Origin of the sequence: Candidatus Photodesmus katoptron Akat1, from assembly GCF_000478685.1 — a bacterium.
GTDB lineage: Bacteria > Pseudomonadota > Gammaproteobacteria > Enterobacterales > Vibrionaceae > Vibrio > Vibrio anomalopis.
The window spans coordinates 1-57671 of sequence record NZ_AMSD01000001.1 but is presented as its reverse complement, the minus strand read 5'-3'; the positions used below and the strand labels follow the sequence as shown (position 1 = coordinate 57671).

The 57671-nt window shown below is 30.1% G+C and carries 46 protein-coding genes, 1 tRNA gene and 2 pseudogenes (1 of these 49 running past the window's edge); 30 read left to right on the top strand and 19 right to left on the bottom strand.

The window, feature by feature from the left end; genetic code table 11:
- A protein-coding gene (locus O1U_RS00240; RefSeq protein ID WP_016503408.1) for a 3-deoxy-7-phosphoheptulonate synthase crosses the window boundary here: on the bottom strand, window positions 1–458 show its start. It extends 634 nt beyond the left edge of the window; 458 of the gene's 1092 nt are visible here — the first part of the coding sequence; the start codon lies at window positions 456–458; the stop codon falls past the left edge of the window.
- 253 nt (window positions 459–711) lie between these two features.
- Window positions 712–2511: an ABC transporter ATP-binding protein gene (locus O1U_RS00235; protein ID WP_016503407.1), complete on the bottom strand. Its 1800-nt coding sequence runs from the start codon at window positions 2509–2511 to the stop codon at window positions 712–714.
- A 348-nt stretch (window positions 2512–2859) separates the two neighbouring features.
- Between O1U_RS00235 and O1U_RS00230 the strand changes: the two genes are divergently transcribed.
- From O1U_RS00230 to O1U_RS00220, 3 genes are all read left to right on the top strand, one after another.
- Window positions 2860–7716 carry an NAD-glutamate dehydrogenase gene (locus O1U_RS00230; protein WP_016503406.1) on the top strand — a complete coding sequence of 1619 codons (4857 nt, stop codon included), beginning with the start codon at window positions 2860–2862 and terminating at the stop codon, window positions 7714–7716.
- A gap of 40 nt (window positions 7717–7756) precedes the next feature.
- Window positions 7757–8767: a quinone-dependent dihydroorotate dehydrogenase gene (pyrD, locus tag O1U_RS00225; RefSeq protein ID WP_034411426.1), complete on the top strand. Its 1011-nt coding sequence runs from the start codon at window positions 7757–7759 to the stop codon at window positions 8765–8767.
- A gap of 96 nt (window positions 8768–8863) precedes the next feature.
- Window positions 8864–10522, top strand: coding sequence for a DUF3466 family protein (locus tag O1U_RS00220; RefSeq protein ID WP_051348143.1), 1659 nt, complete (start codon window positions 8864–8866; stop codon window positions 10520–10522).
- A gap of 51 nt (window positions 10523–10573) precedes the next feature.
- Here O1U_RS00220 and fabA read toward each other — a convergent pair whose 3' ends face one another.
- The 3 genes from fabA to folE all read right to left on the bottom strand — a co-directional run bounded on the left by fabA (window position 10574) and on the right by folE (window position 12850).
- Entirely contained in the window at window positions 10574–11092 is a 519-nt protein-coding gene (gene fabA, locus O1U_RS00215; RefSeq protein ID WP_016503403.1) for a bifunctional 3-hydroxydecanoyl-ACP dehydratase/trans-2-decenoyl-ACP isomerase, read from the bottom strand.
- A 638-nt stretch (window positions 11093–11730) separates the two neighbouring features.
- Window positions 11731–12057 (bottom strand): TusE/DsrC/DsvC family sulfur relay protein, encoded by a 327-nt coding sequence (locus O1U_RS00210; RefSeq protein ID WP_016503402.1) that lies wholly within the window; start codon window positions 12055–12057, stop codon window positions 11731–11733.
- 109 nt (window positions 12058–12166) lie between these two features.
- Window positions 12167–12850 (bottom strand): GTP cyclohydrolase I FolE, encoded by a 684-nt coding sequence (gene folE, locus O1U_RS00205; protein ID WP_016503401.1) that lies wholly within the window; start codon window positions 12848–12850, stop codon window positions 12167–12169.
- 205 nt (window positions 12851–13055) lie between these two features.
- Between folE and O1U_RS00200 the strand changes: the two genes are divergently transcribed.
- The 8 genes from O1U_RS00200 (at window position 13056) to rplT (ending at window position 22049) form a co-directional block, all read left to right on the top strand.
- The gene (locus O1U_RS00200; protein WP_016503400.1) at window positions 13056–15170 is read left to right on the top strand and encodes an LruC domain-containing protein; all 2115 of its coding nucleotides are present in this window, start codon (window positions 13056–13058) and stop codon (window positions 15168–15170) included.
- Window positions 15171–15175: 5 nt separating this feature from the next.
- The gene (locus tag O1U_RS00195) at window positions 15176–15637 is read left to right on the top strand and encodes a hypothetical protein (protein WP_040356488.1); all 462 of its coding nucleotides are present in this window, start codon (window positions 15176–15178) and stop codon (window positions 15635–15637) included.
- 118 nt (window positions 15638–15755) lie between these two features.
- Complete coding sequence (gene tal / locus O1U_RS00190; protein WP_016503399.1) at window positions 15756–16715, top strand: transaldolase; 960 nt, start codon at window positions 15756–15758, stop codon at window positions 16713–16715.
- 76 nt (window positions 16716–16791) lie between these two features.
- Entirely contained in the window at window positions 16792–18792 is a 2001-nt protein-coding gene (tkt, locus tag O1U_RS00185) for a transketolase (protein WP_016503398.1), read from the top strand.
- A 130-nt stretch (window positions 18793–18922) separates the two neighbouring features.
- Window positions 18923–20851: a threonine--tRNA ligase gene (thrS, locus tag O1U_RS00180; RefSeq protein WP_016503397.1), complete on the top strand. Its 1929-nt coding sequence runs from the start codon at window positions 18923–18925 to the stop codon at window positions 20849–20851.
- 30 nt (window positions 20852–20881) lie between these two features.
- On the top strand, window positions 20882–21409 hold the full coding sequence (gene infC / locus O1U_RS00175) for a translation initiation factor IF-3 (RefSeq protein WP_016503396.1): 528 nt from the start codon (window positions 20882–20884) through the stop codon (window positions 21407–21409).
- 57 nt (window positions 21410–21466) lie between these two features.
- Window positions 21467–21661 carry a 50S ribosomal protein L35 gene (gene rpmI, locus O1U_RS00170; RefSeq protein WP_034411429.1) on the top strand — a complete coding sequence of 65 codons (195 nt, stop codon included), beginning with the start codon at window positions 21467–21469 and terminating at the stop codon, window positions 21659–21661.
- A 34-nt stretch (window positions 21662–21695) separates the two neighbouring features.
- On the top strand, window positions 21696–22049 hold the full coding sequence (gene rplT / locus O1U_RS00165) for a 50S ribosomal protein L20 (protein ID WP_034411430.1): 354 nt from the start codon (window positions 21696–21698) through the stop codon (window positions 22047–22049).
- 180 nt (window positions 22050–22229) lie between these two features.
- Here the strand turns inward: rplT and O1U_RS00160 are convergent, their stop codons facing one another.
- Window positions 22230–23078: an EamA family transporter gene (locus tag O1U_RS00160; protein ID WP_016503394.1), complete on the bottom strand. Its 849-nt coding sequence runs from the start codon at window positions 23076–23078 to the stop codon at window positions 22230–22232.
- 700 nt (window positions 23079–23778) lie between these two features.
- On the opposite strand from O1U_RS00160, the gene ccoN reads away from it, so the two are divergent.
- The 8 genes and pseudogenes from ccoN (at window position 23779) to O1U_RS04970 (ending at window position 30768) form a co-directional block, all read left to right on the top strand.
- On the top strand, window positions 23779–25209 hold the full coding sequence (gene ccoN, locus O1U_RS00155; RefSeq protein ID WP_016503393.1) for a cytochrome-c oxidase, cbb3-type subunit I: 1431 nt from the start codon (window positions 23779–23781) through the stop codon (window positions 25207–25209).
- Between the two features lie 11 nt (window positions 25210–25220).
- Entirely contained in the window at window positions 25221–25841 is a 621-nt protein-coding gene (ccoO, locus tag O1U_RS00150; protein WP_016503392.1) for a cytochrome-c oxidase, cbb3-type subunit II, read from the top strand.
- A 10-nt stretch (window positions 25842–25851) separates the two neighbouring features.
- Window positions 25852–26022: a cbb3-type cytochrome oxidase subunit 3 gene (locus O1U_RS00145; protein ID WP_016503391.1), complete on the top strand. Its 171-nt coding sequence runs from the start codon at window positions 25852–25854 to the stop codon at window positions 26020–26022.
- Complete coding sequence (gene ccoP / locus O1U_RS00140; RefSeq protein ID WP_016503390.1) at window positions 26019–27002, top strand: cytochrome-c oxidase, cbb3-type subunit III; 984 nt, start codon at window positions 26019–26021, stop codon at window positions 27000–27002. Before O1U_RS00145 ends, ccoP begins: the two co-directional genes overlap by 4 nt.
- 37 nt (window positions 27003–27039) lie before the next feature.
- A complete protein-coding gene (locus O1U_RS00135; RefSeq protein WP_016503389.1) occupies window positions 27040–27525 on the top strand; it encodes a FixH family protein in 486 nt (161 codons plus the stop codon).
- Between the two features lie 9 nt (window positions 27526–27534).
- Complete coding sequence (locus O1U_RS00130; RefSeq protein WP_034411433.1) at window positions 27535–29916, top strand: heavy metal translocating P-type ATPase; 2382 nt, start codon at window positions 27535–27537, stop codon at window positions 29914–29916.
- Window positions 29916–30065, top strand: coding sequence for a cbb3-type cytochrome oxidase assembly protein CcoS (gene ccoS, locus O1U_RS00125; RefSeq protein WP_034411434.1), 150 nt, complete (start codon window positions 29916–29918; stop codon window positions 30063–30065). The genes O1U_RS00130 and ccoS overlap by 1 nt, the downstream gene beginning before the upstream one ends.
- Before the next feature lie 14 nt (window positions 30066–30079).
- Window positions 30080–30768, top strand: a pseudogene (locus O1U_RS04970) (sulfite exporter TauE/SafE family protein).
- A gap of 10 nt (window positions 30769–30778) precedes the next feature.
- Here O1U_RS04970 and O1U_RS00115 read toward each other — a convergent pair.
- The 6 genes from O1U_RS00115 to purH all read right to left on the bottom strand — a co-directional run bounded on the left by O1U_RS00115 (window position 30779) and on the right by purH (window position 38954).
- On the bottom strand, window positions 30779–31561 hold the full coding sequence (locus O1U_RS00115; RefSeq protein WP_016503385.1) for a hypothetical protein: 783 nt from the start codon (window positions 31559–31561) through the stop codon (window positions 30779–30781).
- Window positions 31562–31680: 119 nt separating this feature from the next.
- Window positions 31681–33630, bottom strand: a complete 1950-nt coding sequence (locus O1U_RS00110; RefSeq protein WP_016503384.1) for an exoribonuclease II — start codon at window positions 33628–33630, stop codon at window positions 31681–31683.
- A 46-nt stretch (window positions 33631–33676) separates the two neighbouring features.
- Window positions 33677–35083, bottom strand: a complete 1407-nt coding sequence (locus O1U_RS00105) for a basic amino acid/polyamine antiporter (RefSeq protein ID WP_016503383.1) — start codon at window positions 35081–35083, stop codon at window positions 33677–33679.
- A gap of 61 nt (window positions 35084–35144) precedes the next feature.
- Complete coding sequence (locus O1U_RS00100; protein ID WP_016503382.1) at window positions 35145–35825, bottom strand: MaoC family dehydratase; 681 nt, start codon at window positions 35823–35825, stop codon at window positions 35145–35147.
- Window positions 35826–35998: 173 nt separating this feature from the next.
- Entirely contained in the window at window positions 35999–37297 is a 1299-nt protein-coding gene (gene purD / locus O1U_RS00095; RefSeq protein WP_016503381.1) for a phosphoribosylamine--glycine ligase, read from the bottom strand.
- Between the two features lie 61 nt (window positions 37298–37358).
- Entirely contained in the window at window positions 37359–38954 is a 1596-nt protein-coding gene (purH, locus tag O1U_RS00090; protein WP_016503380.1) for a bifunctional phosphoribosylaminoimidazolecarboxamide formyltransferase/IMP cyclohydrolase, read from the bottom strand.
- A gap of 252 nt (window positions 38955–39206) precedes the next feature.
- Between purH and asnS the strand changes: the two genes are divergently transcribed.
- From asnS to cydC, 5 genes are all read left to right on the top strand, one after another.
- Window positions 39207–40607 carry an asparagine--tRNA ligase gene (gene asnS / locus O1U_RS00085; RefSeq protein WP_016503379.1) on the top strand — a complete coding sequence of 467 codons (1401 nt, stop codon included), beginning with the start codon at window positions 39207–39209 and terminating at the stop codon, window positions 40605–40607.
- 115 nt (window positions 40608–40722) lie between these two features.
- Complete coding sequence (locus O1U_RS00080) at window positions 40723–41913, top strand: amino acid aminotransferase (RefSeq protein WP_034411439.1); 1191 nt, start codon at window positions 40723–40725, stop codon at window positions 41911–41913.
- A 120-nt stretch (window positions 41914–42033) separates the two neighbouring features.
- Complete coding sequence (trxB, locus tag O1U_RS00075) at window positions 42034–43008, top strand: thioredoxin-disulfide reductase (protein WP_016503377.1); 975 nt, start codon at window positions 42034–42036, stop codon at window positions 43006–43008.
- A 143-nt stretch (window positions 43009–43151) separates the two neighbouring features.
- Complete coding sequence (gene cydD, locus O1U_RS00070; protein ID WP_016503376.1) at window positions 43152–44918, top strand: heme ABC transporter permease/ATP-binding protein CydD; 1767 nt, start codon at window positions 43152–43154, stop codon at window positions 44916–44918.
- Window positions 44911–46614: a heme ABC transporter ATP-binding protein/permease CydC gene (cydC, locus tag O1U_RS00065; RefSeq protein WP_016503375.1), complete on the top strand. Its 1704-nt coding sequence runs from the start codon at window positions 44911–44913 to the stop codon at window positions 46612–46614. Before cydD ends, cydC begins: the two co-directional genes overlap by 8 nt.
- Window positions 46615–46624: 10 nt before the next feature.
- On the opposite strand, the pseudogene rluB reads toward cydC, so the two are convergent.
- Window positions 46625–47368, bottom strand: a pseudogene (gene rluB, locus O1U_RS00060) (23S rRNA pseudouridine(2605) synthase RluB); the annotation flags it as partial.
- Window positions 47369–47624: 256 nt separating this feature from the next.
- Between rluB and O1U_RS00055 the strand changes: the two are divergent.
- Both O1U_RS00055 and gspS2 read left to right on the top strand, forming a co-directional pair.
- A complete protein-coding gene (locus tag O1U_RS00055) occupies window positions 47625–48155 on the top strand; it encodes a septation protein A (protein WP_016503373.1) in 531 nt (176 codons plus the stop codon).
- Window positions 48156–48394: 239 nt separating this feature from the next.
- Complete coding sequence (gene gspS2, locus O1U_RS00050; protein WP_081697372.1) at window positions 48395–48706, top strand: type II secretion system pilot lipoprotein GspS-beta; 312 nt, start codon at window positions 48395–48397, stop codon at window positions 48704–48706.
- A 61-nt stretch (window positions 48707–48767) separates the two neighbouring features.
- Here the strand turns inward: gspS2 and serC are convergent, their stop codons facing one another.
- Window positions 48768–49865: a 3-phosphoserine/phosphohydroxythreonine transaminase gene (gene serC / locus O1U_RS00045; RefSeq protein WP_016503371.1), complete on the bottom strand. Its 1098-nt coding sequence runs from the start codon at window positions 49863–49865 to the stop codon at window positions 48768–48770.
- A 196-nt stretch (window positions 49866–50061) separates the two neighbouring features.
- Here serC and O1U_RS00040 point away from each other — a divergent pair, with 196 nt between their 5' ends.
- The 4 genes from O1U_RS00040 to O1U_RS04965 all read left to right on the top strand — a co-directional run bounded on the left by O1U_RS00040 (window position 50062) and on the right by O1U_RS04965 (window position 53355).
- Window positions 50062–50622 (top strand): hypothetical protein, encoded by a 561-nt coding sequence (locus O1U_RS00040; protein WP_034411443.1) that lies wholly within the window; start codon window positions 50062–50064, stop codon window positions 50620–50622.
- Between the two features lie 48 nt (window positions 50623–50670).
- Window positions 50671–50764, top strand: a tRNA-Ser gene (locus tag O1U_RS00035).
- Window positions 50765–50896: 132 nt separating this feature from the next.
- A complete protein-coding gene (locus O1U_RS00030; RefSeq protein ID WP_016503369.1) occupies window positions 50897–52999 on the top strand; it encodes a bifunctional diguanylate cyclase/phosphodiesterase in 2103 nt (700 codons plus the stop codon).
- On the top strand, window positions 52945–53355 hold the full coding sequence (locus tag O1U_RS04965; protein ID WP_420887241.1) for an EAL domain-containing protein: 411 nt from the start codon (window positions 52945–52947) through the stop codon (window positions 53353–53355). The genes O1U_RS00030 and O1U_RS04965 overlap by 55 nt, the downstream gene beginning before the upstream one ends.
- A 10-nt stretch (window positions 53356–53365) precedes the next feature.
- On the opposite strand, the gene nadA is transcribed toward O1U_RS04965, so the two are convergent.
- The 5 genes from nadA to tolA are packed head-to-tail and all read right to left on the bottom strand — an operon-like array spanning window position 53366 to window position 57558.
- The gene (gene nadA / locus O1U_RS00025; protein ID WP_016503368.1) at window positions 53366–54406 is read right to left on the bottom strand and encodes a quinolinate synthase NadA; all 1041 of its coding nucleotides are present in this window, start codon (window positions 54404–54406) and stop codon (window positions 53366–53368) included.
- Window positions 54407–54453: 47 nt separating this feature from the next.
- On the bottom strand, window positions 54454–55233 hold the full coding sequence (gene ybgF / locus O1U_RS00020) for a tol-pal system protein YbgF (RefSeq protein ID WP_016503367.1): 780 nt from the start codon (window positions 55231–55233) through the stop codon (window positions 54454–54456).
- Between the two features lie 22 nt (window positions 55234–55255).
- Window positions 55256–55822, bottom strand: a complete 567-nt coding sequence (gene pal / locus O1U_RS00015; RefSeq protein WP_016503366.1) for a peptidoglycan-associated lipoprotein Pal — start codon at window positions 55820–55822, stop codon at window positions 55256–55258.
- Window positions 55823–55837: 15 nt separating this feature from the next.
- On the bottom strand, window positions 55838–57211 hold the full coding sequence (gene tolB / locus O1U_RS00010) for a Tol-Pal system beta propeller repeat protein TolB (protein WP_016503365.1): 1374 nt from the start codon (window positions 57209–57211) through the stop codon (window positions 55838–55840).
- Window positions 57208–57558 carry a cell envelope integrity protein TolA gene (tolA, locus tag O1U_RS00005; RefSeq protein ID WP_016503364.1) on the bottom strand — a complete coding sequence of 117 codons (351 nt, stop codon included), beginning with the start codon at window positions 57556–57558 and terminating at the stop codon, window positions 57208–57210. Before tolA ends, tolB begins: the two co-directional genes overlap by 4 nt.
- Window positions 57559–57671 lie beyond the last annotated feature (113 nt).

Below are 57671 nucleotides of genomic sequence, written 5' to 3'. Positions count from 1 at the left end.
GTAATTAGATCTGCAATATATTGCCCTGTAATCATATCAAGAAATTCAGTAGCTGTAGCTAAGCCAAGCGCATTAATATCCAATAATAATTTACGTGCTTTATATAAACCTACTTTTAATGCATATGATCCATCTAAATTTGGATCAGTAATCAATCCTTTCCAACCAATAAAAGTTCTTGGTTTTTCAAAATACGTACGCATTATAATAAATAATTGTTTTTTATATTTTTCTTGAAGTACAGATAACTGCTTAGCATATTCAAAAGAAGCTTTAGTATCATGTACTGAACAAGGGCCAACAATAACTAATAGCCTTTTATCTTGGCCAGTGAGTATTTTTTCTACTTGTTTACGAAATTGAGTTATCCTTTTTTCAATATCATTAGTAATAGGAAGTGATTTTGCTAATTCAGCGCATGTTGGCATTATGTCTAGTGCTTTAGCTTTCAATGACATAGGTTTAATAGTTTTATAATTAAATACTAAAAGTATTAACTTTAGTTAAAGGAATCAATTGATATTTAATTCTGAACTAAAATGCCAGGAAATTGATATATTAAAACTATTATTGAAATAATAAATAATCTAAATATCTATCTATTTTTGACAAGTTAGTGAATATATTTAAATATATTGATGTATAAAATTTTAATAAACACAAAAGAAATATAACCATTTCTATTTAATGTTTACGATAGTGTTATTTTCATTAAAAATTAGAAGAGAGATATTCCCCATACAAAGTTTGATATAAACCTTTTTGTTTAATTAATTCATCATGGTTGCCCATTTGAGCAATTCTACCATTATCAAGTACATATATTACATCGGCTTTTTTTACTGCCGATAATCTATGCGCAACTATAATAGTTGTTCTACCGTTTAAAAATTTAGTTAATGCATTATGTACTGCTAATTCAGTTGCAGTATCTAATGCTGAAGTGGCTTCATCCAAAATAACTAACTTGGGATTACTCAAAATCATACGGGCTATTGCTAAACGTTGACGTTGTCCTCCTGATAACCGAACTCCATTACGACCAATTTGAGTATCTAAACCACTACTTAGCTTTAATATAAAATCATCCATCTGTGCAATTTCTAATGCATTCCAAATTAATGCATCTTCATATTGATTTCCAAATGATACATTATTTCTCAATGAATCATTAAAAAGTATTGGATGTTGTAAAACAACAGAAATATTTTCTCGAATAAGCTTAAAACCTATTTCATTAGCTAATTTACCATTAAATCGAATAGTTCCTGAATTTTGAGAATTCATACCAAGTAATAATTGAATTAAAGTAGATTTACCGCTACCACTAATTCCAACCAAGGCAACTTTTTTACCTGATGGAATAATTAAACTTAAATTATTTAATATTTGATTTTCTTTATGATAATGAAAACAAATATTACTGATGTTAACTTCTATGCTATCTTTGTACTCAAATGGATTGATTTTACTTTTTGGACGATATTCTTCCTCTAATATTAGAAGTTTATTTATACGAATTAAAGCTGCTTTTGCACTATACCAAGAGAATTGAATACCTAATAATTCTTGTACAGGACCTAACATAAACCATAAATAACCAAATACAGCAAACACTTGACCAATAGTTAAATCGCTAAATAAAACCATCAACATTGCTACACTTCTAAATATTTCAAATCCAAGTAAAAATAGTAAAAATGAAAGCCTACCAGCAGCCTCAGATTGCCAAGCATATTTATCGGAATTTAAACAAATTTGATTTGCTTGAATTTTCAATTGTTCTAAAAATTTTTTTTCTTTATTATCAGCTCTAAGTTGATAAATACTATCTAATATTTCTATTAAACGATTCTGAAATTTTTCAAATGAAGAATTTTCCTGTTGCTTAAGTAGTTTAACTCTATTACCTAATTTTCCAGAAAAATAAATAACAATTGGATTAGTTAACAGAATAAATAATCCTAATCTCCATTCTAACCATAATAGAACCAGTGCAGTACCTAATACTGTTAATAAACTAATCATAAATTTACTTAATGTACTACCTATAAATTCATCAATTGTTTCAATATCTACAATTAAATGAGCATTAATTCCACCACTACCTTGAGTTTCATATTGTTTAATACTAATCTTACCTAACTTGTCAATCATCTTAACACGCATTTTATAGGTAATTGTTTTAGAAACAAAAGTAAACTGCTTACCTTGAAGAATATTCAATCCTTGACTTAAAGTGCGCATTAAGATGATTAATATTAAAGTTAACAATATATAACCAACTGAAGTTTGCATTTTCTCTGGTAACAAGTGATTCATTAGAGCTAAACCGGATCCAGGTTTTTCTAATAATACCTCATCAACCATAAGGGGCATTAATAAAGGAATTGGGACACTAACTAATGCAGCGAGAATAGCAATACCATTAGCAAAAAAAAGCTTAGATTTATATTTTTTTACCTGTTTTATTAGCCAATAATAGCTAATAGTATTACTTGTTTGGAACATTGAGAAACAAAAACACTATATTTAATTAAATGAAATATGTCCGACTAGAATTTTTAATAGATGTCCTTAGACAGTTTAATTAATGAAATAGTCTAATATTAAAAATAAAGCAACTACAATAATAAAATAACACTAATGATTAGCATTGAATATCTAATTATGCAATCAGATAAACAATAAATCTTACTTCAAGATAAATATTTAATCTAAAAATATAAAAGTTCTTTTTTTTACATTTTTATTATTTTTTGAAATAAACTTATCTAAATAAATATCTCCATTGAAACTTGGCTTACTTTTAGGCTATTTTAGAATAAAATTTCAAACATAGATTATGGAGTTTTAATTATGATGTATAGTAAAACTTTAACTCCGACTTTACTTAAAAAAATATATAAGATTATTAGAACGAAATTGCCTTCTATTACCCAAAATTTAGTAATAAAATTAGCCCAGCATCTACTTAATAATATTGCTCAAGATGATTTGATAGATCGAAATGAATATGATTTATATGGAGCTATTATTAGTTTATGGAATCATATTAATGAAAATAAAACAGAGAAAATTTCAGTAAAAGTCTTTAATCCGACAGTAAACAGACAAGGGTGGCAATCTATACATACTATTATTGAAATGGTTATGCCAGATACTCCATTTTTATTTGATTCAATTAAAATGACCCTAAATCGTTTAGATTTATCTGCTTACCTTATGCTTCATGGACCAATTCAACTTAAAAAAGATGAAAAAGGGGACATTGTTGATATAAATGAAGGATATGGTCGGTTTCAATCCTTATTTCATATAGAAATCAATCGTCTAAATGATGATGAAAAAATCATATCACTTAAAAATGAATTACATAGAATACTAAAAGACGTCAATTTAATTGTAAAAGACTGGGCGTTAATGCTTAAAAAATTAAAACAAATAATCAATGAAATTGAAATTAAAAAAAATACTTTCCCCATTAAAGATATATACTATGATGATGTAGTACAGTTTTTACATTGGTTAGGTGACGATAATTTTACTTTTATGGGTTACAAAGAATATGATCTTGCAACTATTGATGATGAGACTGAACTAAAACCAACTGATGAAAAAGGATTAGGTCTATTTACATATGAACGATATATTAGAGGGGTAAAATTAACTGATTTTCCCGATTCAGCTTATCTTAAAGCTAAACAACCATTTTTTCTAATTTTAACAAAAGGAAGTTCACAATCTCAAATTCACCGTCCAGCATATACCGATTATATTGGTATAAAAAAATTTAATGATAAAGGAAAAGTGATAGGTGAACATCGATTTACTGGCCTTTATACTTCTGCTGTTTATAATCAAAGTATTAATAATATTCCTCTTGTTAAGCAAAAAGTTATTCGCATTCTTAAATCTAGTGGTCACCGTAAAGCTTCATATTCATATTCATATAAAGCATTACATAATATTTTAGAAAATTATCCTCGCGATGAACTACTTCAAGCAAAAGAAAACGAATTATTAGAAATAGCTATGGGTGTTTTACATATGAAAGAACGCGATTTACTGCGTCTTTTTATCCGTAAAGACCCATTTGGTCGGTTTTTCAGTTGCATGGTATATATTACTAAGGAACGGTATAATACAGAGCTACGTCGACAGATGCAATGTATTTTTCAAGAATATTTTAATTCTACAAAAGAAGTTGAATTTACAACGTATTTCTCAGAAAGATCTTTAGCTAGAACTCATTATATTATTCGTGTTGATAATAATAATATAAACTTAGATATTAAAAAAATAGAACAAAATCTAATTGAAGTATCTTCCACTTGGGATGATAGACTATCAAAGGCTATTATAATGAATTTTGGAGAAAGTAAAGGACTATCACTTTCTAAAAAATATATGAAAATCTTTCCTCGTTCATACAAAGAAAGTGTAATGCCAGGTTCTGCAGTAATAGATATAGAACATTTAGAAAAACTAAATGATAAAAATAAATTTGAAATGCTTCTTTATAGACCACAGGAGATAAGGGCAGAGTCAAAAATAGTACGTTTAAAATTATATCATCAAAACCATCTAATTCACTTATCTGATGTAATGCCTATGCTAGAAAATTTAAATTTAAGGGTAATTAGAGAGTCTCCTTATGAAGTTTCTAAATTAGGAAGAAAAATAGGAAGAAAAAAATATTGGATTTTAGATTTTTTAATGTTACATAACAGCGAAAACATTATAGACTTCCACTCAGCTAAAGAACGTTTTCAACAAGCTTTTTCTGAAATTTTATCTGGTAATTCAGAAAATGATGGTTTTAACAGATTAATTTTAAATGCTTCTTTATCTGTAAGAGAAATTTCTATTTTACGTGCTTACGCCTCTTACATGCGTCAAGTTGGCTTTCCATTTAGTCTTCAATACATTGAAGATACATTGAATCATTATCCTGAAGTAGCCAAAAATCTAATAAACCTTTTTATAATGAGATTTGATCCAAAATTAAATAGCAATCCAGAATACCTTCTCAAAGATCTCAAAAAACATCTTAGGCATATAGATAATTTAGATGATGATCGAATTATTCGGCGATATATAGAAATAATCCTTGCTACGCTTCGTACAAACTATTACCAAAAAGATGAATATAATAAATCTAAAGCTTGGTTGTCATTAAAAATCAAACCAAATAAAATTGCTGATATTCCAAAACCAATTCCTGAATTTGAAATTTTTGTTTATGCATCAGATATGGAAGGTGTACATTTGCGTGGAGGGAAAATTGCGCGTGGAGGAGTACGTTGGTCAGATCGCCAAGAGGATTTTCGTACAGAAATACTTGGGTTACTAAAAGCTCAACAAGTTAAAAATACTGTGATTGTTCCTGTTGGAGCAAAAGGTGGTTTTATTTGTAAAAAACAACATATGTTATTATCTAGCAATGAGATTTTTAAAGAAGCTCAACATTGCTATAAACGTTTTATTAAAGCATTGCTAGATATTACTGATAACATTATTGAAGGAAAAACAGTAACTCCAAAAAATGTAGTTTGTTATGATTCAGATGATCCATACTTAGTAGTAGCAGCTGATAAAGGAACTTCAAGTTTTTCTGATTTAGCTAATTCTTTATCAAAACAATACAATTTTTGGCTTGGTGATGCATTTGCATCTGGTGGTTCTAATGGTTACGACCATAAATCTATTGGAATCACAGCTAAAGGGGTCTGGGAATCAGTTAAACGTCATTTTCGAGAAATTGGTATAAATTATCAAACTAAATACTTTACTGCTATAGGTATAGGTGATATGGGAGGCGATGTGTTTGGTAATGGCATGCTTCTATCTAAACATATTCTTTTACAAGCTGCATTCAATCATACGGATATATTTATAGACCCTAATCCAGAACCGAATGCTAGCTGGAAAGAACGAAATCGTTTATTCAATATTTCTAATTCTAGTTGGAAAGATTATAATCCTAATATACTTTCTAAAGGTGGTGGAATTTTCTCAAGGTATTCTAAATCTATCTTTTTAACAAAAGAAATGCAAAACATGTTAAGTACTAAAAAGATTTCTATGTCATCTAATGAGCTGATTAAATCAATTCTATCTATGAAGGCAGATCTTCTTTGGAATGGTGGAGTAGGAACGTATGTTAAAGCATCTAACGAAAAACATATAGATGTAGGAGATCATTCTAATGATATGTTACGTATTGATGCCTGTAACTTAAAAGCTAAAGTTGTTGCTGAAGGTGGCAATTTGGGCATGACTCAACTTGGACGAATTGAATATGCACTTCTTGGCGGTCAAGTAAATACTGATTTTGTTGATAATGTAAGTGGTGTAGCTTGCTCAGATAATGAAGTAAATATTAAAATTCTATTGAATTCTCTTATGCAAAATGGTGATCTTACCATAAAACAAAGAAACAATATTCTATCTTCTATGGAAAGTGAAGTAAATAAAATTGTGTTAAATGATGCTTATTGTCAATCAGAATCAATTTCAGTCACTGAGTATCAAGGTATTTCATCAATAAAAGAACAAATTAGGTTTATTCATGTTATGGAAAGATCGGGATATTTGGATCGAACTTTAGAAAATATTCCTGATGATGAAACTTTGCTAGAACGAGCAAAACAAGGAATGTCTTTAACAAAACCAGAATTATCTATTTTAATTGCATATAGCAAAATGATTCTAAAGAATAAACTAGTGCATAAAAATATTATCAATGATCAATTTCACTCCGAAAAATTATTAATTTACTTTCCAATGAAGTTAGGATACAAATATTCTTCATGTCTAAAGAAACATCCACTTCGTTCAGAGATAATTTCAACTGTTCTTGCTAATCAGATGGTTAATGAAATGGGGTATAATTTTGTAACACGTCTTCAAGAAGAAACCGGAGCAAATATTGCTGATATAACTAATTCATACGTTGCTGCAAGAGAAATATATAACTTAGGTCTAGCATTAAAAGAAATACGACAGTTAGATAATATTGCAAATACTAAAACTCAATACGATATTATATCCTACATAAGGAGGACATTGCGCGGTTTATCTCGTTGGTTATTAAGAAATCATGCAGGAGGGGAAAAATCAGTAAAAGAAATAATTTCGCTATACCAGGTTGATATTCAAATAATTACTAAAAATCTTGACAAGATACTTGTAGCTCATGAGGTTGATGAACATAATATCACGGCAAAACTTTGGATAGAGAAAGGGATTTCTGAGAAACTGGCTAATTATATCGCTCGTTTATCTAGTTTATATTCTGTACTTGACATATCAACAATTGCTAGACAAAAAGGGACGGATATTCAGCAAACTGCTAAATTATACTATTACCTAGGCAATAAACTTTCATTGCATTGGTTTTTAAAACAAATAAATAATCAAGCGGTTGATAATAATTGGCAAGATCTAGCTAAAGCAGCATTTCGTGAAGACTTAAATTGGCAACAACGACAGTTAACTCGACAAGTATTAAGTTGTAAATGTAAATCTGAGATTGAAAATTTTGATGCAATAAGAACTTTAGATAAATGGCTGGAAACTAATAAACTTTCTTTAAATCGTTGGAAAAATGTTTTAAACGAATTTAAAGTAGGTTCGGTACATGAATTTGCTAAATTTTCCGTCGCACTAAGAGAATTAATGCTATTAAATTTAATTTGTACTAAAAATTAAATAAATATGCTACATATTTTTAATATATTGTTTTGGAGATATGATGAATCGTATAGTTAGAGATTTAATGTTTCTTTTTGATCCTGAAAAAACACATAATCTAATTATTCAAATCCTTAAGTATTTTGGTGGTACCCCACTTGACTGGATTTATCGTCAACGCCTACCTCATCGTCCTATTAAATGTATGGGATTAAATTTTAGAAATCCTGTTGGTTTAGCTGCAGGATTTGATAAAAATGGAGAATGTTTAGAAGCTCTGGATGCAATGGGATTTGGATTTGTTGAAGTAGGAACTGTTACTCCGAGACCACAATTTGGCAATGATAAACCCCGTCTATTTAGACTCATTGAGGCCCAAGGGATGATAAATAGAATGGGATTTAATAACCTTGGTGTCGATCATCTTGTAGAAAATATTAAATCTGCTAAATTTTCTTTTGTACTTGGAGTTAATATTGGAAAAAATGAAGGCACACCAATCGAAAAATCAGAAAAAGATTACTTAATTTGCATGGAAAAAGTATATGAATATGCCGATTATATTACAATTAATATATCATCTCCTAATACAGAAAAACTTCGTTCTCTTCAATATGGTGAATCTTTAAATAATCTACTTACTGTTTTGAAGATTAAGCAGAAAGAATTACTAAAAAAACATGCAAAGTACGTACCTTTAACTATTAAAATTTCACCAGATCTTAATCCTCATGAAATTAGTAAAATTTGCCAATCATTAATAAAAAACAATATTGATGGAGTTATTGCTACAAATACCACTCTTGATAAAACTGTTGTTAATAGGATGAAATATGCTAATGAAATAGGTGGACTAAGTGGTAAACCTATTCAAACATCTAGTACAAAAATAGTTCTTCATTTACATAAAGAACTTGGTAATGATATCCCAATTATTGGAGTAGGTGGAGTTGATTCTTGTATTTCTGCAAGAGAAAAATTGATTTCAGGAGCTACATTAATTCAGATTTATTCCGGTTTTATATATTATGGACCTAAATTATTAAAAGAAATTATAAAAAATCTTTAAAAATTTTTCTTTATATCACAAGCAAATCGTTATACGAAGGTTCTAAAATTGATTTTTCAGAATAAATTATTTAAAACAGCAAACATAACTTTCATTATGATTTGGACAGTAAGTGTTAACGCAGCACTATATAAAGTTGTTGAGGTTATAGTTCCTAGTGAAATATCTAATTTAGGAAAGTATACTCAAACTCGTGGTGTTGCCATTTTACCCAGTTTTAAAGGAGGTGCACTAGGCTGCTTTGGTACTTATTGCGAATCTCTAGATTTTCCATTAGCAGGCGAAACAAGAATCCATATTGATGCCTATAATTATCGTGAAGAATCACCGTTTTCTATGGATCGATCATTTAAATATATTCAAAAAGATGTAGACTTTGAAAATTATTGTTATCAAGAACTCTTATACGCTACGTGTTCTTCTTGGGCTAATAAACACTGGATCGCAAGAAAGAAAGAATTAGAAGGTAGCACAATCTCCAATGCATTGGCATTTGTAGAGTATCATGTTGATGCTTTTCCTAATGAGTTAAACAATGTTATTAACGGATTAACAAGCTCAGCTAAACCTATTGGCAATCAAAGTATCATAGGAAAAACTCGTAATCGAATAGTATCTCCTATTTATCCAAAAAATAATACCTCATTAAAAGATTGGAAAGAAGGACGAGCATGGGCAATCGATAATACAAATACTTATGCTGTTGGTAGCATTTCTCGTGAAAAATCTAATATAAATGGGGTACATTATACTTCAAAAGCTGCTATTTGGAAAAATGGAGAAGAGCCAATTGAATTGAATTGGCCAAGCAATACTGAAAATAGCAATGAGTTTCTTGCCCAAGGAAGTATGAGAGATATTGTTATTAGCGATGGCTATATTTATGGTGTTGGCTTCAATTCATACGAACAAAACAACTATTATAATGCTACTGTATTTAAAACTTCTGTTGAAAATTACGATACTCCAAGTAATTGGTTGTCTATTCTCATTAAAAACACTCAATCTAAAATTAATGGTGAATTAATTTACAGTAATTCAGTAGCGAAATCCATTAACAATAACTTAGTTATTATAGGAACAGCAAAGCGATCAGGCAGTAAACCATACAAAGGTTCAGCTAGTAATCGAATTTTTGTTATCGATGATGCTTCAGCTTTAGAGCCATATGCTATTTTTTTATCCGGTGGTATTTTTTTTGATGGAGCAGGAGGTAAGGTAGGTTCTATTAATAACTATAATGAAATTGTTGGTCAGTTAGATATGGAAAATATAAGAGAAAAAGATGGAAAACCAAGACGAAAACGTGCGTTTATTTATCCATATCAGGGAAATGGAACCAATAGTATCCGTTCATCTATCTTTAATGATCGAGCTTATTTCCTTGATGATTTAACTTATGGCGACACTTTAAATACACCTAATGGTACTTCTTCATCAAATAATTTTTATCGTATCTTAGACGCAACTGATATTAATGATGCAGGAGTTATCTCAGGTACAGCAATTAAATGTACTGATTTAAATAACAATCCAAAAGAATATGATAATTATACTCATAATTCACATTGTGACGGAACAGAACGCATTGTAGCAGTTAAATTAATACCTATTCATAACACAAATCAGATAGATATAAAAACTCGTGCATGGGACGAAATACAAACATTTGAAAGACAACATGCTGGCAGTTTGGTATGGTTAGCATTGCTCTACCCATTTATTTTTCTTATAAGAAAAATAAGAAAAAAATAATCTTAAAAGATCAAAACCAAAACCTGTTTTATTTGTTGCTTTACTTTTAAATTAAAAAGATGAAGTATCTTGAAATAAACCTACTTTAAGACCTTTAGCTAAGTAAATTTCTTTTCCATCAACTAAAACTCGACCATCAGCTAATCCCATAACTAATCTACGTTTTACTGAACGTCTGATATGAATTTCATAAACTACTTTTTTTGAAGTTGGCAGTATTTGGCTTAAAAACTTAACTTCACCAACACCTAGTGCGCGCCCTTTACCTTTTCCTCCAATCCATCCAAGAAAGAATCCAACAAGTTGCCACATCGCATCGAGACCAAGACAACCAGGCATTACAGGATCATCAAGGAAGTGGCAATCAAAAAACCAAAGGTCTGGAGTAATATCGAGTTCAGCTAATATTAAACCTTTGCCAAAATCACCTAAAGTTTCAGAAATTTTAGTTACTCTATCTATCATCAGCATGCTTGGTGCTGGTAATTGTGGATAACCAAAACCAAATAACTTGCCTTGGCTAGAATCTAATAGATCATTACGGCTATACGAATCAGGTTTATTTTGCATTATCAATCACTCCAATTTTCTTTAGATTGCATGTTAGTTAATGAGGACGATCTTAACAACTCCGATCAGTAATTATCCAAGATGCTTAAAAAGCATTTTAATATTATTAATGCAATTTTATTCTGTTTTTTTGATAAAAATTTTGATAAAAAATTACACCATAACTTTATGTTAAACATGTTAAATATGAAATAAAAAATTTTAAAAAACTAGAATCTAAATGGTCCTATTTAAATTAAAAATAAATGGAATTTAGTAGAAAATATTACTAAGCATACTTATACTGATAAAGTCACTAGTACTATTGATAAATTTTTTAATCCAATATTCTTACTAAATTGGATTGATAAGCGTATGTCTTTTAGCTTAAAAAAGTAAAATGGATTAGGCGACACGAGCTCAACGAAAATGTTACTTTAATAATAAACATTACGAAACTAAGAAAAAATCACTTGACATTGATTATTCAGTATGGAAAGGAAACTTTCTTATCAAATAAACTAGATCTTACATTATCTGATACACATAGAATATGTTTTATTTGAATTATCTGAAAACAAAAAACTAATTTTGCTTTAATATTCAAAATGAACTAAAAAGTGGTTTATTAGAGATAATAAATACATTATCTTTTTATATTACAAGCATCTAGAAGGTTTAGGAAGACCTGCTAGCTTAGCTGCTTGCTGAGCTGGACCTTTTTTAAATAATTTAAATAGATACTTACTATTCCCTTTTGTTTTACCATGAACCTTTTCAATAGCTTTCACAAGAATTCTCATTGTAGGGGAAATGTTAAACTTTTTATAAAATTCTCTAATAAAATAAATAACTTCCATATGTTCATCAGTAAGTTCAATATTTTCTTCTTTAGCTAAGATTATAACCATACCGATATCCCATTGCTTGTAATCAAGTAAAAACCCCTCTAAATCAGTACGAACTAATTTACCATTGTATTTCATAAAAAATATTATATCTCTAATATTAATAAGTAAAAAGAATTAATAAATATCCATCAATTTTGATATATCAGATAAGTATTAACATAATATATATAATGTGCTCTAGATTTTATTTCGTACTAGATTTATTAAAAAATTCTTGACGAGCAGATTTACTTTTCTTGAAAATGCCCCCAAGTGCAGTTGTACTTGTCTCGCTTGTAACATCTACAATTCCACGAGATTTTACACAATAATGAACAGCATCAATAACAACTGCGACATCACTGGACTCTAACAAAGTTTGCAATGCAAGTAAAATTTGTTCTGTCATACGTTCTTGAACCTGAGGCCTTTTTGAGAAAAAATGCACAATACGATTTATCTTAGAAAGACCAATAATTTTCCTTTTTGGAACGTATCCTATAGCTGCTTTTCCATCTATAGTGATGAAATGATGTTCGCAAGTACTAGTTAAACTAATATTTTTTATAAAAACCATTTCAGTAATATTCATTTTATTCTCAATCAGAGTAATTTTAGGAAAATTTTGGTAATACAGACCAGAAAACACTTCATCCATATACATTGATGCAACACGGAATGGAGTATCCTTTAAACTGTCGTCCATCAAATTTAATCCTAAAAGGCCAAGAACTTCACGAATATGATACTCAATCTTTTCTTTTTTTACTTTATAATTCAAGTTCAACTGATCAAGAGACATTGGTGTTTCTAGCCCGCTAGATTCTAACGCATTTTTTACTAACTTAGCTGCTCGGCTAAGGTCTAATAATGTTTTACTTTTTTCCACCTACAGAACCCCCTTGGTGATATACAGTTTCTTTTTTCTATACTGCCCTTAGCAAGCAAATATATTATACTAAATATATATGGATTTTTTTTACAAATTGCCATTTGCAAAATACACTTAATTTTACCTATTAAGTTTACTAATTTAGATAATAATTTACTGGCACTAACTTTGTAAATTAATTCCTCTTTAGATAAGGTATTTTATGTATAGGTCAATTCTTTTCATTATTATAATATTATTCGCAAATGATATATTTTCTTCACCATTTGATACTTGTGCTAGCGAAGCATACTTATTTCAAGGAGATCCTGTCCAAGTATACGGTGTTAATTTAGCAACTGGTAAAACAAATGTGCTTGAAACAAATACTGGAGTAAATGCCAATATTAATGCTATTGGTTTTAACTACCAAGATCGGTATATTTATGGTTATGATACAATGAACCTTCGAGTTGTACGATTAGGAAAAAATTTTCAAGTAGAAGCCTTAACAGTAATAGGACTTCCATCTCATATATTCTATGTTGGTGATGTTTATAATCATACTTTATATTTATATCACCAAAATAAAGGATTATTTCAAATTAAATTAGATCCTTTAGATGAGAATCCAATGGCAACTTTAGTTCTCGAAAAAATTACCAGTGTAGCTACCATAGCCTTAACAGATTTTGCTTTTCATCCTGTTAACGGAAAATTATATGGTGTAGATAACAATACTGGCGGTTTATATCAACTAGATACTCAAACTGGTGGAGAAAACTATATTGGTAATATTGGAGTAACAGGAACATTCGGCGCAGGTTATTTTGATTCTAATGGCAATTATTATATTTCTAGAAATTCTGATGGTAATATTTTTCGAATCAATCTATCGGATTACGATAATCTAAATAATGAATCAATTCAAGCTGAAATATTCTCTTATGGACCATATTCTAGTCAAAATGACGGTGCTCGTTGTGCTAATGCACCTATTGTTAAATCAAATTCAAATATTGATTTTGGCGATGCTCCTAATAGTTATTCTACACTTTTAGATTCTAATGGTCCTCGTCATGGTATTAGTTCTTCCTTTTATCTTGGTTCAATACCACCAGATGGTGAAAAAGATGGATTACTTACTCCTTTAGATGACAATAAACTAAACCAAAAAGATGAAGATGGTATTATTTTTATCACTGCTATTGAACCTGGTATGGATACCTTAGTTTCTATCCAAGCATCAAGATCCGGTTATCTTTCTGCATGGTTAGACTGGAATCAAGATGGAGATTTTCAAGATCTAGAAGAAAAAATATTTTCAGATCTTCAACTTGTATCAGGCAGTAACATTTTACGATTGCCAGTACCAAACCATGCAAATATTGGTTCTACTTGGAGTCGTTTTCGATTCAGTGATCAAACCAATATTGATTTTTTTGGAGGAGCACAAAAAGGTGAAGTAGAGGATCATCAAATTCTTATTACAGAAAATGGGATTGCTGTACGCTACTACCCAAATGAATCTGGCTATATCACTGTTGCATTTGAAGATAATTGGCCTCATAAAGCAGATTATGATATGAATGATCTTGTAGTTCGTTACCGTGTAACTGAATCATTAAAGAATAAAAAAATAAATCATATAATAATACAAGGATACCTAGCTGCATATGGAGCTGGTTATCATAATGGTTTTGGAATCCGACTTTCAGGTCTTAATCGAACAGATATTGATAATTCACTTACATCAATGAAACACAATGGTATAATACAAGCATCTAATGGATTAGAAACAATATCCAATGAAGCAATTTTTATAATATCCAATGATATGTCTCAGCTTATTCCTAAACAGTGTGAATATTTTCGTACTCAACAAAACTGTCAAGAATTAATTAATTTTTCATTTGAATTAAATATTTTTACTAAAGAAGACTCTGATACATCTACATTAATAGATATGCCTTATGATCCATTTATTTTTGCAACACCAAACCGCTATCATGGTGAAGAAATTACCTTTCAACCAGGAAGAAAATGGGAAGTACATCTTGCTGACCAAGCACCTACTGAACAATTTGATTGGCTTAATTTATTTACTGTTGGCCTTGATAGTAGCAATCCTAATGAAAATAGGTACTTTAAAACGACTGGTAATTTACCTTGGGCTCTAATGGTAACAAATGAATGGAAGTGGCCTCAAGAACGAGTTGATCTGATTACTGCTTATCCTGATTTTGCTAGATATGCTGAATCAGCTGGTCAAGAAAAACAGAACTGGCATTTGGAAATTAATGCAATTGCTGATAAGATTTACAATCAGGAAAATTAATAGTTATGAATATAAAAAGGATCATTATATTAACATTAATAATATTTATTACAGCTTGCAATAGTAATGACGAATATAACTATACTCAAACAAAGGAATCTTTGTCACCGTCTTCGGATTCATATAACTCTGAAGAAAAACTAAGAAAAATGTCTGATCTTGTCGTACCTAATGATTTTAATTATAATTCAATTATAGAAAAAGAAGTTATTGTTGATATTAGCACTTATTCAACTGAAAAAGCTCATCTTTCGATTTACAGCAGGTTTTCAATAAATGATAATGGAAATTATATACCCGATTTAAATAGCAGAATACTTTCTACTCCGTTAGATAATGGGAAAGCAACATTAAATTTTTACGTAAATGATATACAAGCCAATACATTAGCAGAAATATGGTTTTATGATGGAAAAGATCCAATTCAGCACCAATTTACTCCGCTAGAAAATAGCTGGATATGGTAAATATTATAAAAAAACAAATACAAACGTAATGTTATGCTACATTGGCAATATATCAGTTGATAACTGCTAGTCAGTCAATTCCTTAGCCTTGAATTTAAAATAAGGATAATTATTTAATATGAGTAATAAATTGGAACAACTACGAAAACTTGTTACTGTCGTAGCAGATACTGGAGAAATTAGTGAAATTAAAAAATATAAACCAAAAGATGCAACTACTAATCCATCTCTTATTTTAAAAGCAGTCAAAAATAGAAATTATGAAGCATTACTCTATCAAGCGATTAAATATGGGAAAATTCAAGGCAATAATAAATCAGAAAAAATTCAATGTACTTGTGATATTCTCACTGTTAAGATAGGAGAAGAAATTCTTAAAACAATTCCTGGTCGTATTTCCACCGAAGTAGATGCCCGACTTTCTTATGATACTTATAGAAGCATAGAAAAAGCTAGGAAATTAATAAAAATTTACAATAATTTGGGAATTTCTAATAATCGTATTCTCATCAAATTAGCTGCCACTTGGGAAGGAATACGAGCTGCAGAACAACTTGAAAAAGAAGGGATTAATTGCAATCTAACGCTGGTATTTTCATTTGCTCAAGCGCGTGCATGTGCTGAAGCTAATGTCTTTTTAATTTCACCTTTTGTTGGTCGAATTATGGATTGGTATGAAAGAAAAGAAGGTCATGATTGCAAAACTAAAATAGACCCAGGTGTTCTATCAGTATCTAATATATATTCTTACTATAAAGAATATAGCTATAAAACAATTATAATGGGAGCAAGTTTTCGGAATACAAAACAAATTCTTGAACTTGCAGGTTGTGATGCTTTAACAATTCCCCCTCAACTTTTAAAACAACTAGAATCTGAAAAAGGTAAAGTAACACGGAAACTAGTGAAGTCTATCCATGAAAATAATTCTAAAAAACGACCTGTTTCGATGACTCATTCTGAATTTCTTTGGGAACATAATAATGATCCAATGGCTGTAGAAAAATTAACTGAAGGAATACGAAATTTTTCAATTGATCAAAAACAATTAGAGATGATAATTGAAGATAGACTTTAGTTATTGATTTTAATAGAACATTCCAATTAAAACCCCAATTTTTCTTACCTAATTTAAAATTTCCCGGATGTGATATATGAACCATAGATATTTAGCCAACGCTATTCGTGCTTTAAGCATGGATGCCATACAATTGGCCAACTCTGGTCATCCAGGTGCACCAATGGGTATGGCAGATATAGCCGAAGTGCTTTGGCGTTTTCATTTAAACCATAATCCACTCAATCCAAACTGGATAAATCGCGATCGTTTTGTATTATCTAATGGTCACGCTTCAATGTTAATATACTCTGTATTACACTTAACTGGTTATGCAGTTTCAATTGATGATTTAAAAAAATTTCGTCAATTACATTCTAAAACCCCTGGTCATCCAGAATATAGACAAACTCCGGGTATTGAAACCACTACTGGACCATTAGGACAAGGGCTAGCTAATGCTGTAGGAATGGCCATAGCTGAAAAAAATTTAGGAGCTAAGTTTAATAAAGAGCAATATAGAATTATTGACCATTTTACTTATGTATTTATAGGTGATGGCTGTTTGATGGAAGGGATATCTCACGAAGCTTGTTCTTTAGCAGGAACATTAGGTCTCGGAAAACTTATTGCTATTTGGGATAACAATGGAATTTCAATAGATGGTGAAGTAAAAGGATGGTTTTCTGATAATACTGCTAAGCGTTTTGAAGCATATGGATGGCATGTAATTCCGATGGTAAATGGTCATTCTTTTAAAGAAATTAATAATGCAATTGAAGAGGCTAAAGCAGAATTAGCTCGCCCTACCCTAATTTGCACTAAAACTATTATTGGTTTTGGCTCACCAAATAAATCTTCTTCTCATAATTGCCATGGTGCACCATTAGGTATCAAGGAAATTTCTTATACACGTAAAAAATTGAATTGGAAACATTCTCCGTTTCAGATTCCAGAAAAAGTTTATAATGCTTGGGATGCTAAGGGAAAAGGGAAATTAAAAGAATCAATTTGGAATGATCTGTTAGTAGCATATGGTAACGAATATCCAAAACTGGCAAGGGAATTTAAACGTCGAATTATTGGTGAATTACCTAAAGAATGGAAAGAAAGATCAAATAAAATTATCGCTAACCTGCAGTGTAATCCGAGAAACATAGCATCACGAAAAGCATCACAAAACGCATTGGAAGAATTTAGTTCAATATTACCTGAATTACTAGGAGGATCTGCTGACCTTTCACCATCTAATCTAACTAGATGGTCAAACTCTAAAATTATCTCTTCTAATAATCCATCAGGCAATTACATTCATTATGGTGTACGTGAATTTGGTATGACAGCTATTATAAATGGTATATCACTCTACGGCGGATTTATTCCATATGGTGCAACATTTTTAATGTTTATGGAATATGCTCATAATGCAATACGTATGGCTGCATTAATGAAAATTCAAAATATTCAAGTATATACACATGACTCTATCGGTCTTGGAGAAGATGGACCAACTCATCAACCAATTGAACAAATTGCATCACTACGTTTAATACCAAATATGAGTACATGGCGTCCATGTGATCAAGTAGAATCTGCAGTTGCTTGGAAATTAGCAATTGAAAGAAAAAATGCTCCAACATCTCTTATCTTATCTCGTCAAAATTTAACACAACAAAATCGAACAACACAACAAGTTGAGAATATTAAAAAAGGTGGATATATTCTAAGGGATTGTATTAATAAACCAAAATTAATTCTCATTGCAACTGGTTCAGAAGTTCAACTAGCAATGAGAGCAGCTGAAAAATTAAATAGCGAAGGGAAAAAAACTCGTGTAGTTTCAATGCCAGCTACAGATGTTTTTGATAAGCAAGATATACTCTATCAGGAACAAGTTCTTCCTTCAGATGTCAAAGCACGAATTGCTATTGAAGCAAGTATTTCAGATTTTTGGTACAAATATGTAGGATTCTCTGGTAGGGTTATAGGGATGCAAACATTTGGCAAATCAGCGCCAGCTAATCAATTATTTAAAATATTTGGTTTTACTATTGAAAACATAGTAAATATAGCAAATGAATTATTAACTAAAAAATAAAACTAGACTCTCTTAATAATCAATCAGTAGTTATTATTAATTTAGTTGATTTAATCAATCTAAATTTGTAGAAAATATAATAAATATTATTTTAGTATCTCGCATAAAATATCATTATAAAGGATAAAAAATGCCTACTATTAATTTAACTGATGGAAATCAAAGGCAATTTAATACACCAGTATCAACTTTAGATGTTGCTAAAACAATTTCTTTAAGTCTTGCTAGAATAACCATTGCTGGTCATGTTAATGGTGTTCTTATTGATGCTACTGATCTAATAAAAAATGATGTAACCCTGAAAATTATTACAATTAAGGATAAAAAGGAAAGTTTAGAAATTGTTCGACATTCATGTGCCCACTTATTAGGGCACGCTATTAAAAGGCTTTATCCAAAAGCAAAAATGGCAATTGGACCAACTATTAATAATGGCTTTTACTATGATATTGATACGAATCATTCTTTAACTCAAGAAGATATAAAAAAAATTGAACAATGCATGAAGAAATTAGCAAAAAGTAAATATTGGGTCATTAAGAAAAAAGTTAGCTGGCAACAAGCTTATGATATCTTTCAAAAACGACATGAAATGTATAAAATTGAAATATTGAACGAGAATATCTCTCATGATGAATTTCCTGCTTTATACTATCATCAGGAATATATTGATATGTGTCGTGGTCCACATGTCCCTAACATGGGTTTTTGTCAAAATTTTGCTTTGCTCAATATTTCTGGTGCTTATTGGCGTGGTAATAGTAATAATAAAATGTTACAACGAATTTATGGTACAGCTTTTCATGATAAAAAATCACTAAAAAAACATTTAGTTTGCCTTTCAGAAACTATTAAACGAGATCACCGAAAAATAGGAAAAAACCTAGAATTATTCCATGTGCAACAGGAGGCACCTGGGATGATATTTTGGCATTCTAACGGTTGGTCTATTTTCAGAGAATTAGAATGTTTTATTCGAGAAAAATTAATTGAATATGATTATCAAGAAGTTAAAACCCCTTTAATGATGGATAAAACCATTTGGAAGCGTTCTGGACACTATGATAAATATATGGATGAAATGTTTATAACATCTTCCGAATCTAAAGAATATGCTATTAAGCCTATGAATTGCCCTGGACATATACAAATATTTAATCAAAGCTTAAAATCTTATCGTGATTTACCATTACGTATGGCTGAATTTGGTTCGTGCACTCGAAATGAACCATCAGGTGCACTGCATGGCATTATGCGAATTCGTAGTTTCACTCAAGATGATGCACATATTTTTTGTACAGAAAAGCAAATTCAAACAGAAGTTACTAATTGTATTCATATGGTTTACGATATATATAAGGTATTTGGTTTTAAAAATATTTCAGTAAAATTGTCTACAAGACCAAACAAATATATTGGTCATGATAGTACGTGGGAACAATCAGAAAATGCACTGAAAGAATCTCTTGATCAGATGGAACTTGCATATGAAATTCAAGAAGGAGAAGGTGCATTTTATGGACCTAAAATTGAATTTACATTGTATGATTGTTTAAATCGAGCATGGCAATGCGGAACGATCCAGCTAGATTTTCATTTACCAACCCTTTTTGGTATAACTTATATTAATGAAAGCAATAACCGATTAGCTCCAGTTATGATTCACCGAGCAATTTTGGGTTCAATTGAACGATTTATTGGAATTTTAATTGAGGAATATGCTGGATTTTTTCCAACCTGGTTATCTCCAGAACAAGTAGTAGTTATAAATATTACTGATAAACAGATTAATTATGTTCAACAAATTACACGAAAATTAAAAAAAAATGAAATTAGGGCTAAAGCAGACTTGAGAAATGAAAAAATTGGATTTAAAATCCGTGAGCATACTTTAAAACGTGTTTCATACATGTTAATTTGTGGTGACCAAGAAATGATATCTAATAAAGTTTCTGTACGTAATTGTGCAGGAAAGAATTTAGGTCAATTTAAATTAATTGATTTTGTTTCTTACATTCAAACTGAAATTTCTGCCCGTAAACTCAATCTGGAGGAATAAACTATTAAAACTGGGAAACGTAGCCAACAGATGGCAAAACAACAAGACCAACACCGTTTAAATGATGAAATTAGTGGTGTTAAAGAGGTTCGTTTAATAGGTATTAATAGCCAACCAATGGGTATCATTTCTTTTAATAAAGCCTTAGAGATGGCTTTAGAAGTAGGTATAGACTTGGTAGAAATCAGTCCAAATGCTGAGCCGCCAGTTTGTCGGATAATGGACTACGGCAAATTCCTTTTTGAAAAAAACAAAGCTGCTAAGGAACAAAAAAGAAAACAGAAACAGATTCAGGTTAAAGAAATAAAATTTCGTCCTGGAACTGATATCGGTGACTATCATGTAAAGCTACGCAATTTACTTCGTTTTCTAAAAGATGGTAATAAAGTTAAGATTACAGTTCGATTTCGTGGACGTGAAATGGCTCATCAAAATATTGGTATAAACGTTTTAAATCGCTTAAAAAGAGATACAGAAAAATTAGCTATTGTAGAATCTTTTCCAAATAAAATAGAAGCTCGTCAAATGGTAATGCTATTATCTCCAAAGAAAAAGTGAGATGATCAATCTATCATATATTTCATATATATCCCTATAAAATGAAGGCTATTTCTTGTGTATAAAATGAAAACAAACAAAGGGGCAGCTAAAAGATTTAAAAAGACTGCTGCTGGAATTAAGTATAAGCATGCGACTAAACGTCATATTCTCACTAAACGTACTACTAAGAATAAACGTCAACTAAGAGTTAATTCGTTCCTTACAAAATGCGAAGTAGCTGCAGTCAAGCGCATGATAATAAATACTTAAATTATTTTGATATTCTTCAAATAGGGAGAAGCTAATGCCACGAATTAAACGTAGTGTGTGTTCACGTGCACGCCATAAAAAAATTTTAAAACAAGCTAAGGGCTACTATGGAGCTCGTTCACGTGTTTATCGAGTAGCTTTTCAGGCAGTTACTAAAGCAGCGCAATATGCTTATCGTGACCGTCGTTGTAAAAAACGTCAATTCCGACAGCTTTGGATTACACGAATCAATGCCGCTGCTCGAAACAATGGTTTATCTTATAGTTGTTTTATAAATGGCTTGAAAAAAGCATCCATTGAAATTGATCGAAAGATGCTAGCAGAAATTGCAATATTTGATCATGTTGCGTTTTCTAAATTAGTTAATAAAGCTAAAGCTGTTCTTTAAACTTATATCTCTTAATTTAAAACTAAGCATAAAAGAAGGATAGTTGGATAGCACCTATCTTTCTTTCTTAACTTTCAATAGCCTAATTTATACAAAATTTTATCCACAAAAAATGTGGATAAAACCCTAAAAATCTTTTAATATACTGTTATTAATATGAATAGATACTACATCTATCATTTACTTAAGGTATACTGCATTAAACAACAATACCAGACAGAGGACAGAACCACTAATTAAAACTCGAACTAAGTTAACATCTTTATTCCAAATTAGCAGATTAACTATTAATCCAACAGGGATCAAGGCATTATTCATCACTGCCAAAGTCCCTGCATTAACCATGCATGCTCCTTTATTCCACATGAAATATCCAAAACCAGAAGCTATCAATCCTAAATAAATAAGTACTGCCCATTGCAAACTATTAGATGGTAACCGATTAAAATCCCCTAACCATATAAATTCAATGATAGCTACAAATAATGCACCACAATAAAAATAACCAAATATCCTCTTCTGTGGAAGTTTAAAGCATTCTTCTTCGATAAAATGTTTATAACAAGTTTGGCCAATTGCAAAGCAGAGATTTGAAAATTGAACTATGAAGAAACCTACTAAAAAATCATTTTCAAAGTATCTAAATTGAACAAAAAAAACAGCAATAATAGAAATAATTGAACTAAATAAATAATAAAGAGAAAATGAACCTTTTAAGAAATCATAAAGTAGAGTGATATAGATGGGAGTAAAAACACTAAATGAAATAACTTCTTGTACTGAAATAAATCTAAAAGATTGATAATAAAAGGAATACATTAATCCTAGCTGACAGGCACCAATAAGCATTAATTTTATGATTAATATTTTTGGTATGCCTCGAAATTTAAGAAAGGGGGAAAATAAAAAAAAAGAAAGTGCAAGTCGTATTAATACTGAAAAATAAGGGTCTACTTGATCAGAAAGATACACCCCAACCAAGCTAAATGAGAAACCCCAAATCAAAGTGACCAAAGATAAATAGAACAACTACTTCTACCAAATAAATAATAAATTAATACGAGCTACCTTTTCTAGATTTATATTCAATGCTAATAAATAGTATCAGAATAAATATACTAATATTTGTTTAATATCTAATACTAAATATGTTACTTATTCTCTATTCAATAATTATTTAATAACAATAAATTTTATGAGTAATGTTTATGCTATTATCTGAGTTTGAGTTTTTTTTAGGTACTCCTTATAAAATTAATATATATATAAATCAAATTGTTACTTCAAGCTAAATAAAAGATTATTGACATTTTACATGACAAATGGGTACCCTTCCCTGTAAACTTATGTTGAAGTTGCAAAAAGATTTTATAATGTTATCAAAATGATAACATTGTATGCGATAAACGAAGAACATTAAAACCTGTTTTATTAAGTATATCTTACAAAGTGTAACAATATTATACATAGTAATTAAAAATCACCTTTTATTAAGATTGTATAAACCATAATTATTTTTGAAAAAATAAATTAATTCTTACTTTTATAATCTATGTTGATCATCATATAAAATATTGATTGCAGTACAGTCATTCCTTCAAATATTACTTTATGATTAGATATTCAACTATATCTAAAATACTTTTCTTTTATAAGAAGTTACGTTACCTGATAGTATGCACTTCTTTAATAATTTAGGTATAGTTAATTTAGAATTAGGAAGATATAAATGGAACAAACAAAACAGTTAAAACAAAAATACGACTATACGATCGTGTCTCAGTTTAGCATTATGAGTATTATTTGGGGTATTATAGGGATGGCTGTTGGTGTTTTCATTGCCGCTCAACTAATTTGGCCAGAACTAAATTTTAACATACCTTGGTTAACATATGGTCGCCTACGTCCTTTGCATACTAATTTAGTTATTTTTGCTTTTGCTACTAGTACATTATTTGCAACATCTTATTATGTTGTTCAACGAACATGCCAAACGAAATTATTTGGTGGATTACTGGTTAAATTTACTTTTTGGGGATGGCAAGCAATTATTTTTGCATCTATTTTTACATTACCTTTAGGTTTAACTTCATCAAAAGAATATGCAGAATTAGAATGGCCAATTGATATTGCTATAGCTTTTGTTTGGATTTCTTATGCAATAGTTTTCTTTGGAACGCTTGCAAAACGTAAAACATCTCATATCTATGTAGCAAATTGGTTTTATGGAGCTTTTATAATTACTATTGCTATACTACACATTGTCAATAGTGCAGCTATTCCTGTTTCTATAGGAAAATCCTACTCTATTTATTCAGGTGCAGTAGATGCTATGATTCAGTGGTGGTATGGACATAATGCAGTAGGTTTTTTATTAACGGCTGGATTCTTAGGAATGATGTATTATTTTGTACCAAAACAAGCTGAACGTCCAATTTATTCATACCGTCTTTCTATTCTTCACTTTTGGGCTTTAATTTCTTTATATATTTGGGCAGGGCCACACCACCTACATTATACAGCATTGCCTGATTGGACTCAGTCTTTGGGTATGGTTATGTCTCTCATCTTATTTGCTCCTTCATGGGGAGGCATGATTAACGGTATTATGACATTATCAGGTGCATGGCATAAACTTCGTTATGATCCTATATTACGATTTTTAATCGTTTCTCTATCATTTTATGGAATGTCAACTTTTGAAGGTCCTATGATGTCAATTAAAACAGTAAATGCCCTATCACATTATACTGACTGGACAATTGGACATGTACATTCTGGTGCATTAGGTTGGGTTTCTATGATATCTATTGGAGCAATTTATCATTTAATTCCTAATTTATTTAATCAAGAACGGATGTATTCTATTAAACTAATCAATATTCATTTTTGGCTAGCTATGATTGGTACTACGCTTTACATAATAGCAATGTGGATATCAGGTGTAACACAAGGGTTAATGTGGCGTGCAGTAAACTCCGATGGAACTTTAAAGTATAGTTTTATTGAATCAGTACAGGCTTCTTACCCATTTTACTTCATTCGCTTTACTGGTGGTTTCATCTTTTTATTTGGTATGTTACTAATGGCCTATAACACCTATATGACTATTAATGCACCAAAATATAGTCTGAAATTTATTAAGCAAATAGCACAATAGGAAAGTTTCGAATGAATTTAAATTCTAATAATCGTCACGAAATTCTTGAAAAGAATATTGGTTTGCTAGCTATTTTAATCATATTGGCAATTAGTCTAGGTGCTTTTGTTGAAATAATACCTTTAATTTTTCAAAAACAAATCACAGAACCGATTCAAAATCTACGTCCTTATACTGCATTAGAATTGGAAGGTCGTGATATATACATTCGTGAAGGGTGCAATGTTTGTCATAGCCAAATGATTCGTCCATTTCGTTCAGAAACTGAACGTTATGGACACTACTCTTTAGCTGGTGAAAGTGTATGGGAACATCCATTTTTATGGGGTTCAAAACGCACAGGACCAGATTTAGCTAGAATTGGTCAGCGTTATTCAGATACATGGCATCGTCTACATTTACTTAATCCACGTCAATTAATTCCAGAATCTAATATGCCTGCTTTCCCTTGGTTGGAGAAAAAAACTTTAGACAGTACGCTAATTAAAAAGAAACTTAAAATTTTTAAAAATAAATTTGATGTTCCGTATACTGATGAACAAATCTCAAATGCACAAAAAGAACTAGAAGGAAAAACAGAAATGGATGCTATTATCGCTTATCTACAATCTCTTGGTCACGGAATGAGATAAGGAAATGGATATGGCTTTTTTTCACAGTATTTGGACTGTTGTTTTATTTATTAACTTTATAGCATTGCTTTGGTGGGTCTATATAAAAAAAAGTGATTCTGATTTTACTAAGACTGCCAACTTAATTTTTGATGATGATGATGAAGAAACCTCATCACAAAAAGGAGTTAATGCAAAATGACAATATTTTGGAGTTTTTGGATCTTTTCAATCACTATTTCCACTTTACTTGCTTGTACTACACTTCTTTTCTGGTGTCTTAAAAATAAAGTAGGTATTGAAGATGGGAAAGATATGGGTCATGAATATGATGGTATTAGAGAACTCAATAATCCTTTACCAAGATGGTGGGTCTATTTATTTATTAGTGCTCTTATTTTTTCCATAATCTATCTTATTTTATATCCAGGACTTGGAAATTTTCAAGGAATTTTAAAGTGGAAAAGTTCAAACCAAACCGTACAAACTTTAAAACAATCTAAAGCATCTATCTTAGAATCACAAAAAAACAAATCTCTTATCCAATACGCGAAAGAACTTGATGAGGCTAATATTAAATTTAATAAAATATTTAAACAGCTTGCATATCAAGAAGAAGATATTAGTATTTTACGTTCTTTGCCTGACATAGCAAAAAACCCTAATGCTTTAAAAGTAGGACAGCGTCTCTTTTTACAAAATTGTTCACAGTGTCATGGTTCTGATGCTCGTGGTCAAAAAGGATTTCCTGATCTTACAAATAATATTTGGATATATGGTGGTGAACCTGCTGATATAGTGAAAACTGTAATGCAAGGAAGAATTGGTGAAATGCCTGGTTGGAAAAATATTTTAGATGATAAAAGCATTAAATCACTTGTTAGCTACACACTAAGTCTTTCTGGTCGTTCAGTAAATACTAGGGAAGCAAAATTAGGAGAAAAGCATTTTATTGTCTGTTCAGCTTGTCATGGTACTGATGGAAAAGGTAATTCTAAGTTAGGTGCACCAGATTTAACCGATCAAATTTGGGTATATGGTGGTTCCCGTGCTGATGTAACAGAATCAATTAAAAATGGACGATTTAGCGTAATGCCTTCATGGAAGGATATTTTAGATGAAGATAAGATACAACTTGTTTCTGCTTACGTATGGAGTTTAAATAATAAAGACAATGATTAATAAATAATTATTCTACACATATTATGAGAATTTTATTATGCTCAAACCTTGGTATAAGCAGTTCTGGCCATGTTTTTTAATAGCACTTCCCTTATTAGTTATAATAGCTTCAATCATTACAATCTTAATATTTTCTAAAAATTCTATAAATTTAATTTCTAAAGATTACTATATCAAAGGGAAAAGTACGAATATTAACCTTTATCTTAGTAGAATTAATGTTGCTAGAAAATTAAAGATCAATGCCTATATATTCTTTGATAAAAAGAATATTATTATTCGATTGGATAAAGGAAAGTTAGAACATTATCCTGATATAAATACTATATTTACTCATAGAACATCAGCTGGATATGATTTCTCTTATCAAGTACTATCAAAAGGTAATAATCAATATCATATTCCTATAAATCGGAATATGATAGAAGGACCGTGGTTTATTAAAATTTCTCCTAATAATAAACGATGGTTAATTGAAGGGAAAGTAACCTTTCCTTCCTCTGAAATCCAATCAATATGCTAATTATTTTTTATGAAAAAACAATGCTACCATTGTGGTCAAGATATACCAAAAAATACAGTATATAAAATAAAAATTTTTGGAAAAATAAGATATATGTGCTGTCCAGGTTGTGAAGCAGTTGCCATAACTATCTGTGATAGCGGTCTTCTTAGCTACTATAAGTATAGAACCGAACCTGCCAAGACAGTGAATGTAATCGCTGACCAGTTACAAAATTTAGTACATTATGATAATGAAGATATTCAATCAGAATTTGTACATAAAATAGAAAATCTATCTGAAATCATGTTATCTCTTGAAGGAATATCTTGTGCCGCTTGTGCTTGGTTAATTGAAAAAAAACTATCTCATCAAAAAGGAGTTGTATCTATTCGAGTCAATATCACAACTAGCCGAGCATTATTAACATGGAATCAAACTACTATAAAATTAAGTTCACTACTTTTATCTATCCATCAATTAGGATATAAAGCCGCACCTTTTGAAATTGATTCTTTGGAGAATAGCTATAATCAATCTATGAAAAAATATCTTTATCGATTAGGAATAGCTGGGTTAGCGAGTATGCAGATTATGATGCTTGCCATTGTTCTTTATTTTGAAGTTTTTAGCGATCTAGATAAAGAGTTTAAACACTATTTTCGATGGATTAGTCTTATTTTTGCTACACCAGTTATCTTATATTCAGCATTACCATTTTATTTAAATGCATATCGCAATATTAAATCAGGAATATTTGGAGTAGATCTACCTGTTTCAATTGCATTGATTTTTTCATATATTGCTAGTTTTATTGCAACTGTAGATAATAAAGGTGAAGTGTTTTTTGAATCAATCTCTATGTTTACTTTTTTTTTGCTAATTGGACGTTTCTTAGAAATACAAGCCAGAAGAAAAGCCAGTATAGAAAGTAGTAATCGTCTAAAATTAGTGCCCGCTTTGGCTAACACAATTACAGGAAAACAAATAGCGGCTAATACTTTACAACTTGGTGATAGAATAAGAATTTTTTCTGGTGAATATATTCCAGTCGATGGAAAAATAATTTCAGAATATGCATACATTGATGAATCTATTCTTACTGGAGAAACAATTCCAATCGCAAAACAATGTGGTGATATTGCTTATGCTGGAACTTTAAATTTAGATACTGAAAAATCATTTGATTTAGAAGTAGTCTCTACTAAAAATAATTCAATGGTATCAAATATTGCACGTTTACAAGATAAGGTTCAAATGTCTAAGCCAAAAATAGCTAAAATAGCTGATATTTTAGCTCGTTATTTTGTTATAATAATTTTATTAATTGCAGCTTGTACATGGTTATTTTGGCATAAATTAAAATCTGATGACGCTTTTTGGATTATGTTATCTGTACTTGTTTCAACTTGCCCTTGTGCCTTTTCACTTGCTACTCCAGCTGCCTTGACTTGTGCAACTTTTAGAATGGGAAAACTAAATATTCTATTACGTAAAGGGCATGTTTTTGAAACTTTATGTAAAGTAAAACATCTTATTGTAGATAAAACTGGGACATTAACTCATGGTTATATTAAAATCTGCAATGTTACTCTACATTCTACTCTTACTAAAGAAAATGTTCTTGGAATTGCAGGTGCTTTAGAGGCATATAACAATCACCCAATAGCACGTGCGTTTAAACAATATAAGAATGATTCATTTAAAATTAATAATGTTAAAAATTTTATTGGTTCTGGAGTACAGGGATACTATCAAGGTAAATTAGCAAAAATTGGAAATGAAGCTTTTGTTTTTGGTTCTTCAGGTGAAAAAATAGAACAAGATAGTATATATTTATCTTTAAATGGTGAACATGTAGCTACTTTTATATACAGAGATCCTATTCGTTCAGAAAGCAAAAAATTTATAGAATGCTTCAAAAATCTAGGTGTTAAAATTACCTTATTAACTGGTGATTCAAGTATTAATGCTAATAATGTTGCAAAATTCATTGGTATTGATAATGTCATCTCAAATTTAAAACCAAAAGATAAGCTATCTTATTTACAGAAATTTAATAAAAATGATATTACGATGGTTATCGGCGATGGAATTAATGATGCCCCTATTTTAGCTGGTTCCCATATCTCAATCGCTATGGGAGGAGGTTCAAATTTAGCAAAAACTTCTGCAGATATGGTGCTTTTAGAAGATCAATTAAATCGTATTTTGCAAGCAAGAGAACTTGCTTTAAAAACTCGTAGGATTATTTTCGAAAACCTAGCATGGTCATTAGGATACAATTTTTTTATATTACCACTTGCTGTTTCTGGTCTAGTCGTGCCATATTTAGCTGTAATTGGTATGTCATCTAGCTCTATTATAGTACTATCAAACTCTCTTCGTTTACTAAAAGAAAAGGTAACATGATGGAAAGTCTTTATATTCTTATTCCAATTGGAATAATACTAATCTATTTGGCAATGATTATATTTTTTTGGGCAGTGAAAACTGGTCAATTTGAGGATCTAGATCAAGAAGGATGTAAGATATTATTTTTAGATGAAAATAATAATTAATCTCAAAATTGAAAATGATAGATTCACATTTTTTAATCGCTTTTTTAATTGGCTTGCTCAGTGCAGGTCACTGTATAGGAATGTGTTCAGGAATAGCCAGTTTTGTTTCAATGCACAATGATAAACCTTCTAATAAATTTATTCCGGTATATTACAATCTAGGTAGATTATGCACTTATTCATTATTAGGAGCTATAGTAGGAGGAACTATTTCTTCTGTTGCAAACATTATTAATTTCACTAATTCTCTTGCCTACTTAAGACTTGCTGCATCTTTTTTTCTAATTGCTTTATCCCTTTATCTTGGACGTTGGTGGTTTGGATTACTTTATATAGAAAAATCGGGGAAAACTATATGGAAATATATTATACCTCTAGGAAAAAAATATTGCCTTTAAGAACTCCAATACATGCTTTTCCATTTGGTTTTATATGGGGATGGTTACCATGTGGTCTTGTTTATTCAACTCTAACTTGGTCTGCACTATCTGGTGGTATAGTCAATGGCGCTCTTGTAATGTTTTGCTTTGGTTCTGGAACATTACCAGCAATGTTACTTATCCCTTGTGGGAGTAATTATATAAAAAGATTGCAACAATCAAAATTTTTCCAACAATTAGGTGCTGTTATTATTCTTTTTTATGGAATATATACCGGATATCAATCTATTAGGATGCTTATTTATTTAAATCATCAAAGTTAAATTTATTATTCTAAGCATTAAAATTTTTTTTATGTATTTTTTTAGTTGAAATAATTTTCAACTCAATTCCAAACATATTTCGATAAATGATACCTTTAACATGAAAAAAAAATGGTATAGTAAAGATTAAACCAATTCCATAAAATAAAATTGATAGCAAAAATATCAAAAAAAGCAATAAATAAATAAATATTATAACAAAAAGTTTTTTATTTATTGCTCGAAATGAAAACAATAAAGATTGTATTGGTAAAACCCCTTTTTCACAAATAAGCAAAATGGAATTACTAAATGCTACTGAAAAATACAGAGATAAAAATGGAAATATTATTTCTGCAATATTTTGAATCAATAAGCTTAAAAAAGTAGCTAATATTACCGGAATAGTAAATTGTAATCCTTTAATAATATGTAATTTCTTAGTAGAAAGACCAGCTACATGACTCATTGCCATTAAGCTAATACCTGCGTAAATAGGAGCACTAATAATTGTAGTGATGAAACTTGATAAAAACAAAGAATCTATCAAATTTGAATCAAAGATATTATTTGGATTTTTCAATATATCAATAATAATTGAAAAATTTAAAAGTTGTAATTTCAATGCAATATAAAATACTCCAATGTGTATAACTGTAAAAATAACAATAGAAGGAGAAAATGATAACAAATTTTTCATGGTATGATTCCATGCTTCTTTAAATATCTCGGTAATTTTTAGTTCATAATTACCAGAAATACCACGCTCAAGACTTCCACCTAAATTAATTTTATTTTCAATATTATTGTTCATTAATTAAAATCCAAATTTTTGCAATACACAGAATAATATTTTCAATAAAAAATGAAGATTTATTGAAAACTTAAATTAGAAAAGCAGAAAAATACATTTAATAAAAAACAGTAAGATACTTATATCGGTTTTGCAATTAAATTAAATTGATTTACTTCGACTAATACCACTTTAAATTTATCACCTAATTGATAGATCAACTTTTCATTGAAAAAAAAAGAGCCACTATCAGCACTATATTTAATATCTTCTTTACTTCCAAAAAATAAAATAGGAATAAATGCTATTGCACCATTTTCAAGAAGACGAATGCGCATCCCTGAACAACTAGCATCAAAAATTTCAGCTGTAAACTGAATTTTATTTTTTGGTGCTTGAGAGAGCGCATTTCCATATAACCAATCTAAAACATTTCGATTTGCAATTCTATGATGTTTACGAGATAAATTTAATTCTTTACAAAGTGATTCATCTGGAATTTGTACAGGTTTTTTATCTAAAATATAGGCTTTCAGCATACGATGGTTAATCATATCGCTATATTTGCGAATTGGAGATGTCCAAGTAGCATAAATATCCAATCCCATAGCATAATGAGGGCTAGGTAAAAAATTTAATTTGCTATGTACCTGAAATTTTCTTATAAAATAATCAAAGTAATTTGTATCTTGATTATTTAACCAATGACGTAAAGCAATAAAACCATTTAATGTAGACAGTTCAGAAGAATTAGCTGGAAAAGTGCTTTTTTTATTTAAAAATCGAGTAATATAATAAAGTTTATTTTGTTTAAAACCAGCATGTATATTGAACAATCCTAATGAAAATTTCGCATTAAGTATTTTTCCAGCACAGATATTAGCAATAATCATAGATTCTTCAATTAAATGATGTGCGCTACGACGTATATCAGAATGAATAACAATAGAATCATCATTCTCGTTTAATGAAAATCGATAGTCGGGGTATTCAGGAAAAACGACCGCATTTTTTTTTCTCCAATTTAATCTAACTTGTGAAAGTTCATAAAGAGCAGTTAATATATCACTTATTGCTTTATTAGGACACCAATCTGTAGATTGACCGGTTTCAATCCAATCTGAAACATAATCGTAAACTAAACATGCATGAGACCTAATATTAGCAGCAAAAAAATCAATGGTTTTTTCAAGAATAAAACCATCTTTAGTTATCAATACTGTACAACAAAGGGCTGGACGAACTTGATTTTCAATAAGTGAACATACATTTTCAGATAAATCACGAGGTAATATTGGAATATCTAAACCAGGCAAGTAAATGGTAAAACTTCGCTTACGTGCCAGTGTATCTAAATTATCTTCTGGAAGAAGATATGCTGTTGGATCGGAAATAGCAATTGTTAATTCAAAATCACCATTATTACTTTTTTTAATATATAAAGCATCATCTATATCCTTTGTTGATTTACTATCAATCGTAATAAAAGGGATGGTAGTCATATCAAAACGCTTTAAATCTGCATCATCTTTTAGTTTCCAATTATTATTAGCAGAAATAGGTTCACTATTGCATAGATTATTCTTTGCTAAAATTGTTAACCAATGTGCTATTTTAGCATTTGCTATTTTCCTCGAAATTTCAACAAGAAAATCTTTATCTCCTTTAAGAGGATGATGAATTAAATAAGCGAAAACCAAATCATTATTACAAAAACTTTCAAAAGAAAGTCCTTTTTTAAGCTGAGCTTTTATTAATTTCATCTTATATTTTGGATGATCTGGTAAGAAAACAAATTTACCTTTGGATAATTTAATGTGACCTATAAAATACGTTACACTTTTTTCTAAAAGTTTTTTTGGTTCTGCAATTTGTTTTTCTTCTGCTGTCAGATGAATATTCGCAATAACTTTATCACCATGAAGACATTTTTTCATATAAAAAGGAGGAATAAAAAAATTAGTCTTAGAGTCTAAGACCTCAAGAAAACCAAAAGTCTTCCCAGTAGATTTAACAACCCCTATTTTCTTTGGTAGATCTCTTTTCAATTTTTTCTTAAGCTGAGCAAGCAATGGATTATCTTGAAACATCTCACTCCTTTCTTTTATCTATATGATTTAAATTAAAATATTAAAGCTACAAAACAGTGCCATTCAATATTTCCTTTAAACCTATCAAAGCTGCTATAAGTAGTAAGCCTACAATGATACGCTCTTTACCTTTGAATAAATGAATATTTTGTTCTCTTTGAGATTTAATAAAAAAATATAAACCTGGCAGGTAAAGTACAGCAGACATAATAAAGAACTGTAACCCTGATGCATATAATAACCATATACCAAATGAAGTAGATAAAAAACCAAGTACTATACCAAAAAGATTTTCTTGTTTTATAGCAAATTTCAAAGTATAAATACCAACCAATAAATAAGGTACTAGTATCATCTCAGAAGCTATCCTATATAATGAATCATAAGTACCATCAAGGCACATGACAAAAATTAAGGATACTTGAATAGCTATAGTAGTGAATATTAATGACCTAATAGGAGTTCCATTAGCATTAACCCGTCTATAAGTTTCTGGAAATAATTTATCTTTTGCGCATGAATATGGAACTTCGGTGGCATAAATTAGCCAGCTAAGAAAAGAACTACAAACTGAAATAATAAGACCAATACCAATAATATATTGCCCTAAAGGTCCCATTATAGATGTAAGGATTTTAGCTGTTGAAGGATTTGGATATTTTGCTAACTCAACTGATTGAATAACACCCATGGAAGTAAGTGTTACTAAGACATAAATTAAAATAGTAGTCAGTAAAGCCAATATAGTAGAAAAACCGATATGTTTTCTGTGTCTTGCCCGATTTGATAATACTACTGCACCTTCAATACCAATAAATACCCAAACAGTAATTAGCATAGTTGCCTTTACCTGTGAAAAAAGGTCGTATTCTTTTCCAAAATGGGCTCCATGAAAATCAAACATAAACGTATCCCAATGAAAAGCTAACAACGCTAATATAATAAATATGAATAAAGATAGTAATTTTGCAAAAGTAGCTAATAAATTTATAAAAGCAGCAGTTTGAATACCATTTGAAATAAAAATATGAATCATCCAAAGGAAAATAGATGCGACTATAATTGAAACAGCATTATTACCTACCCCAAATATTACTAAATCTGAAGTGTCAAATAACAGACCTAATGTAGCGCAGATGATCACTAAATATGATATATTAGTAAATGTAGCACTAACCCAATAAGCCCAAGCTGAACAAAAACCCGTTAATCTCCCAAAACCGTGCTTTGCATAACCAAAGATGCCAGTATTAATATGTGGGTTAGTTATAGATAAATACTGTAAAGAAAGTGCTAAAGATATCATTCCTACACCAGTTATCAACCAAGCAATTATAATAGCAGCTGGACTAGCAACTGCAGCCATATTTTGCGGTAAGCTAAAAATCCCAGCCCCAATCATGGAACTAATGATTAATGCGGTTAATGAAGCTAATCCAAGCTTTTTATCCATAAAATCAATTTCCTTTTTTTATTATTTAACTTTGAATTGGTTATTGATTCACTTTTGTATTTCAAAAATACAACTGAATAACTGAAATTAGTATACAAGCAGGCCGACGAATACCTTCAATTTCAATTTGAATCTCTCTTTCAACTCTTAAACTTTTTTTAATTGGAACTACGTTAAGTAATTTACTTTTAGCCCTTATATTATTCCCAGATTTAACTGGATATGGGAAACGCACTTGATTTAAACCAACATTGACTATCATCCTAGCAGTAGGAAATCGGAAAGTATCAGAACCTGAGCTATCGGTTAAACGAGGTAAAAGAGATAAAGTTAAAAATCCATGAGCAACCGTTGATTTATATGGAGATTCTTTTTTCGCTCGTTTTGGATCTGTATGAATCCATTGCATATCCTCAGTGACTTTAGCAAACTGATCAATACGATTCTGATCAATTCGCATCCAATCACCTACATGAATTATTGCACCAATTTGGTTTTGCAATTCACTATACACAATTTGAGCTTCAGGGTTTAAAGAAAAAGTTTCCAACACAGGAATATCTATATTATTTACTTCTACTTTTTGTAAATCACGTACCCAAGAAAAGAAATAGCTAGTATTTTTTCTATCGAAAAAAACTTCCCAATATTCACGCAATGTGGGAGGCATCCAATTAGGAAATTCAGGATTTTTTTTCGACGTAGACTGCGTACAATTTTTAAAAAAACTCGTTACTTTCATGGAAACCTCAGAGTTAATCTAAGAAACAAATAATTCTTAATCTTGAAGTAACTGAAGATTATATGCAACGCTTTTACAAATCTCAACTAATAAGTTACATTTAAATCTTTGATAATAATAGTTAAAAAATAAAACATAAAAATTTATAAATAAAGGAAACAACATAACAAGAATCATTTTGTTATTTTTTCATGCAGAATGGTTTGATAAGCAATATCTTTCCGATAAAACATACCATTCCAACTAACTTGATTAGCTAACAAATAGGCAATTTCCTTGGCTTCAGAAACCGTCTTACCTAACGCTGTTGCACAAAATACACGCCCTCCATTAGTAACCAACTCCCCAGATTTTTTTCTTGCTGTACTTCCGTGAAAAAGTTTTTGATTTTGCATTTTTACTTCAGAGGTTGATATTACATGACCCTTAGCAACATCTCTCGGATAACCATCTGATGCAAGGACAACACCAACAGCAGCATTAGAATTCCAATTAGAATTTTCAAAATTTAGCCGATTATGAATAGCAGAAAGACACAGGTCTACCAAATCTGATTCCATACGCATCATAATACATTGAGCTTCTGGATCGCCAAATCGACAATTATACTCAATAACCTTTGGCATACCTTGAGAATCAATAATTAAACCTGCATATAAAAAACCTGTATATGGACAACCTTCTAAATTCATAGCATGAACAGTTGGATAAATAATCTTCTCTAGCACACGTTTATAAATTCTATCTGTAATGACCAAAGCAGGAGAGCATGAGCCCATACCTCCTGTGTTTAGACCCTTGTCTTGATCACCGACTCGTTTATAATCTTGACTAGTTGCCATTGGTAAAACATTGAATCCATCAACCATTACAATAAAACTAGCCTCTTCACCTTGAAGAAATTCTTCAATCAGCACAATCCTTCTATCTGACTTATTAGCATAAATATTTTTAATCAAAATATCCTTGACTGCGCTTTCTGCTTCCTGAAAAGTTTTTGCTATAACAACACCCTTTCCTGAAGCAAGGCCATCAACCTTAATAACTATTGGTAATCCTTGCTTTCTGATGTGATGTAAAGCGGGTTCAAGTTCGCTAAAAACTGAACAGGCTCCGGTGGGAATTTTATGACGTAACAATAAATCTTTAGCAAAAGATTTAGATCCTTCAATCTTCGATGCAGCTTTTGTTGGACCAAATATTAATAAACCAGCTTTCTGAAAAGAATCCACAATTCCTTTTACTAATGGCGCTTCTGGACCAACTATAGTAAGGTCTATTCTAGTTTTTAAAGAAAAGTCAACCAGAGCAGAGATATCTTCAATTGAAATTTCCACATTCTTTACTTTAGGCTCAAGAGCAGTACCTGCATTACCAGGAGCAACAAATACTGTTTTTACATTCAAATTCTGCGCTGATTTCCAAGCAAGCGCATGCTCACGTCCTCCAGAACCTATGATCAATACCTTCATTGAAATCTCTTATTTTTATTGAATAGGTTCAGAATAAAGCGATTTACCTGGTTGTCAAGAATTAGTGAAGGAAATGACGTATACCAGTAAAAATCATGCTTATACCATGTTGGTCAGCTGCTTTAATGATTTCCTTATCACGTATTGAACCACCTGGTTGAATAATACATGAAATTCCAACTCTTGCAGCCTCATCAATTCCATCACGAAAAGGGAAAAAAGCATCTGATGCCATAACACAACCTTTTAATTTTAATCCTAGTTCGGTAGCTTTCATTTTAGCAATTTTAGCTGAATAAACGCGACTCATTTGTCCAGCTCCTATACCGACGGTTACACAATTTCTTGAGTATACAATAGCATTAGACTTTACGTATTTTACAACTTTCCAGCAAAATAATGAATCCTTTAATTCTTTTTTTTCAGGTTGCCTTTTTGACACTACTTTAATCTGATTTTCAGAAATCATAGCTTGATCATAATCTTGAATGATTATTCCACCTTTAATACTTTTTATATCGAAACCATAAATTCTATTTGATTGAATTCCACTACACTGCAGTAAACGAATATTTTTTTTCTTATTAAGAATTTTTATTGATTCATCTAAAATAGATGGAGCAATAATAACTTCACTGAATTGTTTTTCTATAATTGCTGATGAAGTTAATGGATCTAGTATTCTATTGAACGCAATAATACCTCCAAATGCAGACACTGGATCTGCCCGATAAGCATTATCATAAGCTTCAAAAATTGTTTTTCCTAACGCTACAGCGCATGGATTAGTGTGCTTAATAATAACACATGCTGGCTCATTAAACTCTTTTATACATTCAAGAGCTGCATTAGTATCAATGATATTATTATAAGAAAGCGCTTTACCTTGTATTTGAGAGGCAGTCAATACAGACGGATCTAAAAAATTTTCTTCGGCATAAAGTGCAGCAGTTTGATGAGAATTTTCACCATACAATAAAGTTTGTTTTTTCTTAAAACTTTTAGAAAAAACCATAGGAAATTTACAGTTTCTAGACCTTTTTTGTTTACCTTTACTGATTAGAGACTTTTCATTAAAATAACTAGAAATAGTACTTTCATAGTTAGCAGTATATTCAAAGGCAGAAGCAGCAAGACGAATTCGAGTTCCTGAACTTAAATAACCATCGCTAGAATCAATTTCATCTATAATGCAATCGTACTCATTAGGATTAACCACAACAGCAATATCTTCATGATTCTTTGCTGCAGCACGAACCATCGTTGGACCACCAATATCAATATTTTCTAATATCTCAGATGATGTGCAATTACCTTCAGAAATAGCTTGCTCAAATGGATAAAAATTTACAATAACTATATCTATTGGAGTAATATTATGTACCTTCATTTCGTGATCATCTTGACCGCGACGACCAAGAATACCAGCGAAAATTTTATGATGTAAAGTTTTGATTCTACCGTCCATAATTTCTGGGAAACCAGAATAATTTGATACTTCAGTTACTAACACACCATGTTCTCTGAGGTACCGAGCAGTACCATCTGTAGAAATTATATTAATGCTATTATCTATTAAAGATTTTGCAAATTTAACAATGCCAGACTTATTGGATACACTTATTAAAGCATGACGAATGAGACGAACATCATTCACGTTATCTTTCCTTAAATTATTTATAGTAAAAAACATATAACTTTTATTCTAACTAGTTTTTTTAAAAAAATCTTATCAAAATTACTAGTATCTTATTTCAATAAGGAATTAACTTAAAAACTATTAAACTTAGTAATTAAAGCTTGCAGCTAAAAATTTTAAAGCTAGTATGTACTAAGTAAATTTAAATTAATTGATGATTATCTGACTCAATTTCATTGAGTAGTTAAACAATAGTAAAATAGGAATAGTATGAATTTGACACCGGTAATAGATATACTTACTGGAAATTTAGCAGTAAGTAGTTTCGCAACAGTTTCTGGTTGGGTACGTTCACGCCGTGATTCCAAAGCAGGTATCTCTTTCATTTCCATTTATGATGGTTCTTGTTTGAGCTCTTTACAAGCTGTAGTTCCTAACACTCTTGATAACTATAAAAGTGAAATATTAAAATTAACGTCAGGTTGCTCTATTAAAGTAAAGGGGGAAATTGTTGAATCTCCTGGTAAAGGTCAACATTTTGAATTATCTGTAACTGAGTTTAAGGTAATAGGTTGGATTGAAAAACCTGAAACTTACCCAATGGCAAAGACTCGTCAATCTATGGAGTATCTTCGTGAAATTGCTCATCTTCGTCCACGCAGCAATATAATTGGAGCAGTTTCACGTGTACGTAATGCTTTATTCTGTTCGGTTCACAATTTTTTTCAAAAAAATGGTTATTTATGGGTTTCTACACCTTTGATAACCTCATCTGATACAGAAGGCACTGGTGAAATGTTTCGTGTATCGACTTTAGATATACAAAATCTATCTTTTAAAAAACAAGGAAAAGTTGATTATAGTAAAGATTTCTTTGGACAGGAGACATTTCTAACAGTATCAGGTCAATTGAATGCTGAGGCATATGCCTGTGCTTTGAGTAAAGTTTATACGTTTGGTCCTACATTTCGAGCTGAAAATTCAAATACAAGTCGCCATTTATCAGAGTTTTGGATGGTTGAACCTGAAGTAGCATTTGCAGAACTACAAGATATTGCTCACCTTGCTGAAGAAATGTTGAAATATATATTTCAAGATGTACTTCAAAATTGTAGTGAAGACCTTAAGTTTTTTTATCAAAATACTGATAAAACAATTATTTCTCGCATAGAAAAGATTCTAGATTCTAAATTTTTAAAAATAGATTATACTGATGCAGTTCAGATTCTACAAGATTCTAATAAAAAATTTAATTTTTCTGTTGAATGGGGAATTGACCTTTCTTCTGAGCATGAGCGTTATCTAACTGAAAAATACTTTGGAGCACCATTAATTGTAAAAAATTATCCTAAAAACATTAAAGCATTCTATATGCGACTTAATGATGATAACAAAACTGTAGCTTCAATGGATTTGCTCGTTCCTGGTATTGGGGAAATTATAGGCGGGTCTCAACGCGAAGAACGTTTAGATATATTAAATGCTAATATGATTAAAATTGGTATAAAACCTGAACAGATGAATTGGTATCGCGATCTTCGCCGTTATGGGACTGTTCCTCATTCTGGGTTTGGTCTTGGTTTTGAACGTTTAGTATCTTATGTTACTGGTGTGAAAAATGTTCGTGATGTTATTCCATTTCCACGCACACCTTTATCTGCAAAATTCTAATCTAAAATCAACTAATTCTTACAGGAATTATATATGCTAAAAATCTCTTATTTTTATACCATAATATAAAAAACAAATTATTTAAAACTAACTATGTATAGTATGGATGAAAATCATGTTTGAAAAAGTCTCCCCTGCTCCAGTTGATCCTATCTTCGGCTTAACAGAAGAATTTATAAAGGATATTCGTTCTAGAAAAATCAATCTCACTATTGGTATATATAAAGATAAAAATAATAAAACCCCAATTCTTAATACAGTCAAAAAAGCTGAATTAAATATTTTAGAATTAGAAAGAACTAAATCTTATTTGATAATTGAAGGGAAAAGTGAATATGCTTATTCTGTACAAAAACTATTATTTGGTGAAAACGCTCAAATTATTAAAGAAAATCGCATAAAAACAGCTCAAACTCCAGGAGGAACCGGAGCACTTCGCATTGCAGCTGAATTTATCAAACACAAATTGAAACGAAATACAATATGGTGTAGTAATCCTACTTGGACTAATCATAATGCTATATTTTCAAGTGTAGGACTTAGAATAAAGCAATATAGCTATTACAATGAAATAATTAAAGATAAAAATTTTACTGGAATGATAGAGGATCTGGAAAAAGCCTCTCATGGTGATATTGTTTTGCTACATGTATGCTCACATAATCCTACCGGCACAGATCTTACTAAAGAGGAATGGAACATATTAGCTCAACTCATTGAAGAAAAAGGGCTTATTCCATTATTTGACTGTGCTTATCAAGGTTTCTCCAAAGGTATTGAAGAAGATGCTTATGGAGTTCGAACTATTACTAAATATAGCAAAGAAATTTTAGTTGCTACTTCATTTTCTAAAAATTTTAGCCTGTATAATGAACGAATTGGAGCACTTACTTTAATAGCGGAGAAAGAACATATCACCAATAAAGCATTTTCACAAATAAAAGGAATTATTCGTTGTATTTACTCTACTCCACCAGCTCATGGCAGTAATATTGTTAGTATGATCCTTAATAATCCTACACTTTGCATAGAATGGAAAAATGAGCTAAAAGAAATGCGTAACAGAATTCAAGAAATGCGTAAATTATTTATAAAAACCTTAAATACAATAATAAATAAAACTGATTTTGATTTTTTACAAAAACAAACCGGTATGTTTTCATACTTAAATTTATCTCAAAAACAAATTAGACGTTTAAGAGAGGAATTTGCTGTTTATATTCTCCCCCCTGGACGAATTAATGTATCAGGCATAACGGAATCAAATATAGAAGCACTTTGTAGTAGTATTGCTAAAGTAATGTGATATATCTAAACTTTTAGTGTACAAAAAAAATATCACTTGTTAATACTTTTTAAATATTTATGAATATCGTTTACAATTAAACTAGTATTTACTGGATAAACTGACCCAATCGGAATCAAAATGAATAGAACTAAACATTGTAATCTTTTAATTCTTGGGTCGGGCCCAGCTGGATATACTGCTGCTATTTATTCTGCTCGGGCAAATCTCAAGCCTGTTCTGATTACAGGAATTCAAGAAGGAGGACAACTAACAACTACTATGGAAGTTGAAAATTGGCCTGGTTATGCTAGTGGTTTAACTGGTCCAACCTTAATGAATAGAATGAAGGAACATGTAGAATATTTGGAAACTGAAATTATATCGGATCATATTCAAAAAGTTGATTTAAAAAAATCTCCATTTTATTTACGAGGTAATGATACTCAATACACATGTAATTCTTTAATTATAGCAACAGGAGCTTCAGCCAAATATCTAGGTTTGAAATCAGAAGAGATATTTAAAGGGCGTGGTGTATCAGCATGTGCAACTTGTGATGGGTTCTTCTATCGAAATCAAAAAGTAGCAGTTATTGGAGGTGGAAACACTGCTTTAGAAGAAGCAATATATCTCTCTAAAATTGCTTCAAAAGTGTATTTAGTTCATCGTCGTAATTCTTTTCGTGCAGAAAAAATTCTTATTGATCGATTGATAAAAAAAATTGAGAACGGTAATATTGTGCTTCATATGAACCATATAGTTGATGAGATTCTTGGTAAGAATAATGAAGTAGTGACAGGAATACGCCTAAGAAATATAAACTCTGGTATATCTAAGGAAATCAATCTAGAAGGAATTTTTATAGCCATTGGCCATCAACCAAATACTGCGATCTTTAAAAAACAATTAGCAATGAAAGATGATTATATCTTAGTAAAATCTGGGTTAAACGGTAATAGTACACAAACGAGCATTGAAGGCGTTTTTGCTGCTGGGGATGTAATAGATTTACATTACCGTCAAGCTATTACTTCTGCAGGTACAGGTTGCATGGCTGCTCTTGATGTTGAGCGCTATCTAGAGAATATATCAAATAAATCTAAAGTTATATAATAACTCCCTAACTAGATCGGTTGATCTGTCTATGATAGTTCCCAGAATTGCAATTATTTTTTCTGGGTGGTTTTTATTTGCCCTATCTGAAATGAATTTAATAATAGTTGTTGTTAAGTGATGGATAAAAAAAACAATATGAATTGTATAAATGGCTAAAAATTCAAAGTAACCTGGCAAAAGGATGGTTAAGACTCTCTGTTGGTCTTGGGATATTATCAAGCTTAGTTTTATTAGTGCAAATAGCTGTTATTTCTTATATTTTAAAGACATTGCTTATTGAACAAATTGATAAATCAACTATTATTCCTTATTTATTCGGACTATTTATCATAATTCTAATACGTGCGATATGTACTTGGGGAAGAGAAGTTGCAGGGTTTCGTTGTGGTGAAAAAATACGAATACATATAAGAAAACTCATTTTAAATAAGTTTCAGGAGCTTGGGCCTGCTTATATTAAAAATAAACCTGTAGGTGCTTGGGCAACTTTACTATTAGAACAAGTAGAAAATATGCAGGATTTTTTTTCCCGTTACTTACCGCAAATATCCCTTTCAATTGCCATCCCTTTTATTATCCTAATTGCCGTATTTCCAATCAGTTGGTTTATTGGTTTAGTGTTTTTATTAACAGCACTACTTATACCTATTTTAATGATTTTAGTTGGCCTAAAAGCAGCGAATGCTAATCAAAAAAATTTCAAAGCATTACAACGTTTATCTGGCCATTTTTATGACCGATTACAAGCAATGACTACTATTCGCTTATTCGATCGAACAAAAGAAGAAGAAAAATTACTAAAAAAAGTATCTGAAAATTTTAGAACTCGAACAATGAGTATATTGAAACTTGCTTTTCTATCCTCTGCTATTCTAGAATTTTTCGCTGCTATTTGTATTGCTATTACGGCTATTTACTTTAGTTCTAGCTTTATGGATAAAATCAATTTTGGATACTATAGTTCAAGTTCAGGAATCACTCTATTTTCTGCTTTATTTGTCTTAATTCTAGCTCCTGAATTTTATCAACCATTACGTGATCTTGGCACATTTTACCACGCTAGACAACAAGCTATTGGTGCTGCTGAAAGTATTGTTGAATTTCTAGAACAAATAAGTACAACTAATTCTCAAATAGGAAATATTAAACTAGAAAAATTAAGTACCATTTACATTCAGGCCTTCAACTTAAAAGTATATAGCCATAAAGGGGGAAAACTACTCATTGGACCAGTTTCATTCGATATTAAAAATAATGAAACTACAGCTCTTGTTGGTCCTACTGGTTCAGGTAAAACTACTTTAATTAATGTTATTCTTGGATTTATACCATATCAGGGCAGTTTAAAAATAAATGGAATTGAATTAAAAGATATTAACCAAAGTAGTTGGCATAAAAAAATAAGCTGGGTTGGACAAAATCCATTATTACTGCATGGTACAATTAGAGACAATATAACATTGGGCCAAAATAATCCTAGTAATATAGCATTAAAACAAGCTATAAGAGATTCTTTATTAAGTAAATTTGTTCACCAACGTGGTTTAAACTATCAAGTTTCGGAGAACTTTGGTCGACTTTCGGTTGGTCAAACACAGCGTATAGCACTTGCTCGTGCTTTGTTTAAAAATGGATGTTTTTGGTTGCTTGATGAACCTACTGCTAGCCTTGATGCTAATACTGAGAAATTAGTTATGCAGAAAATAAAGGAAAAAATTAGAAAAAAAACATCTTTGATAGTTACTCATCAACTACACATACTAAAAAATATTGAACAAATATTAGTCATACAAAATGGGAAACTTATTAAAAAAAGCAATTTTACAACTTTATCTAAAATCCCAGAATTATTTGAAGAAACACTACAGTCCAATCCTACTCCTGATAGGAAAAACACAAATGCGTGATTTATTGCCTTACTTAAAGTTATATAAGAAACATTGGCTTTGGCTATCAATGGGTATACTACTCGCATTGATAACAGTTTCTGCATCAATTAGTTTACTAACATTATCTGGTTGGGTTTTAACAATATCAGCAATTTCTGGATTGGGCATGAGTATCGCTTATGAAACTTTTAATTATATAGTACCTATGGCTATAATTCGTTTGTTATCTGTCTTGAGAACTATTGGACGATGGACAGAAAAAACGATTACTCATGATGTAACTTTCAAATTATTAACAGAATTACGAGTTTTCTTTTTTAGAAAAATCTCACCACTTATACCAGGAAATATATACAATCTACGCAATGCTGATCTACTTAACCGATTAATAGCTGATATTAGTGCAATAGACCATATCTATATACGTTTAATCAATCCAATTATCGTTGGTATCTTTGGTATTACCATATTGAGCATGTTTTTATTTCTTTTTAACAAAACAATTGGATTGATCCTTGGTACTATATTATTATTACTTTTGTTAATATGGCCGATTATTTTCTATAACCTTGGTAAAAAAAACGGAAATGAATTAGCACAATGTAGAACAAAATTAAGAATAATCACTTTGGATTGGTTACAAGCTTATTCTGAACTCACACTCTTTGGAGCAGAAAAGAAATATCGCAATACAATTCTTTATACGCAAAAAAATCTTTCTTTAAAACAATTCAATAATGCTAATTTTTCTGGTATAGCACATGGAGCATTGATATTAACTAGCGGATTGACTTTACTACTAATAGTATGGGTTTTAATCAATCAAGAACAAATTTTATTTTTAGATCCAGTTTATTCTATAATAATATTTTCTTCGATAGCAAGTTTTGAACTTTTAATACCAATCTCTGGAGCATTTCACTTTTTAGGTCAAACCATTACATCTGCTAGACGAGTCAATGAAATAATTTCAGATGAACCAAAAATTAAATTTATGAATCACATGACTAAACATAGTGGTCACTATTCTATTCAATTTAAAAATGTGTATTTCCAATATCCAAACAGTAATCATCAAGTTCTAAAAAATATTAATTTAAATATCGAGGACCAACAAAAAATTGCTATTATTGGTAAAACTGGTTCAGGGAAATCAACTTTATTGCAATTGCTTTTCCATTACTGGATTCCTCAAAAAGGTATAATATCTATTGCAAATCAACCATTAGCATTATGGAATGAAAGTCAACTAAGAAAAACGATTAGTGTTGTTAGTCAACGTGTACATATACTAAACGCTACACTAAGAGATAACTTAAGGATAGCTTCTCCAAATATAGAGGATCATAAATTACTACAAATACTGAATGATTTTTTTCTTGAACATTTATTAGAAGATAAAGGATTAGATACTTGGCTGGGCAATGGTGGATATGATCTATCAGGTGGTGAGAAACGGCGTATTGATATTATAAGATCAATACTACACGATGCTCCTATCCTAATCTTAGATGAACCAACTGAAGGATTAGACAAGAAAACAGAAAAAAAAGTTATGAAAAAATTAGAATACCACTTTAAGCTAAAAACTGTAATTATCATTACTCATCGGTTAATTAAACTAGATAAAATGGACTCTGTTTTTTTAATTGAGGAAGGTAAAATCACTAAATATCATTCTCGATCATCTCTATTAAAAAATAAATATTCTTAAATATAGATTAAAGTTTAACAAGTGAACGTAGTTCATTAACTTTCTTTGATTCAACTTCCTGCCAATTTCCAGGTAATAGCTTTTTATCTAAATAAATAGGTCCGTATCGAACACGTTTAAGACGATTTACCATCACACCTTGAGAGTTCCATAATCGACGCACTATTCTATTTCTGCCTTCATTTATTACCACATAGAATGTTTTATTTATTCCTCGTCCACCGGAATACTTCACATCTTCAAAACGTGCTATACCATCTTCAAGTTCTACACCAGAAGTTAATTTTTTTACTTTTTTTTCATTTAATTTTCCAAATACACGTACTAAATACTCTCGATCAATATGATAAAATGGATGCATTAACCGATTTGCTAATTCACCATCATTGGTAAAAAGTAGTAATCCAGATGTATTAACATCTAACCGACCGATAGATATCCAACGAGAATTTAATATTTTAGGTAAATGCTCAAACACAGTTAAATAATCTTTAGAGATACGCTGAGTACAAAGCTCACCTTCTAATTTATGATAAGCAATAACTCGATAAGAGATTTTATTCAAACATTTTAATGGAACAATAAAATCATCAATAATAATTTTAAGTTTGCTAATATCTTTCAAAGAGATACGTTGCCCTAGTTTTGCTATTGAACCGTTAACACTTATCCGACCATTTTTAATCAAAAATTCTAATTGTCGACGAGAACCATAGCCTGATCTGGCTAAGATTTTTTGTAATTTTTCACTCATTCCTATTCTATTAATGCATTTATATATACTATTACGAAATAATAAAAAAAATTGCTAAAAAAAAAATAAGTAGTAAAATTTAGAGTATATATAGAAATAAAGGTACAGTTATCTAACTATTAATATTTCTTTCTTATATTGCTAATTTTAGTTAAACTACTTAAATTATTATCCTTTATCTTAATCAGTTATTAACGTTTAATTCAATGACTGATTTATTAATAATACAACTGTTTTTAGGTTAAACAACAAAAAAATGAACCAAATTATTAAGTTTATTCCTTTAGCAACTTTTTTTTTGCTATACCAAATTTATGATATTTACATAGCAACAGCCGCTCTTGTGATCTCTTCTACTATTCAACTAATTTTAACCTATATATTAGGCAATTTAGAAAAAATCGAGATAATAACTGTTATTCTGATAATAATATTTGGCAGCATGACATTTTTTTTGCGAGATGCTAATTTTATCAAATGGAAAGTTACAGCTATATATCTAATACTTTCTATTTATCTTACCGTAACACATATACTGGGTCAGTCTGTAATAAAAAGCATGTTAGAAAAAGAATTTACACTACCAGATTATGCTTGGAATAAACTAAATTGGGGATGGGTATCTTTTTTCTTATCCTCTGCTATTCTCAACATCTATATTGCATATAATTATTCTCTTAATATTTGGGTAAATTTTAAAGTATTTGGTCTTTTAGCTGGAACATTAATCTGTATGTTACTTACAAGCATCTATATTTATAAAAATTTAGAAAGTGGAAAAGGATAACTATTATTATAATTTATTCAATCTTTTAATTAACATTATTTAACATTTTTTAGAAATATAATATATTGATAAAATGTTACGAGTGTTAATTTATAGTTAAAAATTAAAAGAAACTGATAGAATGAAACTACATAATTCCTACAAGAAACAAAATAGATACATGTTACCCCTTTTCATCGCTCTAACTATATTATTTGGATGTGCATCAAATTTAAATACTACCATAAAAAAAAGGAAACATTAAGTTTTTGACTGATAGACAAGCTATTTTGCTAAATTCTGTATTACCTTTGAAATATGGACCGTTATCGATTAGTTACGCTAAATCAGAAAAAACAACTATTGAAATAATGATGATTTATAATAGCAAGTTGCTAAATTCTAATCAATTTATTGATCAACTTATGCCAATAATTATTAAAAACTACTGTAATAGTGAACAAATCAGAAGTAATCTTAATATTGGTATTCGATATAGAATCATTATAAACAATGATGATGGACAACTAATAAAAGAACAATATATTAATAAAACTATATGCAATGAATAGAACATATAATTTACCATATGTAATAAAAATAAAGGATTATTAGAACCATCAATAGACTATATTAATAATTTTCTTGTTCAAACTTTTCCATAAAAGCTATAAGTGCTTGAACACCTTCAATTGGCATAGCATTATAAATAGAAGCACGCATACCACCCACTGAGCGGTGTCCTTTAAGTTCCAATAACCCAGCAAGTTTAGCCTGTTGTAAAAACCTAATATTGAGTTCTGGCCTTACCAATTGAAAAGGCACATTCATTAACGAACGGTTACTAACATGTATAGTATTTTTATATAGCATAGATTTATCAATACAATCATAAAGAATAGCAGCTTTTTTACGATTATATTTCTCAATTACTTTAAGACCTCCCAGTTTTTTTAGCCATTTAAATACTAAACCAGATAAATACCAAGAAAATGTTGGTGGAGTATTAAATATTGATTTATTTTCAGCTAAAATTCTATAATTTAACGTGCTAGGAAGAAGGGAACTTGCAGAATCTAATAAATCATCACGCACAATTGAAATACAAATACCTGAAGGACCAATATTCTTCTGAGCTCCAGCATAAATAATACCATATTTAGAAATATCAATTCCTCTAGATAAAATAGTTGAAGACATGTCAGCAATAATAGGCTTATCAGTTAAAGGAAGGTCATTAATTTCAATACCATCTACAGTTTCATTAGGGCAGAAATGAACATAGGCAGATTCCTGATCAATATTCCATTCATCTGCAAAAATAATTGCAATTTTATTGTCTTTCTTTATCCTTGCTTTAAAGCAATCGATTTCACAATACTTTTTAGCTTCTTCTAAAGCACTTCTTGACCAATAACCAGTATCAATATAAGTTGCTTTCTTTTTCCTTTTACCTAATAAATTTAAAGGAACCGCTGAAAATTGGGTACGAGCTCCACCTTGAGAAAATAATACTTTGTAAGTATCAGGAATATTTAACAAGTCTCGAAGTAATTGCTCTGCTTCCTCTGCTACTTGAAGAAATAAATTATTACGATGATTAATTTCCATAATTGATATACCAAGATTATTCCAATTCATAAACTCAGCTTGAGCTTGTTTCATTGTTTCTTTAGGCAAAGAAGATGGACCTGAGCTGAAGTTAAATATCTTATCTGAGGTTATTTTCATTACTTTTAATTCCAAATGGAATTGGCATTCCATAAATTTTAACTTTTTGAACTACACTAATCATATTACTAATTCATTTTTATTATGAAGAAAAATGAATTATAACTGCGATTTTTTTTCTCATTAATATAAATCTAATAAATAAAATAGTATAATTTATATAAAACAATCAGGGAATATAGGTTTACTCTTGATTATGAATAAAATAATTATTTTTATCACTCTTTTACTATTTAGTGTATCTAAAATTTTTTCACAAGAAAAATTAAATAACAGTAATACTTTGTCTACAAGTAATTTTAATTATGATTATATTGAATCTAGATTAGGTATGATTCCAATCACTTTTGGTTTAGGAATATCTAAATCTATTCATCCTAATGCTTATGCTATTGCTAGGATTGATACTAAGCTTAAAAAGAATCATGATCTTGCTATGGGAGCAGGCTTCCATACTCCATTAAATAATTGGTTAGATTTTTTCGGGGAAATGTTATTCCATATTCGAGATAGAAGCGATTTCCCTTCAACAAGAACAGGCATGGAGGCAAATATATCTGCTAGGCAATGGTTTAGCCCTCAATTAGAAATTGGAGCTAAACTCGGCTATATTTCCATTATTGATGATCAAAATGGTGCATTAGCTTCAATTTATGCTAGATTTCATTCTACAGAACTATTTTCCTTAGGAATCGAAGCTATTATTAATGATATGTATAGTAAACAAATTATGATGACAAGTAGATTTAAATTTTAAATATATCATCCAACAATTCCTTAATAGAATTTTTCTACCATAAATAATGGTGAGTTGTCCGAGTGGTTTAAGGAGCACGCTTGGAAAGCGTGTGTGTGGAGTTAAATCTGCACCGAGAGTTCAAATCTCTCACTCACCGCCAATATATAAAATCAAGTAAAATATTTTTTATCTATACTATTTTGTAACGAACTTGAAAAAAAAAAATTGACCTGCTATACTATTATAAATAGCTGTAATTGAGAAGCACTTTTATAAATGAATTTTAAAGAGAATGGACGTATTCACTGATAAAAAACTTATTAAGTTGGTTCGTTATTCCCCTCTTTTCATAGTAAGTGTTTTTATCTCTGTTTTAGTCACTATATTAGTACATAACAATCAAAAAAATACTCATGACTTAGTTACTGAGTTAAGAAGTGATTATATATTAAGCCGAAAACTAGCAATTAAACAAAAAGTAGATGCGATCGTTGACAAAATTGAATATGAACAAAAACAAACCGTACAAATATTGAAACAAAATATCCACTCTCGCGTTTTAGAAGCACACCAAATAGCTACTAATATATATATAAATAATAAGAACCAAACAAAGCATATCATCTCAAAAAATATTTATGATGCACTATCATCAATTCGTTTTAACGAAAAAAGAGGGTATTTTTTTATATTTACCATGGATGGAGTCAGTGTACTACATCCATTAATACCAAGAATGGAAGGGAAATCACAAATAGAATTAAAAGATATTCATGGTACTCCAATTCTAAAAGAACATATTGAACTAATAAAAAAATCAAAAAATAACCAAGCATTTTATCGTTGGTGGTTTAAAAAACCAGGTCATGATAATAAAGAATTTGAAAAAATTGGTTTTGGTAAATATTTTGAACCATATAATTGGTTCATTGGTACTGGAGAATATGTTTCTGATGTTGAGAATTCTATCAAAAACAATCTTCTTAATTGGCTATCTAATTACTCTTTTGAAGACGATAGTTTTATCATGGTACTAAATAATAATGCTAATATTTTATCTTATTTTAAACAAAATCTAATTGGAAAAAAATGGCGATATGCAGATTTGTCACAATATCAACAAATTCCAGAAAATCAAGGTGAATTTTTTGAAATTCAGAAAATGAAATCAGATAAATCTGAAATTTATTATATTCATAATTTCTCTCAATGGGGATGGTTTTTAGTAAATTCTTTTCCTTTATCAAAAATTGATTCTTATTTAATTGATAAAGAAACAAATTTAATAGCTGAAGGTAAAGGAACCTTATATAAAATTTTAATTGCTTGCACTATATTTGCTTTAGTTCTTTCTTTAATTTCTCTTTGGATTGGCAATTACATCAACCGACGTTTCTATGATTTTCAACATAAAATACAAGATAGCTTTGCTAGATTAAAACAAAGCCAGCATCAACTAGAATATTTAGCTCATCATGATTCTCTAACAGGATTAGCCAATCGTGTAAAATTAAGCTATGAAATTGAACGAGCTATTGCACTATGTGACTCAACAAAAACCATGTTATCAGTAATGTTTGTTGATATTGACAATTTTAAAAAAATCAATGATCAGTATGGACATAAAGTTGGTGATGAATTTATAAAACTTATTAGCAGAAAAATTAAAGCTATTACTGGAAAAAACGATATAGTTGCAAGATTTGGTGGTGATGAATTTATTGTTTGTTTTTCATTAGTAAAAAATGAGCATGAAATAAAAAGTAAATCAGATAAACTATTATCTTTATTTAATGAATCAATTATATTAAATGGAGTACAAATGAAAGTATCAAGTAGCATAGGAATAGCTACGTATCCTAAAGATGGCTCTAATGAACAAGAGTTAATTAGCAAATCAGATATCGTGCTATATAGAACTAAAGAGAAATGTAAAGGGACTGCATTATTCTATAATGATGATATTAATCAACAAGTACAATATCAATTTTTATTAGAAGATGAATTAACTTCAGCACTTCAAAATAACGAAATAAATGTTGTATACCAACCTCAAATTGATAGTGCAACTGGTCAATTAAAAGCAGTTGAAGCATTATGTCGTTGGAATAATAATAAACTTGGTTTGATACCAGCAGAGCAATTTATTCCTATAGCTGAAACTAAAGGTCTTATCTCTTCTATTGGAGATTATGTATTCGCTCAATCTTGTTTAGATATTCATCGATTTTATTTAAATTATAATCAATCCATTGGTTTATCTATAAATGTATCACCAATTCAGCTTTTAGAACCAAATTTTCCTTTGAAGTTAAAAAATCTAGCAGAACAGTTTGGCATATCCAAAAAAATATTACAATTGAAATCACTGAAAATGTCCTTATTAAGGATATAACTCAAGCAAAGCCAATTTTAGATGAACTAAAAAATTACGGATTTGGACTTTCTTTAGATGATTTTGGAACAGGATATTGCTCTTTAAGTTATTTAAGTCAGCTACCCATTACTGAAATTAAGATAGATAGAACTTTTATCAAGGCAATACACCAAGATAAACAGATAGAAAGCGTAATCAAATCTATTTTAGCTGTAGCAAATGTCTCAAATTTAATTGTCGTAGCAGAAGGGGTGGAAACATATGAACAAAGTTTATGGCTTAAAGAAAATGAATGTCATCTATTGCAAGGTTATTATTATGAAATACCACTAACTTTTCAAGAATTTTCTCAAAAATACAAAAAAAATACATAAAGTAATTTGCTTATATATCTAACTTTTCTACAAAACGCAACATACGATTCAATGGAATTAAGGATTTAATTCTCAATTCTTCATTAATAAAAATTTCGTGACGTTGTTCATGACAAAGTGCATGTTTAATTTCTTTTAGTCCATTCATTGCCATCCAAGGACAACGCGCACAAGTACGACATGTTGCTCCTGAATTCATATCTAAAGCTGAAATAAGCTCTTTTTCTGGGACTAATTGCTGCATTTTAAAAAAAATGCCTTTATCTGTTGCAACAATAATTTGATTCTGTGGTAGTTTTTTAGCTATCTTAATTAATTGACTTGTTGAACCAACAGCATCTGCTAATTTAACGACACTAGAAGGAGCTTCAGGATGAACTAAAATAGCAGCATGAGGATATAGAAACTTTATTTTTTTTAAAACATCTGCAGAAAATTCATCATGTACAATGCATTCTCCTTGCCAAAGTTTCATTTCTATACCTGTCTTATTTATAATGTAGGAACCTAAATGACGATCAGGCCCCCAAATGATTTTTTCATCTTTAGATGATAAATACTCAACAACCTCTAAAGCAACACTAGATGTCACAACCCAATCAGCGCGAGCTTTGACTCCAACTGAAGTATTAGCATACACTACAACTGTATGATCTGGATAGGAATCACAAAACTTAGTAAATTTCTCTGCAGGACAACTTAGATCTAAAGAACACTCAGCATCAAGAGCAGGCATTAAAATTCGCTTTTCTGGATTTAATATTTTAGCAGATTCCCCCATAAAACGAACGCCAGTTATCACCAATGTACTTGCTGAATGAAGATTACCAAACTTTGCCATTTCAAGAGAATCTCCAACAAAACCTCCAGTTTCTTCTGCTAAAGCTTGAATTTCAGCATCAACGTAATAATGTGATATTAAAACAGCATCTTTTTCTTTTAATAACCTTTTAATATCAGCAAGATAACGACGCTTTTCTGGATTGGTTAAAGTACTTGTTTTTTTAGGAAATGAATAAAATTTCCTCAGAGTACTTTCTATATAGTTCATCATTTTCACTCTACAAAACTACAAAATATAATGTCATTATTACAAATTTATTCTATATTCTTTTTGATAAGATAAGCTGAAGAACTATCTGGATATTCATTTTGTACCTGGTAGTAATAATTTTTTGCTATCGCTATTTGATTATTTCGTTTAGAAATATCACCTAACTTGACTAATGCATCTGCGCGTTTATGAGAATCCTTATGTTCTATTACAATAGAAAAATTTTCTATAGCTTTCTCATCTTCCCTCATAGCAAAATAAATTTGACCCAACCAATAGTGCACATTCACTAACAAACCTGAATCTGGATGTTTTTTTTGAAACTGTTCAAATGCAGCAATCGCAGCAGAATAATTTTTCCTTTTTAAGATTAAATCTAATGCATATTGATAATCTATTTTTTCTTGTTTTTCATAAATGCTAGAAGAGTATCTATCAAAAGAACTAGATATATTATTTTTAAATTTGATATCTTCCTCAGTTTTTTTTACTTTAGTATGAATTTCACTTAGATAAATAAATAAATCCTTATTGCGTTCAAGAATTTTATTTATTTCATAATTATTTTTTTCTAATTGACCACGAAGTTCACTAATTTCTAATGACATAGAATTAATTTTCTGCTGCATTTTCAAATGCATCTTATGGCGGCTAGAAAATATTTTTTCTAAATGTTGAATTTTATATTCTACTGAACTGTCATTATCTGAATAACTATGATAATTATTCAAATCTAATACCGGAATTTGCTCAGAAAAAGACAAAGGCATTGTACAAAAAAGTAAGACAAAAACAATGAGTAAACTTTTTAAAGTACTAAACATTAAAATACTTTTCCATTATCCATTAGTAAACTAAAACAGCACGCCTATTTTTAGCATACGCCTCTTCTGTATGACCTAATAGAACAGGTTTTTCTTCACCATAGCTAATAATAGATACTTGATTTTCCTGAACTCCTAATACTTGTAAATAATCTGCTACAGACTGCGCACGACGCTCACCTAAAGCAATATTATACTCTGGAGTACCACGTTCATCAGCATGACCTTCTATAAGGATTTTTATATTCATATTTTGTCTTAGATAAATTGCATGATTTTCTAAGATTTTTTGATAATCTTCTGATATAAAAGCATCATCAAATGCAAAATGAATCATTTTATTCTCATGAATAAATTTCTCTTTAAGTGTTTTTTCTTGAAAAAGATCGTATTCATTTTCATCCATTGTTGAAATAATTTTATCTGAAGAATTATCTAACTCTGAAATTACTTTATGCTGTTCATGACTTTTCAGTGTACTAGTACTAGTACTAGAATTATCATCACTATGCATTGATGAACTGCACGCTGTCAAAATCAACATAGGAAAAAAGAATAGTACCCATTTAAGAACTTTATTAAATTGCATATTATATTTCCTTAATTAATTGTTATGTGAAAAAGGAGACCAAGCAGGTGACTTAACACGTTGCTTTCTTTTTGGTAGTCTAGCTGTAAAACGTCCATCCATTGATACTATAGAAAGTGCATTACTTTCATTATAGATAGAACTATAAATAATCATATTACCATTAGGAGAAATACTCGGTGACTCATCAAGAAAAGTGTTTGTAAGAATTTGCACGACCCCACTCTCTAAATCTTGCTTAGCTAAATTAAAACCAGAATTACCAATTTGAGAGACCATCACTAGAAATTTACCATCAGAAGTAATTTGGCCACTTAAATTTTTAATTCCCCGCCAAGTTAAACGATTGATTTTATCATTTGTTAAATTTACTTGATAAATTTGAGGTTTACCACCCCGATCAGAAGTAAATATTAATGAATTTCCATTAGGATGCCAAAAAGGTTCCGTATTATTTGAACTACCTCTTGTAATCTGAGTTAATTCATTAAGTTTTAGATCTAATGTGTAAATTTGTAACCTACCTGTTTTCGATAAAACTAACGCTAATTTAGTACCATCTGGAGAAAATTTTGGGGCACCATTATGACGAGGGTATGCAGTCACTTGGTAATGTTCACCAGTATAAATATCTATGATAAAAATTCCAGATTTTCCATTTTGGAAACTAACATATGCTATTTTTTTTGCATTTGGAGACCAAGCAGGTGACATTAAAGGTTGCTTAGAACTTAACAATAATCTTTCATTATGACCATCATAATCAGCTATTCGTAATTGATAAGGGTAAAGTCCTTCATTTTCTACAACTATGTAAGCAATCTTAGTAACAAATGCACCTTTTTCTCCTGTTAACGATTCATATATAAGATCAGAAATTCGGTGTGCGTACTTTCTTAATTGATTTGCAGGAACAATAGCACGTGTGCTTAATAATAGATGATTTTTATTAAATATAGACCTTATATCAAAACCTAAAATATCTTTTTTTTCCTTATTAAATTTAGCACGAGCAATATCAACTAATTGATATTTAATTATATAATTTCCATCTTGATTTTCTAATATAGAACCAAAAAATACCACTTCAACACCTAAGTTAACCCATATATCAAAATCCATATCTGATTCAAAATCTGGAATTTTTAATATTTTGGGAATTGGAATAGGATTAAATTTACCACTATTCTGTAAATCTGCAGTGATTATAGAAGAAACATCTTGTGGCAATTTGCTAGAACCTGTCCAATTTAAAGGTAATATTGCTACTGGACGAGCTTTATTAATACCATCAGTAATAATAAGTTCTAAAGCACTATTAGTTGACTCAATAGGAATAAGCAGAAGTAAAAAAAAACATCCTAGTATCTTTAACAAAAATAATTTCATGGTACCACTGTTAAATTAATATCCTTTAGTTTTTCAATAACATCATATTCAGCATCTGGTAAAGGGAAAATACCCACCTTAAGTACTGCACGTTTTGCCGCATCACATAATTTATCATCACCACTAATAACACGAGCATCACCAAGTATACCTAAAGAATTGGCAGGTATTAAATTCAAATTAATTTGACAATACTTACCATTAAAACTGTCTTCTTTTATAAAATTTTTTTGAATCAAATGCTTATAAATTAAACTATAACGATGGATTTCATCAGCAATATACTGATCACGACTTAATTCATAATTATCAAACTCTTCTTCGAGTTTTATAAAAATATCATCCAATGCTTCTTGTTGTTCAGCTAGCCTTTTACTTCTTGTTGTTCAGCTAGCCTTTTTACTTCTTGTTGTTCAGCTAGTCTTTTGCTTCTTGTTGTTCAGCTAGCCTTTTTGCTTTT

What these genes read in the sequence shown, in the direction of transcription:
- asnS (WP_016503379.1), top strand. Translation starts at nt 39,207, where the DNA reads ATGAATTTGACACCGGTAATAGATATACTTACTGGAAATTTAGCAGTA.
- O1U_RS00110 (WP_016503384.1), bottom strand. Translation starts at nt 33,630, where the DNA reads ATGTTTCAAGATAATCCATTGCTTGCTCAGCTTAAGAAAAAATTGAAA.
- serC (WP_016503371.1), bottom strand. Translation starts at nt 49,865, where the DNA reads ATGAAAATAACCTCAGATAAGATATTTAACTTCAGCTCAGGTCCATCT.
- fabA (WP_016503403.1), bottom strand. Translation starts at nt 11,092, where the DNA reads ATGCAAAATAAACCTGATTCGTATAGCCGTAATGATCTATTAGATTCT.
- nadA (WP_016503368.1), bottom strand. Translation starts at nt 54,406, where the DNA reads ATGAACTATATAGAAAGTACTCTGAGGAAATTTTATTCATTTCCTAAA.
- O1U_RS00115 (WP_016503385.1), bottom strand. Translation starts at nt 31,561, where the DNA reads ATGAACAATAATATTGAAAATAAAATTAATTTAGGTGGAAGTCTTGAG.
- ccoO (WP_016503392.1), top strand. Translation starts at nt 25,221, where the DNA reads ATGAATTTAAATTCTAATAATCGTCACGAAATTCTTGAAAAGAATATT.
- O1U_RS00040 (WP_034411443.1), top strand. Translation starts at nt 50,062, where the DNA reads ATGAATAAAATAATTATTTTTATCACTCTTTTACTATTTAGTGTATCT.
- O1U_RS00210 (WP_016503402.1), bottom strand. Translation starts at nt 12,057, where the DNA reads ATGAAATACAATGGTAAATTAGTTCGTACTGATTTAGAGGGGTTTTTA.
- pyrD (WP_034411426.1), top strand. Translation starts at nt 7,757, where the DNA reads ATGATGAATCGTATAGTTAGAGATTTAATGTTTCTTTTTGATCCTGAA.
- O1U_RS00220 (WP_051348143.1), top strand. Translation starts at nt 8,864, where the DNA reads ATGATTTGGACAGTAAGTGTTAACGCAGCACTATATAAAGTTGTTGAG.
- tal (WP_016503399.1), top strand. Translation starts at nt 15,756, where the DNA reads ATGAGTAATAAATTGGAACAACTACGAAAACTTGTTACTGTCGTAGCA.
- thrS (WP_016503397.1), top strand. Translation starts at nt 18,923, where the DNA reads ATGCCTACTATTAATTTAACTGATGGAAATCAAAGGCAATTTAATACA.
- purD (WP_016503381.1), bottom strand. Translation starts at nt 37,297, where the DNA reads ATGAAGGTATTGATCATAGGTTCTGGAGGACGTGAGCATGCGCTTGCT.
- rplT (WP_034411430.1), top strand. Translation starts at nt 21,696, where the DNA reads ATGCCACGAATTAAACGTAGTGTGTGTTCACGTGCACGCCATAAAAAA.
- O1U_RS00230 (WP_016503406.1), top strand. Translation starts at nt 2,860, where the DNA reads ATGATGTATAGTAAAACTTTAACTCCGACTTTACTTAAAAAAATATAT.
- tolB (WP_016503365.1), bottom strand. Translation starts at nt 57,211, where the DNA reads ATGAAATTATTTTTGTTAAAGATACTAGGATGTTTTTTTTTACTTCTG.
- O1U_RS00235 (WP_016503407.1), bottom strand. Translation starts at nt 2,511, where the DNA reads ATGTTCCAAACAAGTAATACTATTAGCTATTATTGGCTAATAAAACAG.
- O1U_RS00080 (WP_034411439.1), top strand. Translation starts at nt 40,723, where the DNA reads ATGTTTGAAAAAGTCTCCCCTGCTCCAGTTGATCCTATCTTCGGCTTA.
- O1U_RS00100 (WP_016503382.1), bottom strand. Translation starts at nt 35,825, where the DNA reads ATGAAAGTAACGAGTTTTTTTAAAAATTGTACGCAGTCTACGTCGAAA.
- O1U_RS00145 (WP_016503391.1), top strand. Translation starts at nt 25,852, where the DNA reads ATGGCTTTTTTTCACAGTATTTGGACTGTTGTTTTATTTATTAACTTT.
- ybgF (WP_016503367.1), bottom strand. Translation starts at nt 55,233, where the DNA reads ATGTTTAGTACTTTAAAAAGTTTACTCATTGTTTTTGTCTTACTTTTT.
- O1U_RS00030 (WP_016503369.1), top strand. Translation starts at nt 50,897, where the DNA reads ATGGACGTATTCACTGATAAAAAACTTATTAAGTTGGTTCGTTATTCC.
- O1U_RS00130 (WP_034411433.1), top strand. Translation starts at nt 27,535, where the DNA reads ATGAAAAAACAATGCTACCATTGTGGTCAAGATATACCAAAAAATACA.
- O1U_RS00200 (WP_016503400.1), top strand. Translation starts at nt 13,056, where the DNA reads ATGTATAGGTCAATTCTTTTCATTATTATAATATTATTCGCAAATGAT.
- tkt (WP_016503398.1), top strand. Translation starts at nt 16,792, where the DNA reads ATGAACCATAGATATTTAGCCAACGCTATTCGTGCTTTAAGCATGGAT.
- infC (WP_016503396.1), top strand. Translation starts at nt 20,882, where the DNA reads ATGGCAAAACAACAAGACCAACACCGTTTAAATGATGAAATTAGTGGT.
- pal (WP_016503366.1), bottom strand. Translation starts at nt 55,822, where the DNA reads ATGCAATTTAATAAAGTTCTTAAATGGGTACTATTCTTTTTTCCTATG.
- trxB (WP_016503377.1), top strand. Translation starts at nt 42,034, where the DNA reads ATGAATAGAACTAAACATTGTAATCTTTTAATTCTTGGGTCGGGCCCA.
- cydC (WP_016503375.1), top strand. Translation starts at nt 44,911, where the DNA reads ATGCGTGATTTATTGCCTTACTTAAAGTTATATAAGAAACATTGGCTT.
- O1U_RS00195 (WP_040356488.1), top strand. Translation starts at nt 15,176, where the DNA reads ATGAATATAAAAAGGATCATTATATTAACATTAATAATATTTATTACA.
- O1U_RS00105 (WP_016503383.1), bottom strand. Translation starts at nt 35,083, where the DNA reads ATGGATAAAAAGCTTGGATTAGCTTCATTAACCGCATTAATCATTAGT.
- O1U_RS00135 (WP_016503389.1), top strand. Translation starts at nt 27,040, where the DNA reads ATGCTCAAACCTTGGTATAAGCAGTTCTGGCCATGTTTTTTAATAGCA.
- O1U_RS00055 (WP_016503373.1), top strand. Translation starts at nt 47,625, where the DNA reads ATGAACCAAATTATTAAGTTTATTCCTTTAGCAACTTTTTTTTTGCTA.
- ccoP (WP_016503390.1), top strand. Translation starts at nt 26,019, where the DNA reads ATGACAATATTTTGGAGTTTTTGGATCTTTTCAATCACTATTTCCACT.
- ccoS (WP_034411434.1), top strand. Translation starts at nt 29,916, where the DNA reads ATGGAAAGTCTTTATATTCTTATTCCAATTGGAATAATACTAATCTAT.
- ccoN (WP_016503393.1), top strand. Translation starts at nt 23,779, where the DNA reads ATGGAACAAACAAAACAGTTAAAACAAAAATACGACTATACGATCGTG.